General features: G+C 72.0%; 53 protein-coding genes (1 of these 53 running past the window's edge). 21 read left to right on the forward strand and 32 right to left on the reverse strand.

The window, feature by feature from the left end; translation table 11 throughout:
• The 3 genes from B5D66_RS21695 to B5D66_RS25240 all read right to left on the reverse strand — a co-directional run.
• On the reverse strand, window positions 1–739 hold a 739-nt coding region (locus B5D66_RS21695), incomplete at its 3' end, for an inositol monophosphatase family protein (protein WP_144390250.1).
• 18 nt (window positions 740–757) lie between these two features.
• Entirely contained in the window at window positions 758–1,480 is a 723-nt protein-coding gene (locus B5D66_RS21700; RefSeq protein WP_078763659.1) for an FkbM family methyltransferase, read from the reverse strand.
• A 7-nt stretch (window positions 1,481–1,487) separates the two neighbouring features.
• Window positions 1,488–2,993 (reverse strand): GMC family oxidoreductase, encoded by a 1,506-nt coding sequence (locus tag B5D66_RS25240; protein ID WP_159457297.1) that lies wholly within the window; start codon window positions 2,991–2,993, stop codon window positions 1,488–1,490.
• A gap of 161 nt (window positions 2,994–3,154) precedes the next feature.
• Between B5D66_RS25240 and B5D66_RS21715 the strand changes: the two genes are divergently transcribed.
• On the forward strand, window positions 3,155–4,444 hold the full coding sequence (locus B5D66_RS21715; protein WP_078763660.1) for an MFS transporter: 1,290 nt from the start codon (window positions 3,155–3,157) through the stop codon (window positions 4,442–4,444).
• Here the strand turns inward: B5D66_RS21715 and B5D66_RS21720 are convergent.
• From B5D66_RS21720 to B5D66_RS21775, 12 genes are all read right to left on the reverse strand, one after another.
• Window positions 4,441–5,250 carry an FkbM family methyltransferase gene (locus B5D66_RS21720; protein WP_078763661.1) on the reverse strand — a complete coding sequence of 270 codons (810 nt, stop codon included), beginning with the start codon at window positions 5,248–5,250 and terminating at the stop codon, window positions 4,441–4,443. The two genes, B5D66_RS21715 and B5D66_RS21720, sit on opposite strands and share 4 nt — an antisense overlap.
• A 66-nt stretch (window positions 5,251–5,316) precedes the next feature.
• Window positions 5,317–5,877 (reverse strand): hypothetical protein, encoded by a 561-nt coding sequence (locus B5D66_RS21725; protein WP_078763662.1) that lies wholly within the window; start codon window positions 5,875–5,877, stop codon window positions 5,317–5,319.
• Window positions 5,874–6,938, reverse strand: a complete 1,065-nt coding sequence (locus tag B5D66_RS21730; protein ID WP_078763663.1) for a class I SAM-dependent methyltransferase — start codon at window positions 6,936–6,938, stop codon at window positions 5,874–5,876. Before B5D66_RS21730 ends, B5D66_RS21725 begins: the two co-directional genes overlap by 4 nt.
• Window positions 6,935–8,215, reverse strand: coding sequence for a glycosyltransferase (locus B5D66_RS21735; protein ID WP_078763664.1), 1,281 nt, complete (start codon window positions 8,213–8,215; stop codon window positions 6,935–6,937). The genes B5D66_RS21730 and B5D66_RS21735 overlap by 4 nt, the downstream gene beginning before the upstream one ends.
• A gap of 14 nt (window positions 8,216–8,229) precedes the next feature.
• Window positions 8,230–8,979 carry a 3-oxoacyl-ACP reductase FabG gene (fabG, locus tag B5D66_RS21740; protein WP_078763665.1) on the reverse strand — a complete coding sequence of 250 codons (750 nt, stop codon included), beginning with the start codon at window positions 8,977–8,979 and terminating at the stop codon, window positions 8,230–8,232.
• Window positions 8,979–9,563, reverse strand: a complete 585-nt coding sequence (locus B5D66_RS21745; protein WP_200813745.1) for an AAA family ATPase — start codon at window positions 9,561–9,563, stop codon at window positions 8,979–8,981. The genes fabG and B5D66_RS21745 overlap by 1 nt, the downstream gene beginning before the upstream one ends.
• Complete coding sequence (locus tag B5D66_RS21750) at window positions 9,560–10,579, reverse strand: hypothetical protein (protein WP_078763666.1); 1,020 nt, start codon at window positions 10,577–10,579, stop codon at window positions 9,560–9,562. Before B5D66_RS21750 ends, B5D66_RS21745 begins: the two co-directional genes overlap by 4 nt.
• Window positions 10,576–10,860, reverse strand: coding sequence for a phosphopantetheine-binding protein (locus tag B5D66_RS21755; protein WP_078763667.1), 285 nt, complete (start codon window positions 10,858–10,860; stop codon window positions 10,576–10,578). Before B5D66_RS21755 ends, B5D66_RS21750 begins: the two co-directional genes overlap by 4 nt.
• Window positions 10,857–12,311 carry a class I adenylate-forming enzyme family protein gene (locus B5D66_RS21760; protein ID WP_078763668.1) on the reverse strand — a complete coding sequence of 485 codons (1,455 nt, stop codon included), beginning with the start codon at window positions 12,309–12,311 and terminating at the stop codon, window positions 10,857–10,859. The genes B5D66_RS21755 and B5D66_RS21760 overlap by 4 nt, the downstream gene beginning before the upstream one ends.
• Window positions 12,304–13,110, reverse strand: a complete 807-nt coding sequence (locus tag B5D66_RS21765) for a beta-ketoacyl-[acyl-carrier-protein] synthase family protein (RefSeq protein WP_078763669.1) — start codon at window positions 13,108–13,110, stop codon at window positions 12,304–12,306. The genes B5D66_RS21760 and B5D66_RS21765 overlap by 8 nt, the downstream gene beginning before the upstream one ends.
• Before the next feature lies 1 nt (window position 13,111).
• Window positions 13,112–14,251 (reverse strand): beta-ketoacyl-[acyl-carrier-protein] synthase family protein, encoded by a 1,140-nt coding sequence (locus tag B5D66_RS21770; RefSeq protein ID WP_078763670.1) that lies wholly within the window; start codon window positions 14,249–14,251, stop codon window positions 13,112–13,114.
• 5 nt (window positions 14,252–14,256) lie between these two features.
• A complete protein-coding gene (locus tag B5D66_RS21775) occupies window positions 14,257–14,631 on the reverse strand; it encodes an acyl carrier protein (RefSeq protein ID WP_159457298.1) in 375 nt (124 codons plus the stop codon).
• Between the two features lie 687 nt (window positions 14,632–15,318).
• On the opposite strand from B5D66_RS21775, the gene B5D66_RS21780 reads away from it, so the two are divergent.
• Genes B5D66_RS21780 through B5D66_RS21805 form a run of 6 tightly spaced genes read left to right on the forward strand, consistent with a single transcriptional unit; the run spans window position 15,319 to window position 22,600 of the window.
• Window positions 15,319–16,347: an NAD-dependent epimerase/dehydratase family protein gene (locus B5D66_RS21780; RefSeq protein WP_078763672.1), complete on the forward strand. Its 1,029-nt coding sequence runs from the start codon at window positions 15,319–15,321 to the stop codon at window positions 16,345–16,347.
• A complete protein-coding gene (locus B5D66_RS21785) occupies window positions 16,334–17,464 on the forward strand; it encodes a hypothetical protein (RefSeq protein WP_078763673.1) in 1,131 nt (376 codons plus the stop codon). Before B5D66_RS21780 ends, B5D66_RS21785 begins: the two co-directional genes overlap by 14 nt.
• Window positions 17,461–18,819 carry a glucokinase gene (locus B5D66_RS21790; RefSeq protein ID WP_078763674.1) on the forward strand — a complete coding sequence of 453 codons (1,359 nt, stop codon included), beginning with the start codon at window positions 17,461–17,463 and terminating at the stop codon, window positions 18,817–18,819. The genes B5D66_RS21785 and B5D66_RS21790 overlap by 4 nt, the downstream gene beginning before the upstream one ends.
• Window positions 18,816–20,528: a ribosomal protection-like ABC-F family protein gene (abc-f, locus tag B5D66_RS21795; protein ID WP_078763675.1), complete on the forward strand. Its 1,713-nt coding sequence runs from the start codon at window positions 18,816–18,818 to the stop codon at window positions 20,526–20,528. The genes B5D66_RS21790 and abc-f overlap by 4 nt, the downstream gene beginning before the upstream one ends.
• 42 nt (window positions 20,529–20,570) lie before the next feature.
• Entirely contained in the window at window positions 20,571–21,479 is a 909-nt protein-coding gene (locus B5D66_RS21800; protein ID WP_144390252.1) for a hypothetical protein, read from the forward strand.
• A complete protein-coding gene (locus B5D66_RS21805) occupies window positions 21,476–22,600 on the forward strand; it encodes a glycosyltransferase family 4 protein (protein ID WP_159457299.1) in 1,125 nt (374 codons plus the stop codon). The genes B5D66_RS21800 and B5D66_RS21805 overlap by 4 nt, the downstream gene beginning before the upstream one ends.
• A 1-nt stretch (window position 22,601) precedes the next feature.
• Here B5D66_RS21805 and B5D66_RS21810 read toward each other — a convergent pair whose 3' ends face one another.
• Entirely contained in the window at window positions 22,602–23,816 is a 1,215-nt protein-coding gene (locus B5D66_RS21810) for an acyltransferase domain-containing protein (RefSeq protein WP_159457300.1), read from the reverse strand.
• A gap of 192 nt (window positions 23,817–24,008) precedes the next feature.
• Between B5D66_RS21810 and B5D66_RS21815 the strand changes: the two genes are divergently transcribed.
• A complete protein-coding gene (locus tag B5D66_RS21815) occupies window positions 24,009–25,073 on the forward strand; it encodes a GDP-mannose 4,6-dehydratase (RefSeq protein WP_432940899.1) in 1,065 nt (354 codons plus the stop codon).
• A 69-nt stretch (window positions 25,074–25,142) separates the two neighbouring features.
• On the opposite strand, the gene B5D66_RS21820 is transcribed toward B5D66_RS21815, so the two are convergent.
• The 5 genes from B5D66_RS21820 to B5D66_RS26200 form a co-directional block, all read right to left on the reverse strand.
• The gene (locus B5D66_RS21820; RefSeq protein WP_078763679.1) at window positions 25,143–25,832 is read right to left on the reverse strand and encodes a methyltransferase; all 690 of its coding nucleotides are present in this window, start codon (window positions 25,830–25,832) and stop codon (window positions 25,143–25,145) included.
• A gap of 33 nt (window positions 25,833–25,865) precedes the next feature.
• On the reverse strand, window positions 25,866–27,155 hold the full coding sequence (locus tag B5D66_RS21825; protein WP_078763680.1) for a DegT/DnrJ/EryC1/StrS aminotransferase family protein: 1,290 nt from the start codon (window positions 27,153–27,155) through the stop codon (window positions 25,866–25,868).
• Window positions 27,107–28,261, reverse strand: coding sequence for a Gfo/Idh/MocA family protein (locus B5D66_RS21830; RefSeq protein ID WP_327309195.1), 1,155 nt, complete (start codon window positions 28,259–28,261; stop codon window positions 27,107–27,109). The genes B5D66_RS21825 and B5D66_RS21830 overlap by 49 nt, the downstream gene beginning before the upstream one ends.
• Before the next feature lie 61 nt (window positions 28,262–28,322).
• Window positions 28,323–28,769 (reverse strand): NUDIX hydrolase, encoded by a 447-nt coding sequence (locus B5D66_RS21835; RefSeq protein WP_078763682.1) that lies wholly within the window; start codon window positions 28,767–28,769, stop codon window positions 28,323–28,325.
• An 839-nt stretch (window positions 28,770–29,608) separates the two neighbouring features.
• Entirely contained in the window at window positions 29,609–29,944 is a 336-nt protein-coding gene (locus tag B5D66_RS26200) for a DUF892 family protein (protein ID WP_235001155.1), read from the reverse strand.
• A 276-nt stretch (window positions 29,945–30,220) separates the two neighbouring features.
• Here B5D66_RS26200 and B5D66_RS21845 point away from each other — a divergent pair, with 276 nt between their 5' ends.
• Window positions 30,221–31,507, forward strand: coding sequence for an ATP-grasp domain-containing protein (locus tag B5D66_RS21845; RefSeq protein ID WP_078763683.1), 1,287 nt, complete (start codon window positions 30,221–30,223; stop codon window positions 31,505–31,507).
• 19 nt (window positions 31,508–31,526) lie between these two features.
• Window positions 31,527–33,554 carry a CocE/NonD family hydrolase gene (locus tag B5D66_RS21850; RefSeq protein WP_078763684.1) on the forward strand — a complete coding sequence of 676 codons (2,028 nt, stop codon included), beginning with the start codon at window positions 31,527–31,529 and terminating at the stop codon, window positions 33,552–33,554.
• Window positions 33,555–33,630: 76 nt separating this feature from the next.
• On the opposite strand, the gene B5D66_RS21855 is transcribed toward B5D66_RS21850, so the two are convergent.
• Window positions 33,631–34,365, reverse strand: coding sequence for a FadR/GntR family transcriptional regulator (locus B5D66_RS21855; protein ID WP_078763685.1), 735 nt, complete (start codon window positions 34,363–34,365; stop codon window positions 33,631–33,633).
• A gap of 829 nt (window positions 34,366–35,194) precedes the next feature.
• On the opposite strand from B5D66_RS21855, the gene B5D66_RS21860 reads away from it, so the two are divergent.
• The 4 genes from B5D66_RS21860 (at window position 35,195) to B5D66_RS21875 (ending at window position 39,110) form a co-directional block, all read left to right on the forward strand.
• The gene (locus tag B5D66_RS21860; RefSeq protein ID WP_078763686.1) at window positions 35,195–35,932 is read left to right on the forward strand and encodes a (Fe-S)-binding protein; all 738 of its coding nucleotides are present in this window, start codon (window positions 35,195–35,197) and stop codon (window positions 35,930–35,932) included.
• On the forward strand, window positions 35,929–37,359 hold the full coding sequence (locus tag B5D66_RS21865) for a LutB/LldF family L-lactate oxidation iron-sulfur protein (protein ID WP_078763687.1): 1,431 nt from the start codon (window positions 35,929–35,931) through the stop codon (window positions 37,357–37,359). Before B5D66_RS21860 ends, B5D66_RS21865 begins: the two co-directional genes overlap by 4 nt.
• Window positions 37,356–37,994, forward strand: a complete 639-nt coding sequence (locus B5D66_RS21870) for a LutC/YkgG family protein (protein ID WP_078763688.1) — start codon at window positions 37,356–37,358, stop codon at window positions 37,992–37,994. Before B5D66_RS21865 ends, B5D66_RS21870 begins: the two co-directional genes overlap by 4 nt.
• 339 nt (window positions 37,995–38,333) lie before the next feature.
• Window positions 38,334–39,110, forward strand: coding sequence for a phosphotransferase (locus tag B5D66_RS21875; protein WP_078763689.1), 777 nt, complete (start codon window positions 38,334–38,336; stop codon window positions 39,108–39,110).
• A gap of 42 nt (window positions 39,111–39,152) precedes the next feature.
• On the opposite strand, the gene B5D66_RS21880 is transcribed toward B5D66_RS21875, so the two are convergent.
• A complete protein-coding gene (locus B5D66_RS21880) occupies window positions 39,153–40,178 on the reverse strand; it encodes a sensor histidine kinase (RefSeq protein WP_078763690.1) in 1,026 nt (341 codons plus the stop codon).
• Window positions 40,179–41,287: 1,109 nt separating this feature from the next.
• Window positions 41,288–41,845, reverse strand: coding sequence for a TetR/AcrR family transcriptional regulator (locus B5D66_RS21885; protein ID WP_078763691.1), 558 nt, complete (start codon window positions 41,843–41,845; stop codon window positions 41,288–41,290).
• Between the two features lie 118 nt (window positions 41,846–41,963).
• Between B5D66_RS21885 and B5D66_RS21890 the strand changes: the two genes are divergently transcribed.
• Window positions 41,964–43,166, forward strand: coding sequence for an FAD-dependent monooxygenase (locus B5D66_RS21890; RefSeq protein WP_078763692.1), 1,203 nt, complete (start codon window positions 41,964–41,966; stop codon window positions 43,164–43,166).
• 395 nt (window positions 43,167–43,561) lie between these two features.
• Here B5D66_RS21890 and B5D66_RS21895 read toward each other — a convergent pair whose 3' ends face one another.
• Entirely contained in the window at window positions 43,562–44,107 is a 546-nt protein-coding gene (locus B5D66_RS21895) for a GNAT family N-acetyltransferase (RefSeq protein WP_200813747.1), read from the reverse strand.
• Between the two features lie 324 nt (window positions 44,108–44,431).
• Here B5D66_RS21895 and B5D66_RS21900 point away from each other — a divergent pair, with 324 nt between their 5' ends.
• Both B5D66_RS21900 and B5D66_RS26575 read left to right on the forward strand, forming a co-directional pair.
• Entirely contained in the window at window positions 44,432–44,965 is a 534-nt protein-coding gene (locus tag B5D66_RS21900; protein WP_078763693.1) for a hypothetical protein, read from the forward strand.
• Between the two features lie 70 nt (window positions 44,966–45,035).
• The gene (locus B5D66_RS26575; protein WP_394330080.1) at window positions 45,036–45,272 is read left to right on the forward strand and encodes a CDGSH iron-sulfur domain-containing protein; all 237 of its coding nucleotides are present in this window, start codon (window positions 45,036–45,038) and stop codon (window positions 45,270–45,272) included.
• On the opposite strand, the gene B5D66_RS21910 is transcribed toward B5D66_RS26575, so the two are convergent.
• The 4 genes from B5D66_RS21910 to B5D66_RS21925 all read right to left on the reverse strand — a co-directional run bounded on the left by B5D66_RS21910 (window position 45,159) and on the right by B5D66_RS21925 (window position 51,120).
• Complete coding sequence (locus B5D66_RS21910) at window positions 45,159–46,217, reverse strand: glycosyltransferase family 2 protein (RefSeq protein WP_078763695.1); 1,059 nt, start codon at window positions 46,215–46,217, stop codon at window positions 45,159–45,161. The two genes, B5D66_RS26575 and B5D66_RS21910, sit on opposite strands and share 114 nt — an antisense overlap.
• Window positions 46,214–47,233 (reverse strand): iron-containing redox enzyme family protein, encoded by a 1,020-nt coding sequence (locus tag B5D66_RS21915; RefSeq protein ID WP_078763696.1) that lies wholly within the window; start codon window positions 47,231–47,233, stop codon window positions 46,214–46,216. The genes B5D66_RS21910 and B5D66_RS21915 overlap by 4 nt, the downstream gene beginning before the upstream one ends.
• 29 nt (window positions 47,234–47,262) lie before the next feature.
• Window positions 47,263–48,000 carry a class I SAM-dependent DNA methyltransferase gene (locus B5D66_RS21920; RefSeq protein WP_078763697.1) on the reverse strand — a complete coding sequence of 246 codons (738 nt, stop codon included), beginning with the start codon at window positions 47,998–48,000 and terminating at the stop codon, window positions 47,263–47,265.
• Window positions 48,001–48,147: 147 nt separating this feature from the next.
• Window positions 48,148–51,120, reverse strand: coding sequence for an FAD-binding and (Fe-S)-binding domain-containing protein (locus B5D66_RS21925; RefSeq protein WP_235001156.1), 2,973 nt, complete (start codon window positions 51,118–51,120; stop codon window positions 48,148–48,150).
• A 263-nt stretch (window positions 51,121–51,383) separates the two neighbouring features.
• Here B5D66_RS21925 and B5D66_RS21930 point away from each other — a divergent pair, with 263 nt between their 5' ends.
• Both B5D66_RS21930 and B5D66_RS26385 read left to right on the forward strand, forming a co-directional pair.
• The gene (locus B5D66_RS21930; protein WP_078763698.1) at window positions 51,384–51,827 is read left to right on the forward strand and encodes a hypothetical protein; all 444 of its coding nucleotides are present in this window, start codon (window positions 51,384–51,386) and stop codon (window positions 51,825–51,827) included.
• 13 nt (window positions 51,828–51,840) lie between these two features.
• Entirely contained in the window at window positions 51,841–51,924 is an 84-nt protein-coding gene (locus B5D66_RS26385; RefSeq protein WP_268805633.1) for a zinc ribbon domain-containing protein, read from the forward strand.
• Between the two features lie 38 nt (window positions 51,925–51,962).
• Here the strand turns inward: B5D66_RS26385 and B5D66_RS26490 are convergent, their stop codons facing one another.
• The 3 genes from B5D66_RS26490 to treZ all read right to left on the reverse strand — a co-directional run bounded on the left by B5D66_RS26490 (window position 51,963) and on the right by treZ (window position 55,006).
• A complete protein-coding gene (locus B5D66_RS26490) occupies window positions 51,963–52,598 on the reverse strand; it encodes a TetR family transcriptional regulator (RefSeq protein ID WP_078763699.1) in 636 nt (211 codons plus the stop codon).
• A gap of 17 nt (window positions 52,599–52,615) precedes the next feature.
• On the reverse strand, window positions 52,616–52,867 hold the full coding sequence (locus B5D66_RS26495) for a hypothetical protein (protein ID WP_078763700.1): 252 nt from the start codon (window positions 52,865–52,867) through the stop codon (window positions 52,616–52,618).
• Between the two features lie 363 nt (window positions 52,868–53,230).
• Entirely contained in the window at window positions 53,231–55,006 is a 1,776-nt protein-coding gene (gene treZ / locus B5D66_RS21945; RefSeq protein WP_200813748.1) for a malto-oligosyltrehalose trehalohydrolase, read from the reverse strand.
• Between the two features lie 126 nt (window positions 55,007–55,132).
• On the opposite strand from treZ, the gene B5D66_RS21950 reads away from it, so the two are divergent.
• Both B5D66_RS21950 and B5D66_RS21955 read left to right on the forward strand, forming a co-directional pair.
• Window positions 55,133–55,612, forward strand: a complete 480-nt coding sequence (locus tag B5D66_RS21950; RefSeq protein WP_078763702.1) for a cation:proton antiporter regulatory subunit — start codon at window positions 55,133–55,135, stop codon at window positions 55,610–55,612.
• Window positions 55,613–55,615: 3 nt separating this feature from the next.
• On the forward strand, window positions 55,616–56,720 hold the 5' portion of the coding sequence (locus tag B5D66_RS21955) for a cation:proton antiporter (RefSeq protein ID WP_078763703.1). The gene runs 41 nt beyond the window's last position; only the first 1,105 of its 1,146 coding nucleotides appear in the window; its start codon is at window positions 55,616–55,618; the stop codon falls past the right edge of the window.

Here is a 56,720-nt window from a genome sequence, read left to right on the forward strand (position 1 = left end):
CCCGGCCGTTGCTGGCGAGGACGCTGGTGATGCCCGCGTCGCGCCGGCCGGAGAGGTCGGTGAAGTCTCCCCCCGCCTCCTCGACCAGGACCTTCAGCGCGGCGATGTCCCAGAAACCGACGATCGGCTCGGCCGCGAGGTCGACGACCCCCTCCGCCACCAGACAGTGCTGCCAGAAATCACCGAACGCCCGGTTCTCCCAACAGGCGTCGACAAGCCGCAGATAGGCCGCGCGCGAGTGGAACCGGGTCCAGGTCCCCAGGCTCGTGGTGGAGAGGTAGGCGTCGGCCAGACGTGTCACCCCCGACACCCGGACGCGCCCCACCCGGCCCCGGTCGAGGGTCCAGGCGCCCCTCCCCCGGGCCGCCCACCAGCGACGTTGCAGCGCGGGAGCGCTCACCATCCCGAGGGTGGGGACACCGTCCTCGACGAGGGCGATCAACGTCGCCCACACCGGATTGCCCCGGAGGAAGTTCTTGGTCCCGTCGACGGGATCGATGACCCAGACCCGGCCCGGACGGTTCTCGCCCCCGTACTCCTCCCCGATGATCCCGTCAGCGGGACAGGCCCTGGCCAGCATCCTGCGCAGGGCCTCCTCGACGGCCGTGTCGACCTCGGTGACCGGGGAGCGGTCCGGTTTGTCACGGACCTGGAGGTCAGCGGCCCCGTAGCGTGCCATGGTCATCCGGTCCGCGGCGTCGGCGAGGTCGATGACCGTGGCCAGATCGCTCTCACGCATGCCGGCTCCTCCCCTCGCTCATCCCCGGGACGGGCGCGCGGCGCGCCGGCACAGGAGGTTGATGTAGTCGTCACCGTCGAGCCGCGGGATCTCCTCACGTTCCGACCCGTCATCCTGGATCGCCCGGTACTCCAGCCCGCTACGGCGCAACAGGTCCAGGTAGGCGGCCCCGTCGCCGCCGCCCCAGCGGAGGTTGCGCGGATAGTACTCGGTCACGACCCTGATCCGGGGGGTGGCGTCGAGAAGCCTGCGCGCCCCGGTGACCACCTGCGCCTCGGCGCCCTCGACGTCGATCTTGACCAGACCGACCTCGGGACGGCCGATACGCTCCCAGTAATCGCTGAGGGTCGTCACGGGGACCTCGTGGACGCGCCCGCCCTCGCCGGTGAACTCCGTCTGGAACAGGCTGTGCCGCCCGGTGTTCCCGCTGAAGTGCAGCAGCCGGGGACGGTCGTCGTCGGCGACCGCGGTGTTGACGATGGTGACGTTGGACAACGCCCGGGTGTTGCGCTGGAGCACCTGGAAGTTCCCCGGATGCGGCTCGAAGGCGTGGACGTGCCCGTCCGCTCCCACGAGTTCCGCCAACAGGGTGGTGTAGTACCCGACGTGCGCGCCGACATCGAACACGACCATGCCGGGTTCGACCACGCGTTTCATCACCTTCACGGTGCCCGGCTCCCACCAGCCCCACGTGGGGGTGAGCCGGTCGGCCTGTTCGGGGCCCAGCCTGTGATCGGTCATCTCGAAGTCACTCCCTGCCAGGACGAGACGGATGTGTCATGTGGTCGGCGACCGCCATGGTCACCAGGTTGGTGTTGGAGCGCGGCACCCGTGGGATCACCGAGGCGTCGGCCACCCGCAGGCCCGCCACCCCCTTCACCCGGCCCCGGGGATCGACCACCGTGGCCGGATCGGCCGGATCGCCCATCCGGCAGGACCCGACCAGGTGCCACGCCTCGTGGCAGCGGGCCGCCATCCAGGAGTCGAGTTCCTCCGGGCGGCGCGCGAGCCCGCGCAGGAGGTCGGCCCCCACCGGACTTCCCACCCGCTCGAAAGCGGGGTGGCGGGCCAGATCCGCCAATCGGGCGACCCCCGCGCGCATCCGGCGCAGGTCGCGTTCCGTGCCGAGCAGGCCGAGGTCGACGACGAGGTCGTCATCGAGGCCCGCCCCCGTGACCTCGACACGCCCCCGCGCCTCGGGACGGAAGAGGGCGAGGACCACCGCCCCCACCCCGGGGCCGACCTCGTTGAGGGCGTTGAGCATCAGCTCGTTGGCCTCGCCGTCAGACTCGCCGGAGGCGAAACGCAGGCAGCAGTTGGTGGGACGGGGCGGTGCGGCCCCTGGAGCCGCCAGCCGGATCGGGAGCGTGAGCGCGGGGTGGTCCTGGAGCCCCTGACCGACTCCGGGCAGGTCGGCGACCGGCGCGACGCCGACCCGTTCGAGTCGGTGCGCGGGGCCGATACCGGAGCGGAGCAGCAGCGCCGGGGATCCCACCGCCCCCGCGGTGACCACCACCTCCCCCGCCTCGATCACCACCTCCCCGTCCGGTGTACGGCAGCAGACGCCGGTGACCCGACCCCCGCGGACGATGAGCCGCTCGGCCACGGTGCGCGCCAGGACCGTCAGGTTGGGGCGGTCGAGGATCGGGGCGAGGAAGGCGTCCGCGGCCGAGACCCGGCCACCGTCTCGGGCGCTGAACGCATAAGGGGACAGGCCGGTGCTGCCCGGCGCGTTGTGGTCCTCGGCGGCGGGGAACCCCCTGTCCCCGGCCCACTCGGCGAGGGCGAGGTCCAGCGACCCCCAGGTGGGACGTGGGGGGCGGCGTACCGGCATCGGGCCGGCACCGGCCTTGGAGTCCAGGTCACGGCTGATCCGGCTCAGCGAGGGGGACACGTCGCGATGGGTCCAACCGTCACATCCGAGAGCGGCCCATTCGTCGAAGTCCTCGGGCATCGGCCACATGGCGATCAGCCCGTTGATCGCCGAGGTGCCGCCCACCCCGCGTCCCTGGAGGAGGAGGCGCGGCCGCTGGGCGCTCCCCCGCCGGGCGCGCAGTCCGGGCCAGTGGCGGGACACGTCGCGGACCGCCGCCCGAAAGTCCAGCGAACGGAGCGCGGGCGGCAGGGGCGTGTCGTCCCCGGCCTCCAGCAGGAGCACACCTCGGGCCGGGTCGGCCGACAACCGGTTGGCGACCACGCACCCCGCCGACCCCGCTCCCACGACAACCGTGTCGGCGGCACTGGGCAGACTCATCGCTCTTTCCTCCTTGGTTCCGCTCGGCGGCTTGCGATCGGAGGCGCTTTCCCTGATCGGGAGAATGAGATCTCGTCCGGCCATTCCTGCAATAGGCTGGGCGCGGGCAGGAAGAGGGAAACCGCTCCCCGGGACACGGGGCACTTCTCGCAGGGAGAAGAATGACGGAAAACGGAGAAGAAACCCCTTCATCTCATTCCGGAGGAGAAGCGGATAATACCCATTCCACCCCTGGATGGCGCGATTTCCGATTGCTGTGGACGGGAAGTACCGTCAGCCAGATCCTCGGGATGACCAGCCCCATCGCGTTCCCGCTGATCGCGGCGGACCTGCTCTCCGCCTCCGTTCCACAGATCGCGGCCATCACCGCCTTCAGCTACCTGCCGTGGCTGGTGCTCACCCTTCCGCTGGGCGTCTACCTGGGCAAAGTCCCCCCGCGCACCGTTCTGCTCACGGCGGATCTGGTGCGGGTCGTGGTGATCTCCTTCGTGCCCTTGGCCTACGTTCTCGGCGTACTCGCCCTCTGGCAGATCTATGTGGTGGTCGCCCTGGTGGGCGCCTGTACGGTCTGCTACGAGATCGCCTACCAGACCTTTCCCCCCGCCCTCCTCCCCCGCGAAGACCTGACCCGCGCCAACGCGCGGCTCCAGGGCGGTCGGGCGGTGGCCTACACCATGGGGCCCGCGCTCGGCGGTCTCCTGGTGACCGTGCTCGGCGCCCCCCTCACCCCGATCGCCAACGCCGCGGGGTTCCTCGTCTCGGCCTGCTGCGTCGCCGCGATGCGCACCCGCGCGGCCCCTCCCGGCCAGGAGGGGGGCGGCACGCTCCTGCGCAGGCTGGGCGAGGGCCTGCGGTTCGTCGTCACCCGCCCGTTGCTGCGGGCCAGCACGCTGGCCTCGGCCGCGGGCAACTGCTGGTTCGCCGGCTACGAGGCCCTGGTCGTCGTCTTCCTGTCGCGCGAGGTGGGTCTGCCCACAGGTCAGGTCGGTGTCCTCGTCGGCGTGGCCGGACTGGGCAGCCTGGTGGGGGCGGCGGTCGCCGGACGGATCACCCGGCGTCTGGGGACCGCGCGCGCGCTGTGGTTGCCGATCGCCCTGGTCTCCCCCTTCGGCCTGCTGCTGCCGGCCACCCAGCCCGGGGCCGGCGTGCTGCTGTTCGTCGCCGGCGCGCTCGTCTTCTGCGCGGGGTTCGCGATGTTCACCGTGGGCCACGCGACCCTGGTGCAGATCCACACCCCTCCGGCGCTCCTCTCCCGCACCGTGGCCTCCACCCGCTTCTTCACCAGGAGCATGCTCTTCGTCGGCGGAGTGCTGGGCGGACTGCTCGGGGGGATGCTGGGGACGCGTGGAGCCCTGCTGGTGATCATGGCCGGCTGGATGCTGACCCCTCTCCTCCTCGCGTTCTCGCCCATACGCCGGCTGCGCGACATCCCCGCCTACGACGAGCACTAGGTCCTCCTCCCGGCCGGACGCAGCCACAACGTGGCGAACCCGCCGCGCGCCTGCTCGGCCATGGCGACGTACCGGGCGTCGTCCTGTCCTCCGACGAGACAGGGGTGGTGCTCCGGACAGGCGTAGGCCTCCCTGAGGAGGACGGGGTCATAGCCCCAGGAACGGTAGAGGGACAAGACGTCGAAGGGGTCGGCTCCCGCGTCGCGGATGCCCCGCGGCCAGAACTCGCACAGCACGTGCGGCCGGTCACGTCCGAGCAGCTCCTGGAGGCCGCGCAGGGCGTGGTGGTCGCGCCCCTGCGCGTCGGTCTTGACCACCGCGATCCGTCGCTCGCGCAGTTCCTCCAGCCCGTCCAGGCGGATCCCCACCGCGTCGACCGCGCCGCCACGCGCGATACGGCTGTCCCCGCTGTTGCCCCCGGCGTCCAGGGCCAGCCGCAGGGGAACGTCGCAGTGCCACGCCGCCCCGGCGACCACGTGCAGGGCCGCGACGTCCCCGGAGGCGTTGGCCGCGACGTTACGTTCGAGCAGCAGCCGCATCACCGGCCACGGCTCGACCGCGAACACCGCGCCGGCGCCGCCCACCCGGCGCAGGGCCCGGATCGTGTAGTACCCCACGTGCGCCCCGATGTCGACGAAGCAGTCCCCCGGCCTGAGCAGGGACTCGACCAGAGCCGACTCGTGGGGCTCCCACTCCCCGTACTTGCGGAACCAGGGCAGCATCATGGTGTCCCACCGCGGCAACTCCAAGGGGCCTATGTCCGTGTCGACCACGGCCCCCGCGCCGGACCTCTCAGCGCCATTCATCGATACGACCACCTTGTCCGTCCCACCCCTCCAGCTCGGTCCTGTCTGCCTGCGCCGGGCGCCCCGTCATCCGGGCACCGCCGGAAACCACTCGGTGATGAGAATCGCCGGCTCCCCTTCGATGACGATCCGGTAGGTCCGCGTGGGGGTGCCGTCGGCCTCGCCCCCGTACCACAGCAGCTCCCTGCGGCTTTCCACCCCGCAGGCGTGGAGGGCGCTGCCGATCCCCGCCGCCTCCTCGGCGATCCCCCGCGCCAGCGGGGCGGGGATCCTCCCCGGCACCAGGAGCGACCGCGCCATCGCGTAACGGCGTCCGCTGCTGGCCCCGACGAGGTCGACCGACCGCGTGACCACCGTGCTCCCCGGGGGCACGCGAAGCTGCGCGCAGTCGCCTCCCATGGACAAGGGGGCGCTGTACTGCGCCGTGGGCGAGGCCCGCACCCCTTCCAGCACGTGGGCCTCGATGAGCCTCGTCGTCGCCTCGCAGACCAGGAGGGCCCGGTGGTAGGGGCTCAACAGCTCGATCTCAAGATCGTCGAGGTGAGCGGGGCGCAGGGGCTGGGCGCGGAAGTGGCGGGATATGACGGTCCTCGCGCCGGAGTCGCGGCTGTCACCGGCCGCCCTCACGCCGGGCCCCGCTTGTCGTGCCGTGGGACGCCCGTCCCCTCGGGATTGCGGTAGACCTCGCGGAACGAGTCGGGCTGGCAGGCCTCGATGCGGGGCCGGAGCCCGGCCGGGCGCAGCGTCCGCCACCTCAGGGCGCGTTCCACGACCGCCTCCGCCCGCGTACCTCCCCCGAGCCATTCGACCAGTTCGCCCGCTGTGAACCCCTCGGGGTCCAGCGCCCGGGGCGGCAACACGTATCGCTGCGGCGCCGCCCCGGTCCCGTGGTGGTCGGCGAACAAGGGGGTGCCGTCGTCGCGCAGGTGGAGCGCCTCCGGGGAGATCCTGAGACGAAGGCCGCGGTCGTCCGCCCCGGCCAACGGCCGGTGGAGGACCAGCCCCAGGGAGGTCACCCGCAGCCCGGCGCCGATGTGCTCCGACCACCACAGGTCGTCGTGGACCGCCCCCTCCTCGAAGCCCTCCGTCCCGGGGTGCGGGTCGATCCGGTCCGGGGCCAGGGGGTGGAGCCCGGAGGCACGGACCATCCGGGCCACATCGGGGTTTCCGTCGGGGAGCCAGGCGGCCATGCGGGGCTTTTGTTCGATGGCGGACCGCCATCTCGGCCAGTCGAGGAAGTAGTCGACGGTCAGCACGAGCCGCCCACCGGGGCGCAGACAGCGCGCAAGAGCGCGGACGGCCGCGAGCCGCGCGGAGGCGTCGAGGTGCTCCAGGACGCTGAGACAGAAGATCAGGTCGAAGTGGCCGTCGGGGTAGGCCAGCTCCTCCAGGGGCCGGGTGTCGATCCTCGCGTGGGGAAGCTGGGCCGGGGTCTGGAAGGCGTAGGCCGGGTCGGCCGCGTGGTACTCGGCGTCCGGCACCGTCTCGGCCAGGTGCAGCAGGAAGGGCGAGTATCCGGCGCCGGCGTCCAACACGCGCATCCCCGGGCGCAGACCGGCGTGGGTGGCGGCCCAGGGGTACTCCCAGTAACGGTTGACGTTGTCGTTGCGGTCGACCAGCGCGTGCTCGTGGCAGTAGGCGGTGAAGGCGTCCGAACACGCCTCACTGCGGCGGGCCCAGCGGATCATCGCGTTCCTCCCAGGGCGACGGTCCCGTGGACCAGGCCCACCCGATCGACGGTCCTTCGCAGGGCGCTCAGCTCCGCCCCCACCCGGCGCGCCCGCGCCGCCATGCCCGGATCGCCGAGCGCCTCCTCGACGCCGGCCCGGATGTCCACCGAGGCGACGTGAGGGCGAGGGCTACGGCCCGAATACCTGTCGGTGAACTCCAACCGCCCGTCAGGGCGGGTGCGGCTGGTACGCAACAGCAGGCCGGCCCCGACACGTTCGACGAGCCGGCGACCGTTCATCTCCTGCTCCGACATGAAGGGCAGGACCACGTTGGGCACGCCGTGTTCCAGTGCGGCGATGACGGTGCTGTAGCCGCCGTGGCTGACCACCACGTCCGCCCACCCGAGCGGGCGGCGCACCCCGGTGAACCCTCCCAGGACGACGTTGTCGGGAACGGAGAGCTCGCTGCGGAAGGCGAACCCGGTCGAGACGAACACCGACCAGGGCATGCCGGCGCAGGCGTCGAGTACCGCCTGCATCGCATCGGCGCCCACCATCCCCCCGCTGCCGATCGACACATAGACCCTGGCCCGTCCGTCCTCCTCGGGCAACACCACGTCCCCGCCCGCGCCGGGAGGATCCCAGTAGAGCGGTCCCACGTGGCGGACCGTCCCACGCTCGGCCGGCTCCAGCTCCGGTGTGCTGGGGATGAGGGTGACCTCCCCCTCCAAAAGATCCTCCGCCCGGGCCACCGGTCCCAGACCCAACCGGGCGGAGGCCGCGCTGATGACCGGGAGGCAGGGAGGGTGCGGAAGCAGGACGCGCGGCTCCACCGTGGACCAGGGCATCCAGGCGTTGGGACGGGTCGCGACGAAGTCGGCGTCGGCGAGGGAGACCACGGGGACCCCCACGGCGCGGGCGGCCAGCGCCGCCGTCGGGCTCATGTCGATCACCACGACGTCGGGGCGGTACCCGGCGATCGCGGCCGCGTCCTCGTCGAGCTGCCGCCCGAAGCGTTCCGCCCGGTGGTATCCGGCGGCCACCGCGAACACGCGCTCCACGTCGGCGAACGGCAGGTAGGGAGGGACCCTGCGGCGCTCCAGGTCGCGCAGCGGCGCGGTGTCCTGCTCAAGGACGCGGAAACCCGCCTCGCGCACGAGCCTCGTCGCCCCACAGTCCGCGAAGGCGATCTCGTCACCGGCGGCCGCGAGCTCCTCGGCCAGTGCCAGACAGCGCGCGGTGTACCCCGCTGCGCCGCCCCACCCCCACGGGAAGAAGAGAACACGCCGTGCCATCGTCGCCTCCCTGGTCAGGCGGTCATACCGCCGTCGACTGCGAGAATCTGTCCGGTGATGTAAGCGGCCCCGGGGGAGCAGAGGAAGGCCACCGCCGCGGCGACCTCCTCGGGACGGCCGGCCCTTCGCGCGGCCGTGCGGTCGAGGATCCCCCGGCGCCGTTGCGGCGGCATCTCCGCGTGGGAGGGGGTGTCCTCGATCAGTCCGGGGGCCACGCAGTTGCACGTGATCCCGAAGCGTCCGTACTCATGGGCGATCGTGCGGGCCAGGCCGGTCAGGCCCGCCTTGGCCGCGGAGTAGGCGGCCTGGCCGGGAGAACCGGCCAGGCCCGCGACCGAGGAGACGAGGACGAGACGCCCGCCCCTCTGCTCGATCATCGAGGGCAGGGCCGCCCGCGCGCAGCGGTAGGCGCTGGTGAGGTTGGCGTCCAGGTGCGCGGCCCACTCCTCTTCGGCGAGCCGGAGGAGCAGACCGTCACGGTGCCATCCCGCGTTGGCGACGAGGACGTCCAGGCGGCCGAACGTCGCCGTGACCCGCTCGACGGCCTGGAGGCACGTCCCCTCCTCGGCGAGGTCTCCGCGGAGGAGGAGCGCACGCCGGCCGCGCGCCCGGACCGCCTCGGCCGTCGTACGCGCGCCGGCGGAGTTGGCCCGGTGGTGGACTCCGACGTCGAAACCGGCGCGGGCCAGCTCCACCGCGATCGCGGCACCGATGCTTCCGGAGGCGCCGGTGACGAGCGCGGCCGGACGTGCCCCCGTCTCCATCACGTCGTGGTCGGCACGCGGCCCTTCCCACCGCCGATCCCGGTGATCCTGAGGATCTCGTCCACGGTCTGGTCGACGGTGAGCTCCGCGTTGTCGATCCATACTCCCTCGTCCGGGATCTGGCCGCGCATCGCCTCGTCCAGGAAGGACCAGTCCTCGACCAGCGTCTTGTCGCGCTCGCGGTTGCGGCGGGTGGTCACCTCCGGGGCGGGCGCGAGGACGATCAGGGTCAGCGGTGTCCTGCTGACCGCCTTCCGGTAGAAGTCGAGGTGGGGACGGAGCACGACGACGTCGTCGATCACGGGGACCACACCCGCGTCGACATAGCTGTCGGCGAGCAGCGCGGCGTTGCGCGCCCGGAGGAAGAGCTGGCGGTCGGCCTCCTCCTCGGGCTCCGGTCCGGGCCACCTGCCGCCCGAGACGATGAACTCCTGGAGACGGTCCACCTCGATGTGCGCTCCCAATTCGAACCTCTGGGCGAGCGCACGCGCCACCGTGGATTTTCCGCTCCCGGGAATTCCGGTGATGAGGAACGTCGCCGGTGCGGGTTCGCGGTCAATGGGAACGATCGTGAATTCCTTCACGGAATGGCCTCGCTCGGTGATGAGTAACAGATGTGGACGATTTCTCGGAAACGGGTGTGGAGCGCCGCGTCCGCGGCATCCGCTCGTTCGACAGAGACGCGGGCGTCGCCACCCGCCCGTGACATTGCGTCAGCAAGGTTATCCAAAGCGTCGAGCATTCCAGGGGCGATGGTGAGAGCCCTGCGGTAATGCGGAGCCGGATCGACGTGGTCGTTGTGCCCCACGATGAGGGCCCGGCCGAACCAGCCCGCCTTGGTGGCCGCGCTCAGGGCGGCGCGGCGGACGTCGAGGAGACGCGCGTCCGCATCGGCGTCGATGGAGGATCCGAAGAGGAACAGGAGCGGTTGGAGGTGTCCCAGGACCAGCAGGTTGACGGCGCGGGCGGTGACGCCGTCCATCCCCGCGGCGGCGAAGGAGTCCAGCAGTCTGCGCAGGGCGCGGGCGTCGGCGGCCACGGTGGCGGTGTGCCGTTCGATCTGCTCCGCCGCGTAGTCCCGCGAGGGGCGGCGGTCGGCCTCGGCGGTGACCTCGACACGGGTGACCCGGGTGCAGGAGGCGACGAGTTGGGGGGTCTTCGGCAGTTCGCGCCGGTATCCCTCGTCGGGCGGTGCGAGCGTGTCGAGCACCGCCAACGTCTCGGAGCCGGGATCCCAGCCGACCGCCAGGACGGCGTGATCGTGGTAGTGGTACAGCCCTTCGTAGTAGCTGCCCGGGTAGTGGTAGAGGTCGGGCATGATGATGACGGGCTCGCCGGCGCCGACGCGCTCGACCACGAAGGGCCAGTTCTGGGCGCCGTGGTCGGCGAACCTCCACCCGAGCCGGCATCCGGGGAACTCCAGCGCCATGTCGCGGCCCAAAAGGTCCAGCTCCCCGCCCAGACAACGGGCGACGTCGATCGGCCCGTACCCTCGGGAGCGCAGCACCGCCTCGACGCAGCGCAGCAGGCAGGTGATGCCGTCCAGGGGGCCGTCGCGCCACCCCAGTGAGCGCTCCGGGTCGAAGACCGGTGTGGTCATCGGGTGAGTTCCTTGCCGTGCGCCCGGGCCTGGGCGAGAAGCCGGGCGGCCAGGTCGCCGACCGTGTCGAACATCGACGGGTCGATCTCGGCGTCCTCGAAGGGGATCCCCCAGCGTTTCTCGAAGTGGGAGAAGACCACGATGAGGTCGAGGGAGTCGATCCCCGCCGCGCCCAGTTCGGTCTCCGCGGCCAGCCCCTCCAGTTCGGCCACGTGGGGACGGTCGGCGAGGGCCTTTCGGATCAGGGTGACGATGTGGTCGAGCTGCGCACTGTCGCTCATGGTTCCTCCTGGGGACGAGGGTCGGATGGTCGGGGTCCCGGTCCGGGCGCGCGTCCGCCCGTCGCCGCAGCGGCCTGCGGGGAGGCGCCCAGCAGCCATCTGCGGATCTTGCCCGTGCCGGTCCGCGGCAGTTCCTCCACCACGCGGACCACGGTGGGCACCTTGGTCGGGCTCAGCCGGCCGCGCAGCCGCGCGCGCAGCGCCCGAGGGTCGAGGCTGGAGGGTTCGCTGCCCGGGGAGGGCTCGACGAAGGCCCACAGGCGGACCGCGCCGTCGACCTCACGTCCGACCACGGCGCAGTCGCGAACGCCTGGCAACCGCCTGATCTCGGCCTCGACCTCGGCCGGGTCGACCTTGTTGCCGGCGATGTTGAGGAGGCCGCCCTGACGGCCGGCGAGGTAGAGGCGTCCGAAGCCGTCGACCCGGCCCAGGTCCCCGATGTCGACCCAGCCGTCGGAGTCGGCGATCGGTTCGGCGCCCTCCTCGGTCACGAGCAGCGGGGACAGACCCGCGCAACGGACCCTCACGGCGCCGGGGGCCCCGGCCGTCTGCGGGGCGCAGACGTCGATCCCCTCCAGCGGCCTTCCCACCGACCCCGCGGGGTCGGCCGGTCCCAGGGTGATCTGCCCGATCTCGGAGGCGCCGTAGTGGTTCCACAGCGGCGCGCCGCGGCGCGCCCACTCCTCGGCGATCTCCGGGGGCAGCAGGTCGCCCGCGCTGACGCAGCGTTTCCAGACCCGCATCTGCGGGATGCCCGACCCGGCGTACCAGCGGTACAGGGCGGGAACCGTCTGCAGCACCGTCACCGCGCCGCGGTGGACCAGCGCCGCCACTCCGGCGGGGGTGGCCGGCACCGAGGGGATCGCGTGTCCCGCGCCGGCGGAGAGCGCGGCGAGGATTCCGGCCTCGAGGGAGTAACTGTGGTTGAGCGGGCTGGTGGTGAGAACGCAGTCGATCGGTTCCAGGCCGAGGGCCTGGGCGTAGGCCCGGGAGTTGGCCATGGAGCCCGCCCAGGCGCGGCACACGATCCGGGGCCTGCCCAGGGTGCCGGAGGTGACCATGGCGATCGCCGGCCCCGGGGGAAGCCCTGGTGGATCGCCCGTGCGGGCGACCGCTACCACGTGGCCGTCCTCGACCACGTGTCCGGCGCCGAAGCCGCGGACCGCCGTGTCGCGTTCGGCCCGGGCCATCCTGTCGTGCAGCACGAGCACCGGAGCGCCGATGGCGTTGATCGCGGCGAAGGCGACGACGGAGGGGATGTCGTTACGGGCGACGAGGGCGATACGGCCCTGCTCGGTCACCCCTTCCCCACGAAACCGTCCCACCGCCTCCTCGACCGCCCGGAGGAGCCGGCGGTAGCTGACGTGGCCCGTCGTGTCGAGGAGCGCGACCCGTTCGCCTCCGCCGGCCCGGGTCCAGGCGCGGAGCAGCTCCAGCAGGGAGTCAGCCACGGTTCCCCTCCGGTTCCCGCACCAGGCGGATCCGGTAGCGCGCCCTCGCGCCCGGCGCCTCGACGGTGAGTTCGCGCCCCTCGGAGCCGGGCTCGCGCAGCCGCTCGGCCAGAGTGGCCAGGACGCCTGAGGCCGCGGATCCGGGCGGAAGCGCGGCCGCGCCGGAGCACCACCCCGCCTCCTCCACGATCTCGACGGACCGCAGCCCCGCCAGTCCGCCCACGTCGCGCCGTCGCGCCTCCTCCCGCGCCTCGACGAGGAGGAAGGCCGCCGTGCCCGTCGCGTGCTCCCCGTCGCCCACGCGGGCCGCGGCGGCGGGGCTCAGGAAGTCGAAGGCGCCGCACAGCACGCTCGGGTCGCCGCCGACCCGGATCCGCCGCACGGCCTGGGCGACCGTCTGGATCCCCGCCGCGGGGCCGAGCAGGGTGGCGGCGTAGCCGGCCAGTCCCAGGCGCATGCACAGTGACGCGGTCATCCCGTGCGGGGTGAAGTGGAGGAACGCCTCGGGGTCGAGCCAACGGGCCCCCTTCGCGTCCAGCCGTTGTCGGATGGACTCGGCGACGTGGCCCGTCCCGTAGAGGGAGCCGAGCAGAAGGGAGACCCGCGCGGGCTCGGCCCGTGACCGCTCCAGGGTCCCCCGCGCGAGGTCGACGAGCCGGTCGGAAAGGGCGGTGGTGAGCCGGGTGACAGCGGGCCAGCCGGGCTCGCCCTCCCCGTGGGCCCGCCACAGCTCCGTCAGGTCCACCCGGGCGGCCGTGACCGCGGTCACGACACAGCGCGGCGGCGTCGTCTGGGTCATGTCAGGCACTCCTGAAGAGCAGGGCGACGTTGAGCCCGCCGAGACCGCAGGAGACGGACAGCGCGGCGCGCAACCGCGGCGCCGGCCGGGCCCCGTCGTGGTCCACCAGGTCGAGATCGGCGTAGGCGGGGTCGAGTGCGCCGGTGATCCGGGTCGGTGTGATGGCGTCCCGCTCCAGGCACAGCACGCAGATCAGCGCCTCGATCGCGCCCGCCGCCCCTTGGAGGTGCCACAGGACGGACTTGGAGCTCACGACGGGGATCTCGGCCGTGCGCGCGCCGAAGACCTCGCGCAGGGCCTCGATCTCCACCCGGTCCCCCTGCCGTGTTCCCGGGCCGTGGGCGTTGACCAGGTCGACCTCGTCGGGATCCATGCCCGCGTCGGCGAGGGCCCTCTCGACGGCGACGCGGACGCCCGTGGCGCGGGGGGTGGCGAGGTGGTCGGTCATGTTGGTGACGCCGGCCCCGGCGAGGACCGCGTGGACGCGGGCTCCCCGCGCCTCGGCCGAATCGCGGCGCTCCAGGTGGAGGAGTCCCGCCCCCTCGGACACGCCGATACCGCGCCGGTCGCGGGTGAAGGGGCGGCAGCCGTGGGGGGACAGCGTGCGCAGGGAGTTCAGGCCGAGGAAGGCGGTCTCGGTCACGGCGTCGGCCCCGCCCGCCAGGACGGTGTCGGCGTCGCCCGCCCGCAGCATGTCCCTGCCCATGGAGATTCCCAGGGCGCCCGAGGCGGAGGCCGAGGCGACGGTGACGGCCTCGCCCGTCACCGAGAGGGCCTCGGCGCAGCGCGAGGCGAGGAGGCCGGGGAACAGTCCCTGTGTCCCGCCGTCCGTGGTGGTGGGCTCGGTGCTGCCCAGGACGACCGCGGTCCGGTGGGACGGTGGCGGTGCCGCCTCCCGGACCGCCTGGCGGGCGGCCCTGACGGCGAGCTCCAGGGTGCGGCCGGGGGAATCGGGGCGCTCGTCGGGTCCGGGCACGAAGCCCGCCCGGTGGAGGGAGGCGGTCGAGGTGTCGAAGTGCTCGATGTCGCGTATGCACGCCCTCTTCTCGCAGAGCCCCCGCCACAGGGAGTGGACGTCGGGCCCCGCGGGGGAGCAGGCGCCCCGGCCGGTGACGACCGTTTCGGTCGGATCCGCCGACATCGATGTCACCGTCCTCTCCGGGCCAGGGCCGCCCTGCGGAGCGCGTCGACGAGGGAGGCGAAGGTCGTCGCGGAGAACACCGAGTCGTCGGAGAGCGCGATGCCGTATCGGCGCTCCAGCCGGGACACCGCCCCGATCAGGACGACGGAGTCCACGCCGAGGTCGGCGAGCAGGTCGTCGTCGGATATGACGGGCGGTGGTTCGGACCCCATCTGGCGGGCGAGTGCCGCGCGGATCTCCTCGGACAGACGTGCCCAGGACGGACCGGCCTGGGCCGCCGGCTGCGAACCGTCCACGTGTCCGTCCGGGGAGGCCCGCTCGAAGACGGCGGCCCCCACGGACGCCACGTCCACCTCGTCTGAATCGCCCGGAGCGGCCACCGTGACTCTCCTTCGATCGGAAATCGACGGATCAGGATGCGTGAATGAACCGAATAGGTCGCTGACGAATCGTTTATTCAGCGACGGGCACCGGATGCCCCATCGGGGAAATCGTCTCCACGGAAGAACGTGACGTATATCGACGGAAATAAGCTGCCCGGGCCACAACCAAGCTACGTGCCACATTCCCCTCCGTCAACACCCGATTACCATCCCCTTCCATATTTGAAACACAACATAAAACAGGAAAATGGACACTTTGCCACTTATGCCAAGATGCACGATAAGAGAGACTGTCGTGTTAGAAGTCCTGCATCGTCCCCATTCACGAAGAAGGCAGCGCCGGGCCGTCCCCTGGACACCCACGGGAGACACCCCGCGAGAACGGCCACCCCGACCGCCGGCACGCGGGCCGGACGACCTCTCGGTCGAACATCACAACCTCAAAAATAATGGTTTCACCATATAAGAGCGCCGTACCGCACGAATCCATAAATAAGGGCATCGCGGAAGACGTACCGACCGTCCGGCGAAATTCCTCCATTGACCCGCCCGAACGACGGCCCATACAATTCCCGTGCGCCTCGATCGACCGAGACATCTCGCCGCGGCACGCTTTCACCATCACGTTCGAGCCGGCTTCGCCCCCAAGACCATGAACGACCGATTTCTACTGGACGGGTCTTCATGTCAACAGGAATCAAACGCGCGCTGGTCACCGGCGCCGGCGGTTTCATCGGCCATCATCTCGTCGCCCACCTGCGACGCAACGGATACTGGGTACGCGGCGTCGACCTCCACCTCCCCGAGTTCCGACCCACCGAAGCCGACGAGTTCCTCCTGCTCGACCTGCGGGAAAAGAGGAACGCCGAGAGAGCGACCTCCGACATCGACGAGGTGTACGCGCTGGCGGCGGACATGGGCGGGATGGGTTTCATCTCCGCCAACCACGCCACGATCATGTACAACAACTCGCTCATCGACTTCAACACCCTGGAGGCGGCGCGGCGGAACGGAGCCTCCCGGTTCTTCTACGCCTCCTCCGCCTGCGTCTACCCGTCCCACCTCCAAAGCTCGGCGGACGTCACGGGACTGCGCGAGGAGGTCTCCCACCCCGCCGACCCCGAGGACGGGTACGGCTGGGAGAAACTCCACATCGAGCACGCCTGCGCCTACTACCGGGAGGAGTTCGGCCTGGAGACCCGGGTCGCCCGGCTGCACAACGTCTACGGCCCCTACTCGACCTACGCCGGCGGCCGGGAGAAGGCGCCCGCGGCACTGGCGCGCAAGGCGGCGCTGGCCGCGCCCGGTGGCGAGATGGAGATCTGGGGGGACGGCCGGCAGACCCGTTCCTTCTGCTACGTCGACGACTGTGTCGAGGGGATCCGCCGGCTCACCGCGTCGGACTTCCCCGGTCCCGTCAACATCGGCACCGAGCACCTGATCGCCATCGACGACCTGGCCCGGATGCTGTTGTCGATCGCCGGCAAGGAGGACGTCCGCCTGGTCCACCGGCCCGGCCCCCAAGGGGTCCGCGGCCGTAACTCCGACAACACCCTGCTGCGCGAGAAGCTGCGCTGGGAACCGGCGACCCCCCTCTGGGAGGGGATGAGCGCCATGTACCACTGGATCGAGCGGGACATCGCCCGACGCGGCCGCGACGTGGCCGTCTCCTCGATCGTCCCCCGAGCCGAGGAGCCGCATGTCCGGCCGTGACATCTCGACCGCCGTCGTCGTGACCACGATCTCCGACGGCGGTTTCCTCGACCGCCTGGCGCCCGCCCTGCGGGACGCCGGCGCGCGGCTGATCGTGATCCCCGACCGCAACACCGGTCCCGCTCTTTTCGCCGCCTGCGAGCGCCATCGCCGCCTCGGCCTCGACGTGGTCTGTCCTTCCGTGGCGGAACAGCAGGATCTCCTGGAGCGACTGGCGGTTCCCGACCTCATCCCCTACCACTCCGACAACCGGCGCAACGTCGGCTACCTCATGGCCTGGATGGAGGGATTCGACGTCATCGTCTCGATGGACGACGACAACCTCCCCACCACCGACGACTTCGTCGAACGCCACCAGGTGGTGTGCCAGGGCCCGCGCACCCAACCGGTGACCGCCTCGTCGGACGGCTGGTTCAACAACTGCGCGTTGCTGGAGGTGGAGCCCACCGAGGTCTTCCCCCGTGGTTTCCCCTTCCACGCGCGTCCGGCCCACGCGCAGGCACGGACATCCGTCTGCGAGCGCCCCGCCGACGTGCGGATCAACGCGGGCCTGTGGCTCGGCGACCCCGACGTCGACGCGATCACCCGGCTCGCCGTGCGTCCCAACGCGCTCGCCCACTCCGGGGGCAGCGTGGTCCTGGCCGAGGGCACGTGGTGCCCGGTGAACTCGCAGAACACCGCCGTGCACCGAGACGCCCTGCCCGCCTATTACTTCCTGCGCATGGGCCAACCCGTGGACGGTGTGCCGATGGAGCGGTTCGGGGACATCTTCAGCGGCTACTTCGTCCAGGTGTGCGCCCAGCACCTCGGGCACGCGGTCCGCTTCGGCGACCCCGTCGTGGAGCATCCGCGCAACGAGCACGACCTCCTCGACGACCTGCACAAGGAGGTCCCCGCCGTCCGGCTCCTCGACGACATCCTCGACCACCTGCGCGACCACCCGCTGGAGGGGGGCGACTACCTCGAGACCTACGAGTCGCTCAGTTATGCCCTCCAGGAGATCGCCGAGCGGGTCAACGGTCGCGCGTGGTCGCCGGACGCGCGGGCCTTCCTTCACCGAAGCGCCCACCTGATGCGTTCCTGGACGGGGGCACTGCGCACGGTGGCGGGAACGTGAGGCGCGGACCGGCCCTCCACCCCGCACCGGCGGGCCCCTCTCCCGGGGAACGGCTGCGCTCACTCGGGCTCGCCGCATCGGCCGACCTGCACCACGGTCCCGGCCTCTACACGTCGCTGCGCGGCCACGTCACGGCCCTCGGCCCGCTCTCCGATGGGCCCTGCTGTCTCGGGATCGACGCGGGGGCCACGATGACCCGGGTCCAGTTGGGGACGTGCGCGCCGGACGGCCCCCGGCCCCTGCTGAAGATCCGTTACCTCACCGCCGACAGGCCGGAGGGGTTCTTGGAGCAGGTCGCGGAGATCACCACGGTCGTCCGCGCGTTGGACCTGGCGGAGCCCCGAGCGATACGCATAGGCATCGCGGGCCCCGTCTACGACTCCGGTCCCCTCCCCTCCGCGCAGATCACCAACCGGCCCGGCTGGTCGCTGACGGACTTCGCCGCCCGGCTGCGCGAGCTCACCGGCTGCCACGACACAGCGGTGGCCAACGACATGACCGTGGGAATGCGCTGGCTCCCGGGAGGTCCCTGGGAACGGCTGCTCCGTCCGTTGCTCAGGCCCCGCCCCGCCGCCTCTTCCCCGTCGAGCACCGGCAGGCTGGTGAAGTGCCAGGTCGGCACCGGACTCAACATCGCCATGCGCGCGGCCGAGGGCGGCGTGGAGGCCTTCGAGTACGGTCACCATCCCTTTCCCGCCACGGGCGAGGCCGACCGGAACCTGGTGCGGGCGCTCGCCGCGATCCACGGCCGGGAGATCGTCACCTTCGAAGACGTCCTCGGTGGCAGGGGGTTCGGGCCGCTCGTGCTCGCGCACGCGGCGTCGGCCACGCCCGAAAGCCGGTTCCTGTTGCCCGCGGACCTCCGTGATCTGCTGGACTCCGTCCCGCGCGCGCCCACCGCCGTGCCCCCCGTCCCCGGGATCACGCGCACCGTGCTCGCGCTCGACACCCGGATACGGGAACTGTCGTCCCGTTTCTCCCCCGACCCCACGCGCACGTCGCTCCTGGACGCCTACGCCGGTTTCGGCCTGTGGGCGCTCGGCGACTTCCTGCGTGGGGGCTTCTGGCCGGGGTTTCGCCCCATTCTGTCCGCCTATGGCCGCCACCTGGCGTTGTTCGTCCTGTCAGCGGCGCAGATAACCGCTTGCGACGACCTCTATGTTGGGGGCAGGCTGGTCATGGATCCCACGGTGCGGCAGGGCTTTCTCACGGCCTATCCACGACTGGCCGGTCAGTTCCCGCACGGCCGACGGCTCGTGGACCGCGTGGCGGTCCACGCCTTCGACGAACCCGACTACGAACACTTCCTGTTCCTGACGGCCGCCGAGAGCGTGCCGGCCCAGGAGCGGGGATGAACGGTGGAGGACCCGTGCCCCTCAACGACGCCCGTCACAGCACCGTCGTCGTCGAAGGCGTGAGCAAGAGCTTCGGCCCACGCACCGTGCTGAGCGGTGTCTCCTTCACGGCCGGGCCGGGGCAGCGGGTCGGGGTGGTGGGACGCAACGGGGTCGGCAAGACCACCCTGCTGCGCATCGTCGCCGGCCTGGAGACCCCGGACGAGGGGAGCGTGCGCCGCCACCCGCCCGAATCCAACGTCGGTTACCTGCCCCAGGAGATCACCCCGGTCCCCGGGGAGACCCTGCGCGGTTACCTGACCCGCAGCACCGGGGTGGCCGGCGCCGAGCGGGAGCTTCAGCGTCTCGCCGCCGGCCTGGCCGACGATCCGGGCCTGGCCGACGCCTACGCCACCCAGCTCGACCGCACGATGGCCCTGGGCGCCGGCGACTTCGACGCCCGCGCGGCAGCGACGGTCGAACGTGTCGGGCTGGGCGCCGACGCCCTCGACCAGGAGATGAGCGGGATGAGCGGCGGTCAGCTGGCGCGGGCCGCCCTGACCGCGATCCTGCTGTCCCGTTTCGACCTGCTGCTACTGGACGAGCCGACGAACAACCTCGACTTCGCCGGTCTGGAGCTGCTGGAGCGCTTCATCGAGGAGGTGCGCACGGGCATCATCGTGGTCTCCCACGACCGGGTCTTCCTGGAGCGCACCGTCACCCACGTCCTGGAGATCGACCACGGCTCACACGAGGCGGTGTTGTACAGCGGCGGGTGGGCCGCCTACCGGACCGAGCAGCACGAGGCCCGACAGCGCCAATACGAGAAGCACGACCTGTACGTCTCGGAGCGCAAGCGCATCGAGGCCATGATCCACCGCAAGCGCGAGTGGGCCCGTAAGGGGGCCGCCCGCGCCAAGAGCCGCGCCCCCGACAACAACAAGGCGGCGCGGCGCGGCAGGCAGGAGGGCGCCGAGAACCTCGCGGGCGGCAACCGGGCCCTGGAACGACGGCTGGAGCGCCTGGAAGCGGTCGAGGAGCCCTACAAGGGCTGGGAGCTCCGCTTCGGTTTCGGCGAATCCGAACGCAGCGGAGAGGTCGTCGCGCAGATGCGCGGCGTCGTGGTCGAACGCGGCCGCTACCGGCTCGGACCGATCGACCTGGACCTGCGTTGGCGTGACCGGGTCGGGCTGGTCGGACCGAACGGGTCCGGCAAGTCGACCCTGGTCTCCCTCCTGCTGGGGTGGATCACGCCGACCGCGGGCGAGGTCACGCTCGGCTCCAACGTCCACATCGGGCGTTTGGACCAGCACCGCGCCCTGCTGGAGGGCAAGGAGCGGCTCTTCGACGGTGTCCAGAGCATCACCGGCCTCGACCAGGAACAGACCCGTTCCCTGCTGGCGAAGTTCGACCTGGGCGCGATGATGGCCGAACGCAGCTTCGGTTCCCTGTCACCGGGCGAACGGACCCGGGCCGAGCTGGCTCTGCTGATGCACGAGCAGGTGAACTTCCTGGTCCTCGACGAACCGACCAACCACTTGGACCTCGTCGCGATCGAGCAGCTGGAACAGGCGCTGCCGATGTTCGGCGGGACGCTCCTCCTCGTGACCCACGACCGCCGGTTGCTCGACCGGACCCGGCTCAACCGCTACCTCCTCCTTGAGGAGGAGAGGGAGGGTCCCCTGCGGCGCGCGCGGATACGCGAGTCCTTCACACACGCAGCGGATTGAACGGGGCGGGCGCCGATGGACCTGGTGTGGTTGGGTGACGACGTGTCCTCGGGCTCCCTCGCCGCGCCGGGGTGGGTGCTGGCACGGGGGCTCGCCGAGCGTGGGCACCGGGTGTCCTGGATCCTGCGCGACGATCGGTGCGCGCCCCGCAGCGTCGACGGGGTGCGGCTGTGTCCCTTCCCCTATGACGAGCGGGAGTGGCCGCCCGGCGAAGGGCTCTACTGGGGGCTGGTCCGCCTGCTCGGCCGTGAGGTGCCGGTCGACACGCTGATCGTCGATGGCGGGCGGGGCCTTCGCGCCGTGGCCCGGCGGGCGGTGGCCGCCCGCGGTCTGGAGGTCCGGGTGCGCTCCGCCCGCTCGATGTGGGAGCGAGACGGACAAGACCCGCCCCCCTTCCCCGTTCCGCTCCCCCCTCACTCCCCCGCCCCCGCGGCCGGGGCGTGCGACGGGGAGGGACCGATCCGGGTCGTCGCCGGCGCGTTGGGCTCCCCGGCCGACCTCGTGGACCTCGCCCTCCCGGTCCTCCACGCGCTCGCCGAGGCGCGGACCCGCCCGGTGGAGCTGCGTTTCGCCGTGTTGAACGGGCGCGACGCGCTGTGGGAGGGGGCCGCCGCGCTGAGCGGGTCACCGGGCTTTCGCGGAACGGTCCCGCTGTGGGGGCGGGGGTTCGACGAAGGGGGCCTGTGGCGGCTTCTCGCCGAAAGCGACCGCTACCTCTCGCTGACCCGTGGGTTCGACATGGCGGCCGGCGCCGCGGCGCTCCACGGGACCGCGGTGGTCGCTCCTCGGGACGCGCCTTGTCCCGCCGCAGCCCGCTTCGACGGCCCCCATGACCTGGCCCGGTCGCTCACCGAGCCGCTCCTGCCCTCCGATCCGGCCGCCGTCGAGCGCCTTCGGACGAGACACGCGGGCGCCGCCGTCCTGGACGCCTGGGAGAAGGGGCTGTGGTGACCGGAATCAACCTGCGGGCCAATCCCTATGGGCGCGGCAGCCTCGCCCACATCGCCCGGAAGACCGCCCAGGCCCTGGTCCGTATCGGAGCCGACGTCGCCCTGGAGAATCTGCGTCCGCACGTTGACGCGGGTCCGCACGTCGACGCGGACACCGGCGAGGAACTCCGCCGGCTGGGCGCGTTGGCGCTGGATCCGGCCTCCTACTGCCATGTGCGGATCGCCGAACCGCAGGAGGAGGAGCGCCATCTGATCGGGCGTCTGTTCGACGCCGTCCCCTACGGCCGCAACGTCTGGTGGTGGCCGGTGGACAGTTCCGTGTTCGGGGGGATCGCACCGGATCTGCTTCTCGACCACCTCGACGCGCTGTGGACCTCCTCCGAGCACTCCCGCCGTTCCTTCGTCGCGGCCGGGCTGCCCGCCGACTTCGTCCGGGTCGTACCGCACGGGGTCGACGTGCGGGCCTTTCACCCGGACGGGCCCTCCGTCCTCCTGCCCACCCCCGCGACCTTCCGGTTCCTGACGGTGGCCGACAGCGGGTTTTGGCACCGCAAGGCCCTGGACCTGCTGTTGACGGCCTACCACGCGGCGTTCAGCGCGGACGACGACGTCTGTCTGGTGCTGCACCTCCGGCGGCGGCCCGGCCCCAGCCGGGTCGAGGCCCTCCTCGCGGAGCTCGCCGACCGGCATCCGGCTCCTCCCCCGGTGCTGCTCGACTACGAGCCCCGGCTCGATCTGGCTCCGTTGTACCGGGCCTGCGACGTCTACCTGCAACCCAGCCGGGGCGAGGCGTTCGGACTGGGCATCTTGGAGGCGATGGCCTGTGGACTGCCCCCGGTGGTGACCGACTGGGGCGGCCAGCTCGACTTCGCCACCCCCGATACCGCGTGGCGGGTGGCCTACCGGCTGGTGCCGGCCATCCCGGTCACCCCCGACCGGGGCCTGTGGGCGGAGGCCGACCTGGCCGACCTCACCGCCGTCCTGCGCCGGGCACGCGAGGACGACGCCGAACGGGAGCGCAAGCGGATCGCCGGGGTGGCGATGGCGCGGCACTGGTCCTGGGAGCGTGCCGCGCGCATCGCGTTGGCGGAGGCGGGACGCCTCCAGGAGCGGGAACGGTGACTCACGTGGCCCCCGGCCCTGCGCGGAGGTCGAGCAGGACTCGGCGATCGGCGCCTGTGACGCCATGACAGTAGAGTTCGGCCACCGCGCGAAGCAGGGCGGACCGCTCCCCCATCCCCCGCCGTCCCGTCACCACCACTTTCGCGTGGTCGGTCCCTGCCGCGCGGATGTTGCCCTGTAGGGGGACCCGAAGCACCGGGTGGGGTCCGATCTCCACGAACATCCGGACCCCCTCGTCGAGGAGGGCGGCGACGACCGGGGCGAACCGGACGGGTTCACGAAGGTTACGAGCCCAGTAGCACGGGTCGGCCCACGGCGCGACGGCCGGGTCCGGATCGACGGTGGAAACCCATCGCAGACGTGGGGCGCGCGGCCGGACGTCCCTGAGACATCCCCGCAGCTCATCGAGCACGCCCTCGACGGCGGGACTGTGCGAGGCCGCGTCGATCCGGACCCAGCGGCAGCGGAGCCCTTCGGGCTCCCAGCGCTCGACGAGCCGGCGCAGCGCGTCGGCGTCGCCGGTCAGTACCGACTCGCCCGGTGAGGAGAGGGCCGCGATGGACACCGCCCCGGCCGATTCGGCGCAGGCGCGCTCCGTGGTGGCGGTGTCGCCCCGGGCGACGAGCATCCGACCACCCGCGGGGGTCGCGGCGAGCAACCTGGAGCGGTGGTACATCACCCGGACCGCGTCGGACAGGGTGAGGGCGCCGGCCACGTGAGCCGCGGCGATCTCGCCCATGCTGTACCCGACCACCAGATCGGGCCGCAGCCCGTGCGTGAGAAGTGTCCGCGCGATGGCCACCTGGACGGCGAAGATGAGCGGCTGGACGACGGCGAGGTCGTCCACCGGGCGTTCACGCGCCTCCCGCAACATCTGCACCAGGCCGAAACCGGATTCGGCGCGGAAGAGGGAGTCGATCCGGGCGAGCGTCTCCGCTCCGGCGGGGATGCTGTCGACGAGGTCGCTTCCCATGCCCGCCCATTGGCCGCCATGCCCGCCAAAGCACCAGGCGACCGGGGAGTCCGCGTAGGCCGCTCGCCCGCTGGCCCAGGACCGGTCGGGCACCCCTTCGAGGAAGAGGCGCAGCCCTTTGAGCATCCCCGGGGGATCTGATCCGAGGACCGCGAGCCGGTGCGCGAGCTCCTCCACGTCCCGTTGCCTCGCCTTCTCACCGGCAAAGGCCCGATCGCCTTCTTCCAGAAGTTCTCCGGCCATTGCCGTTATCTCTTCCCGGGTATCGGATGAGAGCAGAATAAGCCTCTCCGAGAAGGCGTGGACAGCTTTCGCCATTACTTCAGTCCCATCGTCGGTGAACGCCTGATCGAAATGTACCCGCCACCACCCCCTGCCATTCTCCGAAAGGAGGGGTTACACTGTCCGGGTACACCAGGATTTCCTAGGTTCACCGTGCATGACGCATTTAAGGGGGATCCCCTGAGTAAGCGCGCACTGATTACCGGAATTACCGGGCAGGACGGTTCATATCTGGCAGAGCACCTACTGGGCGAGGGTTACCGGGTATGGGGTCTGGTCCGTGGGCAGGATTCGCCGAGGAAGCCGTGGATCCGCCCCCTGCTCAAGGACATCGGTCTGGTCCAGGGAGACCTTCTGGACCAGAAGAGCCTGACCACGGCCATCGACCAGGTACAACCCGACGAGGTCTACAACCTGGGGGCGATCTCCTACGTCCCCCTCTCCTGGAAGCAACCCCAGATCACCGCCGAGGTGACCGGCCTTGGCGTGCTACGGCTCCTTGAGGCCATGAGAACGGTTCTGGGTGCCACCGGAAACGGTCCCCGCCACCAGGATATGAGGTTCTACCAGGCGTCCTCATCGGAAATGTTTGGAAAAGTACGCGAAGAACCCCAGAACGAATTGACCGGGTTCCATCCGCGTAGCCCCTATGCCGTCGCGAAGACCTACGGACATTACATCACGCAGAATTATCGCGAGTCATTCGGCATGCATTGCGTGTCCGGAATCCTCTTCAACCACGAGTCTCCCAGACGCGGCCCCGAATTCGTCACCCGGAAGATCACTCTGGGGGTCGCCAGAATCAAATTGGGGCTGGACGACCACCTCCGTCTGGGAAACCTCGAAGCGCGGCGCGACTGGGGGTTCGCGGGAGACTACGTGCGCGCCATGCACCTCATGGTGCGCTCGGACACGCCCAAGGACTATGTCATCGGCACCGGGCGCACCCATTCCGTGCGGGACGTCGTGGAGACCGCCTTCGCTGCGGCCGGACTCGATTGGCGCGCACACGTGCTGGTCGACCAGGACCTGATCCGGCCGGCCGAGGTCGACACGCTCCGCGCTGACTCGACGCTGGCCCGGCGGGAACTGGGCTGGCAGGCGCGGGTCGGTTTCGAAGAGCTGGTGCGGATGATGGTCGAGTCAGACCTCAGGTCGGTCGCCCAGGCCAAGTCGGGGTCGCCCGACGTCGAGGGGCTGTTCGGCGCCGTGTCATGACCCGTGGGCCGTACCGTCTCCTTCGGGGCCGCGGGCGAGACGGTACGGCTTCGGCGAGAGGCCATCGATCTAGGCCTCTAGGAGTTCGAGCAACCAGTACTCCATGACGCGGTGGACTTCGATGCGCCGGATCCTGCGCAGCAGCCGAAGGCGGCGTCCCGCGTCCCCGGCCAGCCGTTCCAGCAGCGCGCCGTCGGCGAGGTCGGCCGTACCGATGAGGACCCTGCCCCCGGGGGCGAGGTGGTCGTGGGCCTCGGCGATGAAACGCGCCTGGGCCCGGTAACCGGGGTCGAACACCGCGCTGTGCAGCCGGGAGGACATGGAGAAGTCGTTGGGAACCCACGTCCACGGCACGTTCCAGAAGACGAGGTCGAAGCGTTCCCGGGGCGCCAACGCCGCGAACAGGTCGCTGTGCAGGCTGCGGACCCGGCTCTCGACACCGTGTAACCGGGCGTTGTCCTCGGTATTGGCGACCGCCTCGGTGTTGATGTCCAGCGCGGTCACCGAAGCGACGCCCCTCAACGCGGCCGTCACCGAGATGACCCCGCTCCCGGACCCCACTTCGAGGAACGATCCGCCGACAGGGTAGGGAAGGGCCGACGCCATGACCTCCGTGGCCGCGGTGACGGTGCCGGGGAACACCCCCCGGCGCAGGGTCCACTCCCTTCCGAGCAGGGTGAAGGTATCGGGAAACCCCTCGGTGTTGATGGCGCGTTCGAGCGTCTCCTCGGCGAGGCGTAGAGGTTCCTTGGTGGCCATGGTCGTCCTTTCCACATGTCCGGTTCGACACGTTCATCGTGATCGGGTGTCGTACTCGGCCAGTGCGACGCGGTGCCGGTGGATCTTGTGGAACGCCTCGACGTAGTGGTCGATCAGTTCCTTGTCCTGCGGCCACCGGTAGAAGGTCGGGAGGGACAGGGCGTGCGCCTCGACGAACTCGGCGTTCGTGCCGGGGCGCACTCGGTTGGGGAGGTAGCGGGCCTCGGGGAACAGGGGGTTGGCCTCTGCGCAATAGAGGGGAAGGGTGGCCAGCCGGGGGCCGGAGGGCGCCCCGACCTCCATGCCCTCGGCCCGCAGAGCGGCGATCAGGGTGCCGCGGGAGATCCCCTCCAGGGCCTTGGGCCGGTACAGCGGCTTGTAGCCGTACCAGGCCCCCATGTCCACCTCGTCGCAGACGTGGACCGGCTCGATGTAGTCCACATCGGCGAGGCGGTCGGTGAGGTAGCGCAGACAACGGTGTCGGGCCTCCTTCCGTTCGGGGAAGGCCGCCAGGGCGTGACTGGCGACGACCGCGTTGAAGGGGGACATGCGCAGCTTCAGCCCGAACCCGCTCACCCAGTAGCGTCGGAGCGACTCGTCGTCGATCTCCTCGCGCGAGCGGTCGCGGTAGTGCCCCAGGAGGGTGGCGCGGTCGTGGACCGCGCGGTCGTCGGTGACGAGGATCCCGCCCTCGCCCGCGAAGACGGCCTTGTTGGCCTGGAGGGAGAAGACCGCGGCGTCGCCGAACGTACCGACCGGCCGCCCCTTGTAGCGACTGCCGTGCGCGTGCGAGCAGTCCTCGAGGACCCGTAGCCCGTTCTCCTCGGCGATGCGCAGGATCGCGTCCATGTCGCAGGGGTGCCCCCACTGGTGGACCACGGTGATCACCCGCGTGTTCTCGGTGATGGCCGCCCGCACGGCCGCGGGCGAGATGCCGCGCGTCTGGACGTCCACGTCGGCCAGCACCACGCTGCCGCGAAGGGCGTAGACCGGGCTGAGGGCCGCGTGGTAGGTCAGGGCCGGACCGACGACCTCGACCCCCTCGGTCACCCCCAGGGCGAAATAGGCGGCGAACAGCGCGCTGGTACCCGAGTTGAAGGTGACGGCGTGGCGGACCCGCCCTTCCAGGAACTCCAGGAACTCGGTCTCGAACCTGGCGATGGGGCCGCAACGCCCTTTGATCGAGATGTCGTCGTCGCGCTGCGCCGCCAGGGCCGCGAGTTCGGCGGGGTCCGCGGGGGGAGGCCACACCTCGTGCGGCCGTGGAAGCGTGATTACGGGCTCACCACCGAACAGTGCGAGTTCGTCGGATCGGTCCGCCATCGTTCTGGTCCTCCGTTCGGGTCCGTGGACGGTTCGGCGCCGTCGTCGCCGGGTCGGGGGCCGACGGTCACGGCCGGGGGCGCCCCACACGCCGTCCGGCCGGCGCCACTGGCGTAGATGCCGTCGATCAGCCGCACGGTGCTCCGCTGCCGCGCGAGGTGGGCCGCGCGGTACTCGCGGTCGTCCAGGTGTCGCACGTAGTGCGAGAACATCGCCTCGACAACGGCTCCCTTGGGCGTCTGCGGCGACAGCCGGTCGATGTACTCGCCCCTGCGAGAGCGCAGTTCGGCACTGCCGGGCTCGACCCGGAAGGTCCCCTCGGCCCCGAGGACCGTCAGGCGCTCGGTCTTCTCGTGGTAATGGCGGGACACCGTGACGGTCCCGGCCATGGAACCCGACGGATAGTAGAGCTGCACGCTGGCCAGGTCCTCCAGGCGGCGCAGGCGCATCTCCTCGTAACAGTGCAGGAAGGTGCTCTGCACCGACGCGGGCATACCGAAATAGGCGTTGATCACGTCGATGACGTGATAGCCCATGTCGAGCATGACCCCGCCGAGCGCGCGGGCGTAGTCGGCCCGCCAGCCACAGGTCGGTTCGGGAAGATCGAGGTGGTAGTCGTAGGCGAACCAGTAGGGGCGCCCGATCTGGGGAAGATGGCGCCGGGCGAAGTCGAAGGTCGCCACGAAACTACGCTGTACCAGGGTGTAGACGCTGCGGTCGTTGGCCACCGCGAGCCGGGTCAGCGACTCGGCGTCGCGTTCGGTGATCGCGAAGGGTTTCTCCTTGATGACGTGTTTTCCGCTGCCCAGCAGGAGCTCGCACATGGCGTAATGGGCGCTGTGCGGGACGGTGATGAGCGCCAGGTCGAAATCGACGGCGCGCAGCGCGGATTCGACGCTGTCGAAGTGGGGGAGACCGAGCCTGCGGGCGGTCTCCTCGCCTTCGGCCGAGCTTTCGACGAGCCCGACCGGCCGGGAGTACTTCATGAGCAACGGTAGGTATTCGCGTCCTTGTTTTCCGGCGAATCCGACCGCTATCGAACGAGGGGGCTTTCTTCCACGGACAGCGGACACGGGTGTTCCTTCTGCGGCGTCGAGCGGGTTCACGCCTTCCGACCGGGGCTCGGGGGACGTATTTTCTCCGAATGCGCCCCAGGTTCCCGGGACGTCACCCTGACGACGTTTCCCTTAGCCAACGATGCGCATCCGCGACGACGTTTCGGATGAAATCGCTTCCGGTGCGGCGCGCGTCCTCATCGAGGATCGCGATGTCACGGGGAGAGAGCCACGCAAAACAGGAATGCTTGTCCCGTTCGAGCCGTGGAGCGTCCAGGTCTCCGATGACGTCCACGACGAAGTCGACCTCGCTGTGGACCACACCTTCGGCCTCCCATTCACGGCGCCCGAGGCATGTGAGCGTCCGCCTCAGCCGCCATCCGGTCTCTTCGAGGATTTCTCTGCGCAGGGCCTCGATGAGTGTCTCGCCCGGTTCGACCGCGCCACCCACGATGTCCCAGCACCCGGGAAAGAGGGAGCGGGACTCGGATCTGCGTTGGACGAACACCCGGTCGCGGCCGTCGCGAATGAGGGCGCCCACCACCACGGGTCCGCTCATTCGGTCTCCGAAGATTCCACGTCGCTCCCAGACATCGACCGAAGACGCATTTTCCTGTATTCCCCCGCGCCGGAGAACAGCATTTTCCGATGCGGCGGGGAACGCCATATCCACCCTTCCCTCGCCATCTGAACGGGCGGACGATTCACGACACGACTCCCAGGCTAAGTCAGGCCATGAAGAGGGTCAATACCTCCACAGGGCGAAACCCCTCCGTCTCGCACGCGCCATCCCACGACACGCACCCCGCAGACCTTCAGGGAATGCACACCACTCCCACCCCACCGGAAATCAGAAACTCCTTTTCCTCCCCTAAAAGGCATTTGGAGTATTAACCACGACAAACCCTTTTTCTTCTTTCAGGAAGATACATGCATATAGCCCGACTTTCCGGCCTTCTTCACCGCGGTCGGCGGGACAAGGCGCGGGTCACAGATCACAGGCCGCACCGGCCTCCGGACGGCAGACCCGGCCCTCCGCCCTCCCCCGGCGCCGCTGTGGTCATGAGCCCGCCCCCGGTTCCCGGCCGCGGGTGTCGGGGAGGCCGAGAACCGGGCCGTTCCCGGCCCGGGAGGGCGTCCGCGGTCACAGCGGTCCCGGGCCGGACCGTCAGCGGAAAGGCCCCTGTCCTACACCCCGCGGGCGGCCCCTCCCCTGCCGCGAGGGACCACCCGCGGCGGGGTCCACTGGGGGGAGCGGGCTCTTCCCCGACGGCGTCCACCAGGCCGCGTGAACGGCACCGGGCGGCCTCTCTTCCAGGAGACGGGCCGTCTCCTGGCGGAGGATGCCGGTGAGCTTCGCCGCGATCTGCTCCTCGCCGAGCCGGTGGGCGGTTTCGATCAGCGCCCGCTAGGAGGCGATCTCGACCTGCTCGGGGGCGTAATCGGCCAGGGCGTCCTTGACCATCGCGTCCCGCGCCGGCCCATGCCCTGCATCGCGCCGAACACGTCGGCGAAGGCGCTCTTGACACCGGACACGCCGTCACCGAGGGTCTCGATGCGCCCGCGGACGATCTCGGCCTGCTCGCGGGTCTCCCCGATGTGGCGCTCGATGCGCGCCCGCGCCTCGGGCGGGCCTTCGGCGTCCTTGGCGTGACGCCGCAGGACCTCCTCCAGTGCCCGCTGCATGGCGTAGACGCCGTTGAGCCAGGAGATCAGGCGGTGGACCTCTTCCATGCCGTCGAACCGGGAGGTGCCGGCGTCGAGGCGACGCCTTCCCGAGCCCCCGCGATCGTCCGCCGGAAAACGGTGGAAACCGCTGTACGGGCGCCGGCGGCCCCCTTCTCACCCGGCACGGCGACGGCGGAGAGCGGGCGGGCGAACCGGGAGACGCACCGAGCGGAGCGGGCCCCTCATACGACGACGTGGCGCGTCCCACGTCTCCCAGAGAACCGAAAAAGGAGTGAAACGGACAGTGCGGGTACGGCAAAGGCGACAGACAAGGAGGTCACCATGGCCGAGAACATCTTCGTCCTGGGACTGGACGAGCACAACCGCGAGACCCTGGGGAGCCTTCCGCACCTGTCGCGCTACCGTTTCCACGGGCTGCTGACGATCGAGGAACTCCAGCACGAGGACATCGACGTGCCCGCGCTCCTGGAACGCGCCCGCGCGCAGCTGGAGGCGTTCGACGGCACGGTCGACGCCATCATGGGCTACTGGGACTTCCCGGTCAGCTCGATGGTCCCGATCCTGTGCGAGGAGTACGGGCTGCCTTCGGCGTCGCTGGAGTCCGTGGTCAAGTGCGAGCACAAGTACTGGAGCCGGCTGGAGCAGCGCGAGGTCATCGACGAACTGCCCGGCTTCGCTGAGGTCGCGCAGGACGCCACGGAGCCGCCGGCCGGCCTGTCCTACCCCATGTGGCTCAAACCGGTGAAGTCCTTCTCCTCCGAACTGGCCTTCCGGGTCACCGACGATGAGGAGTTCCGTTCCGCCCTGGCCGAGATCAACGAGGGCGCCGGCCGGATCGGCGAGCCGTTCGAGTACGTGCTGGGGCGGGTGAACCCGCCGGCCGCGATCGCCGAGGCCGGGGGGACGGCCTGCCTGGCCGAGGAGGAGGTCGGCGGGCGACAGGTCACCGTCGAGGGGTACGTCCACGAGGGCGAGGTCGTCGTCTACGGCGTCGTGGACTCGCTGCTCTACCCCGACAGTCCGAGTTTCCTGCGCTACCAGTACCCCTCACGGTTGCCCGGGCATGTCACCGAACGGCTCACCACCGTCTCCCGCCGGGTCGTCGAACGCCTCGGCCTGGACTCGGTCACCTTCAACATCGAGTTCTTCTGGGACCCCGAGACCGACCGGATCCGGCTGCTGGAGGTCAACCCGCGCCACTCCCAGTCCCACGCCAAGCTGTTCGAGTACGTCGACGGCACCCCCAACCACGAGTGCGCGCTGAGCCTGGCGCTGGGCCGCTCCCCCGAGCTCTCCCCGGGTGACGGCGAGTACGCGGTCGCCGCGAAGTGGTTCCTGCGCCGTTTCGAGGACGGCGTGGTGCGTCGCGCGCCCGGCCCCGAGGATGTGGCCCGTGTGGAGCGCGAGATCCCGGGCACGACCGTGAAGGTCGTGGCGCACGAGGGCGACCGGCTGTCACGGCTGCCCGGCCAGGACAGCTACAGCTACGAACTCGCCCAGGTCTTCGTCGGCGCGCGCGACGAGGAGGAGCTGAAGGACAAGTACGACCGGTGCGTCGCCGCGCTGCCCTTCGAGATCGACACCGTCGGCGACGCCGAAGACCGATGAGGGAGGAGGTCTGAGGAGGATGCGAACGGTCACCTCCCTGCCGCACCCGGTGCGGGAGGACGAGCACGTCGAGATCCCGATGTCGGACGGAACCCGGCTGGCCGCGCGGATCTGGCGGCCCGAGGACTCGAGGGAGCGTCCGGTGCCCGCCGTGCTGGAGTTCATCCCCTACCGCAAGCGCGATCTGACCGCGCAGCGCGACTCCATCCACCACCCCTACCTGGCCGGGCACGGCTATGCCTGCGTGCGGGTGGACCTGCGTGGCAGCGGCGACTCCGAGGGCGTGCTGACCGACGAGTACCTGGAGCAGGAGCTGCGGGACGCCGAGGAGGTGCTGGCCTGGCTGGCCGCGCGGCCCTGGTGTGACGGCCGTACCGGGATGATGGGGATCTCCTGGGGCGGGTTCAACGCCCTCCAGGTCGCCGCGCGGCGCCCGCCCGGCCTGTCGGCGATCATCACGGTGTGCTCCACCGACGACCGTTACGCCGACGACGTCCACTACATGGGGGGCTGTCTGCTCGGCGACAACCTCTCGTGGGCCTCGACCATGTTCGCCTACAACTCCTGTCCTCCCGACCCCGAGCTGGTCGGCGACCGATGGAGGCGGATGTGGCGGGAGCGGTTGGAGGGCAGCGGCCTGTGGCTGGACACCTGGCTGCGCCACCAGCACCGGGACGCCTACTGGCGGCACGGGTCGGTGTGCGAGGACCTGTCGGCGATCCAGGTGCCGGTGCTCGCGGTGAGCGGCTGGGCCGACGGGTACTCCAACGCGGTCTTCCGTCTCATGGAGGGGCTGGAGGTGCCCCGGCTGGGACTGATCGGCCCCTGGTCGCACAAGTACCCGCACCTGGGTGAGCCGGGGCCGGCGATCGGCTTCCTCCAGCACGCGGTGCGCTGGTGGGACCGTTGGCTCAAGGACGAGGACAACGGCATCATGGACGGCCCCATGCTGCGCACCTGGATGCAGGAGAGCGTGCCCCCCTCCACCGCCTACGAGGACCGGCCCGGCCGCTGGGTGGGAGAGCCGGCCTGGCCCTCCCCCCACATCGGCGAGGTCCGGTTGCCGCTGGAGCGCGGGGCTTTGGCGCCCCCCGGCACCGAGGTGGGCGAGCGCGACCTCACCGTGCAGTCACCGCTGTCCGTGGGCCAGTTCGCCGGCAAGTGGTGTTCCTACAACGCGCCGCCCGACCTGCCCTACGACCAGCGCGAGGAGGACGGCGGTTCGCTGGTGTTCGACGGCGCCGTGCTCACCGAGCGGCTGGAGATCCACGGTGCCCCGCGACTGGACCTGGAGTTCTCGGTGAACCGGCCGGTCGCCATGGTCGCGGTGCGGTTGTCCGACGTCGCCCCCGACGGCAAGGCGACGCGGGTCACCTACGGCCTGCTCAACCTGACCCACGCGCAGGGCCATGAGCGGCCCCGGCCGTTGGAGCCGGGACGGCGCTACCGCGTCTCGGTCGCGCTCAACGGGGTGGCCCAGGCGTTCCCGCCGGGGCACCGGCTGCGCCTGTCGCTGTCCACGTCGTACTGGCCGCTGGCCTGGCCGCCGCCCGAACCCGCGCTGCTGACCGTGCACCTGGGCGGCCACACGGCGCTGGCGCTGCCGGTCCGGCGCGCCGACGCCGACGACGAGGTCGATCCGGCGCCGTTCGAGGCCCCCGAGGGGACCCCGCCGATCCGCAGCAGTGTGGTGGAGCCGGGAGAGCAGCGCTGGAACGTCAGCCGTGACCTGGTCACCTACCGTTCGGCGCTGGAGGTGGTCAAGGATCTGGGCACGGTCCGTTTCGACGACATCGGTCTGGACGTGACCCGCCGTTCCCGGGAGGAGTACTCCTGGACCGGAGACGACTTCACCTCGGTGCGGGGCGAGACCGAGTGGACGATGGGGTTCGAACGCGGCGACTGGTCGGTCACGACGGTCACCCGCACCGTCGTGACCTCCACGCCCGACGACTTCCACCTGTACGCCCAGCTCGACGCCTATGAGGGCGGTGAACGGGTCTTCTCCCGCGAGTGGGACAGCGTCATCCCACGCGAGCTCGTCTAGGGGCGGGCGCCGCGCGGGCCGGGAGGGGGTTCCTCCCGGCCCGCCGCCTTTTTCGCTGGAGGTGTCCGTCGGCTCCTCAGGCGAAGTCGTCGAGGTGGGCGCACAGCCAGTTCTCGACCTCCAGGACGTGCATGGTGGCCGCGGCCCGGGCGGCGTCGGGGTCCCTGGCGAGAAGGGCCCGGTAGATGCGTTCGTGGTCCTCGCGTAGCCGGGCGACGACTCCCGCCTCGTGGTGGCCGTGCCAGACCCGGGCCTTGAAGGTGCGGGAGGACAGGCCGCCGTTGATCGCGGCGAGGGTGGTGTTTCCCGTCATCTCGACGATGGCCTGGTGGAAGGAGAGGTCCGCCGCGACGGTGTCGCCGATGCCCTCGTCCCGGCCGATGCGTTCCAGCACGGTGCCGAGCCGGCGCAGTTGGTCGTCGTCGGCGCGCGCCGCGGCCAGCGCGGTGGCGGCGGGTTCCAGGATCCGGCGCACCTGGAGGACCTCGACCAGGGTCTCGCCGCGCGCCACCTCGGCCAGGACGGAGAAGGTCTCCAGCAGGTCGGCGGGGCGCAGGGCGGTGACGTACACCCCGGCCCCGTGGCGGGCCTCCAACACGCCCAGGGTGGTCAGGGCCCGGATCGCCTCGCGCATGGAGCTGCGTGACAGCCCCAGTTCCGCCGCCAGTTCGCGTTCGGTGGGCAGTCGTTGCCCCGGGCGCAGGGTCCCGTCGGCGATCATCGCCTTGATCTGCTCGATCGCGCGCTGGGTGACCGGTACGCGGTCGGCCTCGGCGGCCGGGTCGGCGGGCGGGACGTCGGGGCTGCTCACTGTGGCTCCTCGGGTGGTTCACGGGTCTGGCCGCGGCGCGGCGGGGCCGTCCACCATCTTGACACCTTCCGGTCTCCGCGAGTAGAAGTGGTCAGACCAATTTTTCCATCACGCGGCATATGCGACCGAGAAACTCGCTATAAGCCGTCTCTGGCTCAAGACACCGCGAAGTGATCAGACCAATGATCATTCCGGGCCGTGGAACCCCTGACCGGGAGGCGACGTGAAGATCCTCCGCTTCGGAGCATCGAGGGCCGAACGACCTGCCGCGCGGACCGGGAAGAACGTGTGCGCCGGGTCGGACCACGCCGACCACCCGGCCGAGAGCGGAGCCGGCCCCCCGCGGTGTTCCTCAAGGCCGGCCAGACCGTGGGGCATCGCCGACGCCTTCGAGCGGGTCCCGGCCACGCCACGGCGGTGGCCGGTGGGACACCGACGAGCCGCGCGAGACGTGCAGGCCCTGGCCGGCGGCTCCAACGCGCTGGGCGCCCCAGGTTCCGGATTCGCGGTCGCGGGTCACCGGGAAACCGGTCCACGACGGCCCCGCCGAACATGCTCTTCGGCGTGTATCACCTGCTGTGGCCCCTGAGGACCGGCCGGAACGGCCCTCCCCGCGTCCCGGGGACGTGATGGAGCCGGAGGAGGTCGCGGGGCCGGGGCGGCAGCGCCCACGGCCCGTCCCGGACCCGGGCGCGGGGAACGGTCCCCGCCACCGGCGACCACCACCGCGGCGACACACGCCGCGGCAGAGGAGATCAGCGGCACCGCGCCGGCCACGGCGTACGGTCGTGGCATCGGCGCGGTGCCGGCCAACGGAATGAGGGAGCCCATGCGGATCGCCCTGTTCATCACCTGTGTCAACGACACCCTCTTCCCACGGACGGGACGGGCGGTCCTACGGCTGCTCGAACGCCTGGGCCACGAGGTGGAGTTTCCCCAGGCACAGACATGTTGCGGGCAGATGCACTACAACACGGGGTACCGGCGCGACGCCCAGAAGCTGGCGGTGCGGTTCGTGGAGACCTTCGCCGACTACGACGCCGTCCTGGTCCCCTCCGGCTCGTGCGCCGGCATGGTCCGTGACAACTATCCGCGCCTGGGCGAGCCGGGGAGCCGGCTGCGGCGCGAGGTCGAACGGGTGGCCCCGAAGGTCCTGGACCTCAGCGAGCTGCTCGTCGACGTGCTGGGGGTGACCGACGTCGGCGCCTACTTCCCGCACCGGGTCACCTACCACCCCACCTGCCACGGCCTGCGGCTATTGCGCCTGGGGGACCGGCCCGAGCGCCTGTTGCGGGCGGTGCGCGGCCTGGAGCTGGTCGAACTCGACGGGGCGACCGAATGCTGCGGCTTCGGCGGCACGTTCGCGGTGAAGAACGCGGCGGTCTCCGCGGCGATGGGATCGGACAAGGCCCGGCACGCCGCCGACACCGGCGCCGAGGTGCTGTGCGCCGTCGACAACTCCTGTCTGATGCACATCGGCGGCACGCTCAGCCGGCAGCGGACCGGCGTGCGCGTGCTGCACCTGGCCGAGATCCTGGCCTCGACCGAGGAGGAGCCCGCCCTATGAGCACGACCTTCGTCGGCATGCCGGCGTTTCCCGACGCCGCCCGAGCCGCCACCGGCAACGCCCAGTTGCGTCACAACCTCCGCAAGGCCACCCACACCATCCGCGACAAGCGCGCGGCGGTCGTCGACGAGCTCGACGACTGGGCCCGGTTGCGCGCCGCCGGCGCGGCGATCAAGGACCGGGTGCTCCGTCACCTCGACGTCTACCTGGAGCGTTTGGAGGCGTCGGTCACCGCGGCCGGCGGCACCGTGCACTGGGCGGCCGACGCGGCCGAGGCCAACCGGATCGTCACCGACCTGGTGCGCGCCACCGGCCACGACGAGGTGGTCAAGGTCAAATCCATGGCGACCCAGGAGATCGGGCTCAACGAGGCGCTGGGCGAAGCCGGGATCACCGCCTACGAGACCGACCTGGCCGAGCTGATCGTCCAGCTCGGCGACGACACCCCCTCGCACATCCTCGTCCCGGCCATCCACCGCAACCGGTCGGAGATCCGCGAGATCTTCCGGACCAGGATGGCCGAGTGGGGCGTCCCCGCACCCGAGGGCCTGACCGACGACCCGCGGGCGCTGGCCGAGGCCGCGCGGGTCCACCTGCGGGAGAAGTTCCTCAGCACGAAGGTCGCGATCTCGGGGGCGAACTTCGCGGTGGCCGACACCGGCACACTGGTGGTACTGGAGTCGGAGGGCAACGGGCGGATGTGCCTGACCCTGCCCGACACCCTCATCTCCGTGGTGGGGATCGAGAAGGTCGTGCCGACCTGGAGCGACCTGGAGGTGTTCCTCCAGTTGCTGCCGCGCTCCTCCACCGGGGAGCGCATGAACCCCTACACCTCCACCTGGACCGGCGTCACACCGGGTGACGGCCCTCGGGAGTTCCACCTGGTGCTGCTGGACAACGGGCGCAGCGCCACCCTCGCCGACACCGTCGGCCGCCAGGCGCTGCGCTGCATCCGCTGCTCGGCCTGCCTCAACATCTGCCCGGTCTACGAACGCGCGGGCGGCCACGCCTACGGTTCGGTCTATCCCGGTCCGATCGGCGCGATCCTGACCCCCCAGCTCCGTGGCGTCACCTCGGAACTGGACGCGTCGCTGCCCTACGCCTCCTCCCTGTGCGGGGCGTGTTACGAGGTCTGCCCGGTGGCGATCGACATCCCCGAGGTGCTGGTGCACCTGCGCGAACGGGTGGTCGAGGGCAAGGGGCACCGCGCCGAGAAGGCCGCCATGGCCGCGGCCGGGTGGGTGTTCGGCGACGACCGCAGGCTCGCCCTGGCCCAGCGCGCGGCCGGGGCGGCGCGCGGCCTGGTCCCCCGGCACCTGCCCGGTCCCGGGGCGGCCTGGACCGACACGCGCGACATCCCCGACATCCCGCCCGAGTCGTTCCGTGACTGGTGGCGCAAGCGGCACACGAAGGAGGGTGAACAGTGACCGGATCACGCGAACGCGTCCTGGCCCGGGTGCGGGCGGCGCTGGCCGACGTGCCCCGCGAGGAGGCCCCCGAGGACGCCCCGGTCCCCCGCGGCTACGCGCGCGAGCACGGTCTGGGGGATCCGGTGGCGCTATTGGCCGACCGGCTGGTCGACTACCGCGCGGTCGTGCACCGGGTGCGTCCGGCCGGCCTGGCCCGAACCGTCGGAGCCGCGCTCCAGCGCCGTGGACCGGGTCCGTTCGTCGTCCCACCCGGCCTTCCCGAGGCGTGGCTGCAGCGAGCCGGGGTGGAGGTGGTCCACGACGACGGCCTGGGGGTGGCGGAGCTGGACGCCGCCGCGGGCGTGGTCACCGGGTGCGCGGTGGCGATCGCCGAGACCGGAACGATCGTGCTCGACGCCGGGGCCGACCAGGGCCGTCGGGCCATCACCCTGGTGCCCGACTACCACCTGTGCGTCGTCCCGGCGGAACGGATCGTGGCGAGCGTCCCCCAGGCGCTCCCCCATCTGGATCCGCTCCGGCCGCTGACCTGGATCAGCGGCCCTTCGGCCACCAGCGACATCGAACTCGACCGGGTCGAGGGCGTGCACGGCCCGCGCACCCTGGAAGTGGTCATCGTCGAGGACGCCGGCTGAGACACCGCCGACGTCACGCGCGGTGGCGGCGGCACATGGGGGGAAGGAGCGGCGGCACGCGCTCGGCCACCGGGCGTCCGCACCTATTGCCGGAAGCCTGACCACGGCCGCCGCCCTCCCTGTGCCGCCGGACGGGGAGCGACGAAACAGCCCCTGAACGGCACATCAAGATCATAAAAGTTCTACGGAACGTGACCGACCACGCGACAATAACGCCTCACAGTCACTATCCGGTTGCGCAGTGACGTTCCCCCTACGCATTCTCACCACTACTTTGGGTCACGCGGGCGGGCGATATCAACCGTGGGAAACCGCGGCGCGATGCCAGATGATCGGGGCATGACCTTCGACGAGGAACCCCTCTCGGGAGGGAATGTCAGTGCGGGGGTGGTGCGGGTCGGCGACACCGTACGCCGCCCTGCGGGTCCCTGGACACCGGCCGTCCACGCCCTGCTGGACCACCTGCACTCCGTCGGCTTCCACGCCGCCCCACGCGCGCTGGGCCTGGACGAGCGGGGACGCGAGGTGCTGTCCTACTGCCCGGGGGTCCCCACGTGGCCCGAGCGCTTCGACCTCATGGAGCCTCGCTCGGCGCTGACCCGGGTGGGACACATCATCCGGGACTTCCACGACGCGGTGGCGGGGTTCACGCCTCCCCCGGGCGCCCGGTGGCGGGTCCTGTACCCGCAGGCCGGTGACGAGATCATCGCCCACCACGACCTCGCGCCGTGGAACCTCATCGCCGGCACCGACTCCTGGGCGTTCATCGACTGGGACACCGCGGCCCCGGGAACCCGGCTGTGGGATCTCGCCTACGCGGTGGTCTCCTTCGTCCCCTTGTCCGCCGAGCCGGCCCTGCGCCGCGGCGACCCCGTGGAGCGGATGCGCGCGCTGGTCGAGGGCTACGGGCTGGAGGACGAGGACGACCGCAGACGGCTGATCGGTCTGACGGCCGAGCGCGCCCGCGCCATGCACGACCTCCTCGCCGAACAGGCGGCCCGGGGCAATGCCCCGTGGGAACGGTTGTGGCGCGAGGGACACGGCCGCATCTGGCGGGCCAACGCCGACCACATCCTGGACAACCGGCAGCGCTGGGAGGACGGCCTGCTGGGTTGAGCGGCCCCTGGCGCGGACGGCGCCGCGGGGCGGTCCGCCGCCCTAGCGGGACAGCCGCATGTGAAGGCGCACCGTGGTGGCGCCGTCCGCGGAGTGGATCTCGACCAGGTCGCACAGCTGGCGCACCAGCCACAGTCCCCGTCCACGGCCGCTGTGGGGGTCGGGCGGGGCTCCGGCCATCGGCGCCAGCGGCCGCCACGACGTGGCGGCGGGGCCGCGCACGGTGTCATCGACGACCTCGCACAGCACCTCGTCGGCCTCGGTCCACAGGCGCACGGAACCGCGGCCGCTCCCATGCTCGGCCGTGTTGGAGGCCAGCTCGTTGACCGCGAGCACCAGGTCGGCGGCTGCGCGCGCCGGGACGCCGGCCCGGGCCGCGTAGGCCGCCACCCACGCGCGCACGCTCGCGAAGTCGGCGTAGCCGAACCTGCGTTCGGCCCGCCGGGGCGGTGCCGGGCGTAACGTGCGTGGTCCTCCTCCCGGAGCGAACGCGCTGGGATCGACGTAGTCGGGACTGGGAACCGCGTGGCGCCCCTGGACCATCTCCGGGTGGGTGCGTACGGCGTCGGCGAGGATCGGCGCCGGCACCGATCGCGCGTCGTAGGGGCAGATCATCCAGATCCCGGTGGCCGCGAACAGCGCGTTGAGAGCGGACTCCATGCGCGTCCAGGCGTCGATCTCGCTGGGCGAACGCCCCGTCCACACCGGTTCGGCGAGGATGCGCACCCGGGCGGCGGTAGCGGCGTGCCGTCGCCAGTAGCGGTCGAAGACGGTGATCCGCTCGGGGGGCCGGGCACCGAACCGCACCGACTCCACCCCTTCGATCCCTCCCCCTTGATCTCCCAGGGCCTCGCGCAGCAGGCACAGGTTGCGCGGCGTCGTCGCGGCGATCGCCGGCTCTCCCGCCTCGACGGCGCCCCTGAGGAAGGGGAGGGCCATGTCGAGGAACTCCGCGTCGCCGGAGTAGATGCACCCCTGGTGTGTCATGCCGCCGGGGCGGGGCAGACCCGTCAGATCCTCCCCCCGGTTCGGGTTGGGGCTGTCGAGTGCCTTGGAGGAGTCGGGCATCAGCGGATCCTTACCAGAGCGTTGGGTCCGGGAACCTGGTCCCGGCCGGGGAGCCACGGTGTCCTGTCGGTGGGAGGGCGGGTTCCCTGCGGGAAGGGGACGGCGGCCATCGGCCACTCCGGTGGCGGCGTCCACGGGGCCGCCGCCACAGTCCCGCGTGGCGTCGGCGGGCCGGGTGGCGTTGCGGTCGGGGGCGTCCACGCTACCCCCGGGGCGGGCCGTTACGGCGCGCGGGTGGGACGTGGGGCCCCGCCGCCGCGGGTCCGGGCCGGCCGTACCGGCGGATCGTGGTGGCGGCCTCAACGCGCGGGGCGGCGACCGCGCGGGGTGGGGCGAAGCCTGTGGCGGCCGATGGCGGACCGGTCCCGTTGGTGCCGCGCTCCGGCCGGGGCGGTCCCGTCCCCACGGGGGCGGGGCGGGGTGGGCTCGGGATCTCCTCCCCCTGCCCGGGGCTCCGCGGACAGGAGGGCCACGGTGGTCTCGTCACGTCCGTCCTCGGTCGCGGGGGACGGGCGCTCATGGCCGATGGGGGCCGCCTCCTCGACGGGCCGCGGCCTCGGGGGTGCGTTCATCCGGGCCGCCTTCCCGTCGGGCTCGTCGGTCCACTGTCTGGACGGGGCCTGGATCGAGGCCCGTCTCCCTGTCCCTGCCTTGTCTCCGGGCACGGCGGAAGGCCGGACGGAGCCCGCGCCGTCCCGGTAGGCGATGCTAGCGTCCGGGACACGGTACCGGGAGGCGAACAGCGCAGCCCGGCGCAGGACGCCGCCCTCCCCGGCCCGTCGGATCGGGAGGGCGGCGAGGGCGACGGATCGGAGACGGCGAGCGGGGACCGGATGGCCCTGGCCTCCGCGGTCCCGCCCTCAGCGGGGTCGCCGCTCCTGGGAGCGCGCCCTGGACGGCTTGGGACGAGGACGCGCGCCACCGTGACCGGGCCTCGTCGAAGCGGTTCGTCGATCAGCGCCCGCCCGGATCGGCGCTCCGTCACGCCCCTGGGCCATCCCTGTTCGAGCGGGCCGGGGGCCGAAGCACCTCCGTTCGGTTTCGTTCCCGTGTTGGCCGCTCGGCCGGCCCGGCGCGCCCACCGGCGCTCTCCCGGAGAGGCGGCGGAGCTAGGACCGCTTCTCCAGCAACGGCCCCAGGGCCGCGCAGGCGGCGTTGAGCGCCGCCGAGCGCAGCTCCTCCGGCGGCATGCCGATGAAGACGAGCGTGCAGTCGGCCAGTCCTCCGATGGCGACCACCGCGCGGGCACGGTCCTCCAGGGAGGGATCGGGGCCGGCGAGCAGGGCGATCAGCCGGAGACGCCAGTCGGCGACCCGGGCGGCGAAGTCGAGGTAGCCCAAGACGTCGGGCTCGCGGGCCACCAGCGCGGTGATCCGGCGATGGCGCAGGTAGAGGTCGTAGTAGCCGGCCAGCAGGGTCCGCGGGTCCACGTCCTCCTCGGCCTCGACCCGGGCGAGGAAGGACTCGACGTCGTCGACGAGCGGTTGGATGAGGCTGCGCACGAGCTCTTCGCGCGAGGAGAAGTGGTAGTAGAGGGCCGGCTTGGTCAGCCCGAGCCGTTCGGCGATCTGACGCAGGCTGGTGCGCTGGACCCCCTGTTCGGCGAACAGCTCCAGGGCCACGGCCCGGATCCGGTCCTTGGTATCGCTCGTTCGCGGTCGGACCACGTGCGTGTCCTCCTTTCTCGACCGCCCGAGCCTAGTCGATCGCGATTCACCTTCCCGGGGTTGACGCTCACCCCTCATTCATTTACCTTCCGGTAAGTAAATGAATAGGAGAGGCCCTATGGAACCTCGCAGCACCACCGTTCTCATCTCTGGAGCGGGCATCGCCGGCCCTCTCCTGGCCTACTGGCTGCACAGGTACGGCTTCACCCCCGTCGTGGTCGAACACGCCCCCGCCCTGCGCGCCGGCGGCCACCCCGTCGACCTGTTCGAACCCGCCATGGACATCGCCGACCAGATGGGGATCGCCCCCTGGATCCGCGAGGCGGACACCACGACCCGGACGCTGCGCCTGGAACGCACCGGCCGGCGTCCGATCGAACTGGACCTGGACCGCCTGTCCACCGGTGCGACCGAACGACACGTCGAGGTCATGCGCGGCGACCTCTCGGCCCTCCTCCACGAACGGACCCGCCACGACGTCGAATACGTCTTCGGCGACTCCGTGCGGTCCCTGCGCGAAGACCCCGGCGGGGTGGACGTCGAATTCGACCACGGCCCCTCCCGCCGCTTCGACCTGGTCGTCGGCGCCGATGGCACGCGCTCGGTCGTGCGCCGCCTGGCCTTCGGTCCCGACGACCGCTTCCACCACTACGTGGGCGGGCACGTCGCCGTCTTCGCTCCCCCAGGTCTGCGGGTACCGGCGGGACGTATGACCGTCCACCTGGGGGTGGGGCGATTGGCGGCGGTCTATGGGACACCGGATGACGGCGAGGGCCGGGCGGTGTTGCTGTTCCGGCGCGCCGAGGAGATCCCGGCCGAGGAGCGCCGCGACCGGGACCGGAGCCGCGCCCTGCTGCGCGCGGCCTTCGCCGGCGAGGGAGGGCGGGTCCCCGAACTGCTCGCCGGGCTGGACGCGGCCGAGGACCTCTACTTCGACGCGATCGGACAGGTCCGATCGGACCCCTGGCACCGGGGCCGGATCGTCCTGGCCGGGGACGCCGGATACGCCCCCGGAGCGGCCGTGGGAGGCGGCACCACCGTGGCCTTCGTCGGCGCCCACTCCCTCGCCCGCTGGCTGGCGCGTACCGGCGGCGACCACGCCGCCGCCTTCGCCGGCCACCGGGAGGAACTGCGCGACTACATCGGACGCGCCCACGGGATCGCGCCCACGGCCATGCGGACGCTCCTGCCCACATCCGCAGCGCGGGTGGCGCTGAGCGCCGCGGTGCTCCGGGCGGTTCCCCTGCTGCCGGCCCGGCTATGGCGCGCCCTGCTCTCGACGGAGCGACGCGCCACCAGGGTGCTGTCGAAGGCCCCCTGACAGAACCGGGTTCTCGTGGTCGTTGCAGCACCCCACGTGAAGGGGTGGGATGGGCGACTTCGAGGTCCGGGACCGCCGGGAGCCCCACGGCCCGAGGAGGCCGGCCCGCGAGCGGGAGGCATACTTGCGCCTCCTGGACCAGGAAGTCTCCTACGCCGAGGCGTGCCGCATCGGCGGCATCACCACCTGGACCGGCAAGCGGTGGCGCAACGGCCGCAACGCCTCGGGCCGGGACTCGTCCGGACGCCCCCGAAACGATCACCAGATCCGGCGGGTGGTGAGCACCGCCGGTTCCGCGGGCGTGGACCTGGCGACGCCCGCCCGCGCGGCCCCGCCCCGAGTAGACGAAGGTGAGCGGACCGGACATCCGCCCCGTCGTGGACCGCTCGGCTCCCTCAGCCGCTCTCGGGGGACAGGAAGACCACGATCTCCTCCCCGGGCTCGTCCGGTTCGGTCGCCTCCTGCCAGCCGCGACCACGGTAGAAACCGACCGCCTGCGGGGACCGGGCCGAGGTGACCAGCCAGGCCCGCCCCCGCGGAGCGCGCCCGCGCATCGTGTCGAGCAGGCGCGTGCCCAGGCCGGCGCCACGCCCCTCGGGAACGACGGCGAGCTCGTCGACCTCCAGGGCGTCGACGAGCCGGACACGCACCCGCTCCGCGCCGAGACGGCGGGTGACGTCGGGGTAGCGGCGGTCCGTGGGAAACGGCGCCTGGGTCAGCCAGGCCGTGGCGAACCCCAAGGGGTGCGCCTGGTCACCCGCCAGCGCCGCCACGAACCCGGGGCGCAGGACGTCGGTCCGCAGCCGGCGGGCGAACAGCCCGACCCCTTCCTCCGGTTCGTTCCACGGCGGCGCGCCGAAGACCCTGCGGTACATCTCCACGAGCGCCGGTGCGACCTCCAACGCCTCCGCGCCCTCATACACCCGGATCCGCACGCCCACGCCCCCTCCACGACTTCCTGCCGTCCCACGACTTCCCCCTGTGTCGCCCGTCACTCTCGCAGGCGCCACGCGGTGCGGCAAGCACACGCGGCCCTCTCCGCGTTCCCGGGGAAGGGGCCGGGTACCCGGCCGGGGCCCGGGGCGGGACGGTGTCGCCTCGGCGTCCACCGCGCCACGGGACGCCGCCAGGCGGGACCGGCTTCCCCGCGCTCAGCCTCCCCCGCCGCGCTCCCCTCCGGGGTGTTTGTCCCCTCACCGCGCGGGCAGCCGCCCTGCGGGCGGCGAAGCCGCCGCCCTGTCCCGACGCAGGAGGACGGAGGCAAGATGAACGGCGTTTTCTCGCGCGGCGCGCTCTACGGACTGCTGGCCGGCGCCGCCGGCACCCTGGTGATGACGCTCGGCGAACGGCTGGAGCAGCGGTTCACCGGCCGGCCCGACTCTCAGGTGCCGGCGCGGACCCTGGAGCGCCTCACCGGCCGGCCCGAGCCCTCCCGCGGCACCGGCCCGGCCATGCACGTCGGCCAAGGGGTGCTTCTGGGCGCCGTACGCGGGGTCATGTCCTGCGCGGGCCTGCGCGGCCCGTGGGCGTCGGCGATGTTCGGCGTGGTCCGCCTGACCTCCGACCAGATCCTGGAGAACGCGACCGGGGTCGGCGCTCCCCCCTGGACCTGGCCGCGCCGGGAACTCGCCGTCGACCTCGCCCACAAGGCGGTCTACGCCTTCGCCACCGGCCTGGTCAGCGACCTGCTGGCCGCACGCCACGGTCCCGGCCCCGGTCTGCGGCACGCCGAACTGCTCCCCGGGCGGCACGAGGACGTCGGGCCGCTCCCCCGGCCCCGGCGGGCTCCGGGAGGCTGACCCCTCCCCGGTTACCCCGGCCACCGTCGGGTAGCCGGGGAGCGTGGAGACGTCCGAAGGCACAGACGCGGTGACGGTGACCCCGTGCGAGAACGGCCCCCTGCTCCTTAGAGGCGCGTTCCGGCTGACCACCCACGAGGGCGAGGAGATCGACCCCGGCCGGCGCACGGTCGCACTGTGCCGGTGCGGCGCCTCAGCCGTGAAACCGTTCTGCGACGGCTCCCACAAGGCGATCGGCTTCGTCGCGCCCAGCGGTGCCGAGGTCGCGCCACGCGAGGATCCTCCCCCGGACGGCGCGCCGACGTAGCGCCCTGGAGGGGTGCGCGGCCACCCGCAGGCGTCCTCCCGCGTAGGCCACCCCCCTGCCGCTGACCGCGGCGGCCAGCGCCCCCCAGCTGCACACCCCGCGCTCGAGCACCCACACCGGGGCCAGCAGGCTGGCCCGGAGCGGGAACACCCGGGTCCCCTCCCCCCTGCGCCTGCCCCACTCGGCCAGCGCGACCAGCGCGCCGGCCCCCGCGGCCAGCGCCCGGTAATGACGTCCCCGCAGCGCGACGCCCACGGCCGGCAGCACCGCCAGGAACAGCGCCATGCGCAACGGCTGTGCGGTGTCGTCGTAGGCCTGGCGAAGCCGCTGGTCCCAAAAGCGCCTCGTGGTGGGGGGCCGCCGTCGGACGTGCAGATGGGCCGGCCGGACCTCCACCCCGCCGTGCGCCCGTACGGTACGGATCAACTCCAGGTTCTCGAACAGGACATCACCGTCGTATCCCCCCATGCGCAGGAAGGTCGACCGGCGCACCCCGAAGGTGCCCGGATAGTCGTGGCCCACGCCACGGTTGAGAAGGGTGCGCGCGGTGTCCCAGAGGGCGTGCCAGGGGAGCGGGTCGAAGTAGTTCTGCGGTCGCACGAGGTCGGCGTGTTCCAGCAGGGCGGCGACATCCGCCAGTGCGCGCGCGTCGTAGCGGACGTCGTCGTCGGCGACGATCACCCGCTCCGCCCCGGCGTGCCGCATCCCCGTGAGCACGCCCCACACCTTCCCGTTGGCGCACCGCAGGTCCGGGTCGGGGCGGAGATGGGTGACCAGTCCCGCCCAGGCGCGGGCGTGGGCGGCGAAGACCTCCGGCGGGGACCCGTCCACGACGAGCACCTCGGCCCGGGCGGCGATGCGGCGCAGGTAGCCGGTCAGCTCGGCCAGTCCCTCGTCCCCCTCCCACCGGAGGGGGAGCACGTAGGACAGCGCGGGGGCGTTCACGCCGGCACCCCCCGGCCGATCGGATCCTCGGCGCGCAGCGAGGACGCGCCCCGCTCCCAGCAGGCCATCAGGTGCGTGGCGAACAGGCGGTCCAGTTCCAGGCAGACCCCGGCTCCGAACAGCACCTCCCCGGCGAGGTCGGGGTGCTCCCCGGCGAAGCGGCCGCACATGTCGTGCGCGGCGACCTGCTCGTGGACCGCGTCGGCCTGGACGTGCTCGTCGTAGAAGAGGCGCGTCGCCGCGTCGGCCCCCAACCGGCGCAGCCCCGCCGAATAGGCGCGGTTGGGCAGGGAGGAGGTCATCTCGAAGGCCGCGAGGTGTCCCAGCAGCGCGGCCCGCCGGGACCGGTGCAGGCCAAGGAGTGACATGGCGTTGTCCACGGCGAGGGTGATCGCGGGAGCCCGTTCGACGTGGGCTCCGTAGGAGTCGTCCAGGCCCAGGCCGCGCATGGTCGCGCGGAACAGCTCGGCGTGCATGCGTTCGGGCCGGCCGCCCCCGTACTCGTCGGCCTGGATCTCCACCAGGGCGGCCTTGGCCGCCCCCCTCAACCGGGGGATCGCCCAGGTGTGCGGATCGGCCTCCTTCAGGTGGTAGACCGAGCGGTGGACGACGAACTCGCGGAACTGCTCGATGTCCGCGCGACGTTGCAGGAACGCCGACAGCGACGGTCCCGTCTCCCGCGCGGTCATCCGCGCCAACGCGCGTGGGACCTCGGCGGCGTCGACGCGGGGCAGCGGCGGCACCACCGCGCGCAGCGCCTGTTCGAAGCGCCGCTCCAGCCCGCGGCGGACCCGCAACAGCGAGGGCTCCCACTCCCAGTCGGCGGCGACCTCGTCGTAGCCGTTGTAGTGCAGCTCGTAGCAGACGTGGAGGGCGAGCTGGAGATCCTCGTCGTGGAGCGCGGTGTCGGCCGGTCCCCGCGCGGGCGCCGGCAGGGGCGCCAGCTCGCCGACAGGGCCGGTCAGCTCGGCGAACAGCGCTTCGGTGAGCGGTCCGCGGGGCGTGGGCAGCGGCATACGGTTCTCCTCTCCAATAGCACGTGGGGTCAGCAGGGGCGGCGGTAGACCGTGACGTGCTCGCGGCTGGTGTCGGCGAAGGGGGTACCGTGCCAGTCGGACCAGCGATGTTCCAGCTCCAGCCCGGCCAGCCGGGCCATCAGGTCCAGCTCCGCCGGCCAGGCGTAACGGTGGTTGGCGGGCAGCAGCCGCACCCCGCGCGAGGTGACGCGCACCTTGGTGGTGCGCATGTACTGGTCGGCGGGGAAGATCTGCGCCGCCTCCAGCACGACCTCGTCCTCGGCCACCGACAGCAGCCGTACGGCCTTGCCGTCCCGGAAGGCCGCCGAATCCGGCGTCCACGCCTCGACGACGAAACGGCCGCCCTCGCGCAGGTGGGCCGCCGCGTTGGCGAAACAGCGGACCTGCGCCTCCTGGGAGGGCAGGGCGAAGACGGTGTTCAGGGCGAGCAGCACCAGGGCGAACTCGCCCTCCACCCGGGTCTGGGAGAAGTCGCCCATGTGGACGGGGATGTCGCGGCCCCCGGGTTTGGCCCGCAGCTGGGCGGCCATGTCGGGCGAGCCCTCGATACCGGCCACGGGGATGCCTCGCTGTACCAGGGGCAGGGCCAGGCGTCCGGTGCCGACCCCGAACTCCAGGACGGGTCCGCCCTCGCTCAGCTTGGCCAGACAGGCCACGGCCGCCTCGGTCGGCAGCCCCTTGACGGTCGCGTCGTAGATGTCGGCGATACGGCTTCCGTAGTCGGACGGATCGAAGTCCGGCTCCATGGCGGCTCCCCACACTCGGCTCGGCCGCCAGCTACCCCCCGCCCCTTGCGCGAAACGACGGTCCGTTCTCGCGGGAGTCCGCCCGCGCCCCCGCGCCGCACCCTGTTCGGGAGGAGCCCGCCCGCGCCTCCCGTCGTGGGGCTCGGGTCACGTCTCCTCGCGCGTCCCGCCGGAGGGGGCGCCCGGTCCGCGGTCCCCTCCGGCGCGCAGTGCCGCGTGCAGGACCTCGGCGAGGTGCCGGGCGCGCCGGTCGGTGCCCTGGGCGATCTGGGTGCGGCAGGAGAAGCCGTCGGCGAGGACCAGGTCCTCGCGGGCCGCGGCCCGGACCTTGGGATAGAGCTCGCGCTCGGCGCAGGCCTGGGAGACCTCCCAGTGGCCGCGTTCGAACCCGAAGTTGCCGGCGAGGCCGCAGCAGCCCGAACCGATCCTGTCGGACCGGACGCGCAGACGCCCCAGCACCCTCAGGTCGGCGTCGAAGGACCCCTTCGCCTCCTGGTGGCAGTGGATCTGGGTGACGGCGTCGATGTCGAGGTCGCCGAAGGGCCAGGGACCGTCGTGGGCGTCGACGAGCTCGGCCAGCGTGGTGACCAGCCGGGCCAGACGGTGCGCGCGCGGATCGTCCGGCAGCAGCTCGCGCGCCTCCTCCCGCAGCATCACGGCGCAGGAGGGCTCCAGCACCAGCACCGGCCTGTCCGCGGCGAGCGCCTCCTCCAGGGCGCGCAACGCCCCGCGCAGGGCGCGGCGGGCCGGGCCGAGCTGGCCGGTGGAGTGCCAGGTGAGTCCACAGCACACGGGGCCGCGCGGTAGTTCGACGCGGTATCCCAGCGTCTCCAGTACCTCGACCGCGGCTCGGCCGGGTCCGGGATCGTGGAAGTTGGTGAAGGTGTCGGGCCACAGCACGACGGTTCGGGGACTCAGGGATGTCGCTTCTTGTGCCGCTGCCTTTACATTGTAGATTTTCTGGGGTGAGGGGCGCCTCCCCATCCACCGGCGCAGCGTCGGCGCGGCGAAGCCGATCATCTCTCGCCTCGGCTCGATCCCCGCGATCCGCTTGACCAGGGCGGCCACCCCCGGGCGGGCCGTCAGCGCGTTGACCGCCCGCGCGACCGGAGCCGCCACGGTCACCAGACGGGACCACACCGGAAGCCACCCCATCGACAGGTGGGCCAACGGACGGGGTCGCCAGGCGTAGTGGCGGTGCAGGAACTCCGCCTTGTAGGTGGCCATGTCCACGTTGACCGGACACGCGGTGGCGCAGGCCTTGCACGACAGGCACAGGTCCAGCGCGTCACGCACCTCGGTGGAGCGCCACCCACGCGGCAGGGTCTGTCCCCTGAGCATCTCGGCCAGCACCCGGGCCCTGCCTCGCGTGGAGTGGACCTCGTCCCGGGTCGCCTTGAAGGAGGGGCACATCGATCCGGCGTGCAGCGTGCGACACGACCCCACCCCCACGCAACGGCCGACCGCGCGGGCGAAGGACCCGCCGTCGCCGCTCAGCGCGTGCACGGGAACGAGGTCCAGGCGATCGTGCCCCGGCCCGGGGCGGACCTCGGCGTCCAGCGGGGCCGGATCGACCAGCACCCCGGGATTGAGCAGCCGCTCCGGGTCGAACACCTCCTTGAAGGCGGCGAAGGCCGCCAGCGTCTGCGGACCGTACATGCGCGGCAGCAGCTCGGAGCGGGCCCGGCCGTCACCGTGCTCTCCGGACACCGAACCGCCGTGCGCGGCGACGAGATCGGCGGCGTCGGCCATGAACGCCCGGTAGGCGGCGAGCCCGTGTTCGGTGTGCAGATCGTAGTCACAGCGCAGGTGCAGGCACCCCTCGCCGAAATGGCCGTAGGGGATACCGCGCAGCCCGTGGGAGTCCATCAACCGGTAGAGGTCGCGCAGGTAGTCGGCGAGCGCGCCCACCGGTACGGCGGAGTCCTCCCAGCCCGCCCACGCCTCGCCGCCGTCGGCCATCCGCGCGGCGATGCCCGCCCCGGCCTCGCGGATGGCCCAGAGGGCACGCGCCTGGGCCGGGTCGGTCACCACCCGCGCGCTCGCCGCGGGGAAACGCTCGGCGACCAACGCCGTGACGGCTCGCGCGGCCGCCATGGCCTGTTCGGTGTCGGCGCCACCCACCTCGCAGTACAGCCATCCGTCACCGGGGGGAAGTTCGCCACCCGCCTGTTCGCGGCCGGGCCGGGTCCGCAACGCGTCGATGAGGTCGCGGGCCATGCCCTCCACGGTCAAGACGTCACAGCGCGCCACATCGGCGGCCGCGGTCGCCGCCTCGAAGACGTCGGGGAACCCGAAGACCACCAGGAGGCGCACCGGAGGGGAGGGGACGAGCCGGACGGTGGCCTCGGTGACCACCGCGCACGTGCTCTCGCTGCCGACCAGGGCCTTGGCGACGTCGAAACCGTTCTCGGGCAGCAGGTGGTGCAGGCCGTAACCGGAGACCTGGCGGCTGAAGCGCCCCAGTTCGGTGCGTAGGGGGACGAGGTGACGGTCGCGCAGGCGGCGCAGCCGGTCGTCGATGTCGGGGTCTCCGCTGCTCCCCCGCCCGGCGTCGATGGCGCGGCCGTCGGCGAGCAGTCCCCGCAGCCCGATCACGTTGTCGGCGGTGGTCCCCCAGCGCACCGAGTGCGGACCGCAGGCGTTGTTGCCGATCATCCCGCCGATCGTGCAGCGGGAGTGGGTGGAGGGGTCGGGGCCGAAGGTCAGCCCGTGCGCCGCCGCCGCGGCGCGCAGGTCGTCCAGCACGACACCGGGCTGCACGACGGCCGTGCGCGTCCCGGGGTCGATGGAGACGATGCGGTCCATGTGCCGGGAGAAGTCCAGCACGATGCCCTCGCCGATCGCGTTGCCGGCGATGGAGGTGCCACCCCCGCGCGCGGTGACCGGGGTGCGGCTCTCCCGCGCGACCTCCAGCACCCGGGCGACGTCGTCAGCGTCTCGGGGCAGCACGACGGCCGACGGCGGGATCCGAAAGACCGAGCCGTCGGAGACGTAGGCGGCCCGGGTCGTCGCGTCGCCGCGCACGACCTCGGCCGGGAGGACCCGCCGCAGGCGTTCGATCACCTCCCGCGCGTTGTCTCCCGCCGCCGCACGCGCCTGTTCCCGCCTGACCACCACGTGATCAGTCCTATCAGTCCGCGCCGGTCCGGCGCGAGGGTCCCGGCGGCGCCCGCCGGGACCGCCCCCTCGGCGCGGCCGGGGCCTGCGTCGCGGCGCCCCGCCCGGCGCCCGCGCGGGCGGCGAAGGGCCGCGGCGGGCTCCGGCGGCCCGGAGAGCGCGTCCTTCCGCCCGCCCCGTCCCTCCCCGGCGGGTCCTCCTCCGGCCGCCGTTTCCCCCTCGTCCACTCGCGTGGGCGGGCATGGCGGTCATAGGCTCGGGCCATGGGACATCGACACCCGAGCAAGCTGGAGAACGCCGAGATCGCCCACGCTCGCGCGCGCTGGCTGCTCCGTGCCGAACTGGCCTACTGCAAGGAGTGCATGCTGGAGGGCGAGAAGGAGGCCCTCTCCGACCTCACCCCGGGGGGGCTGTTCGACTCGCTGTGGCGGGGGTGGGTCCTGCAACAGGTGGCACGCTGGCGGAACCCCCGCCACAAGGCCACCTTTCCGGCCATGGCCTATGACCTCGCCCCCCCGCAGGAACTCGCCCTGTTGCACGTGTTGACCCGCGACTGCCTGCGCGTGTGCTCGGTGCACGGCGCGCGTGGCACCCGCGTGGACTCCTCTGCGGTCCTGGAGGGACTGGGCCAGATGTCGCGTAACGACAGGTCCCTGGTGCTCGACGACGTCCTGGACGGACTGGCCGAAGGGAACGCGGTTGCCTAAGCACGACAAACCGGTGACAAGCTCCTGCTCCGCGTGCGGGGAGGTGCTCAACGCCGGAGTGAAGACCTGTCCCAACTGCGGCCACCGCAACACCTGAGCCCCGCGCGGTCGCGGGAACCGCCCCCGCGGCCGCGATCACCCCCGGGGGATCGGACCATAGCCGAGCACAGGCCCCAGGTATCCGAGGAGGACCCCCTTCAGCTCGGCCAGCAGCCGTTTCCGCTGCTCCGGCTCTGCCGCCATGACCAGGGGGAACAGGCCCCGGGTCGTGGCGATGCAGACCCGGGCGAGCATGTCGAGGCGTTCCCGGGCCAGATCCGGGGCCCTGACCCGAAACAGCTCGCACAGTCCCTCGGCGATCCCCTCATGGACCTGTGCGGCCACCTCGGCCAGGCGGGCCGAGGTGGCCGAGCCGTGGAAGAGGACCCAAAAGGCCGGGCGTTCGGCCTTGAACGCGGCCATCGCGCCGATCACCCGGTCCAGCAGCTCGTCGAGCGGCAGCCGCGCCACCTCCTCGTTGAGCTGGGCGCCCCAGAAGGCGGCGGAGCGCTCCGTGTAGCGGGGGACCAGCGCCGTCAGGATCTCGTCCTTGTTGCGGAAGAACTGGTAGAGCGAGCCGGGGGAGACGCCGGCGCGGAACGCTTCGCCGGGCGGGAGCGCACCTGGCTGTCGGTGGTCCCGGGGGTGGAGCGGCTTGAGGAGGACCCGTTCGGTCTGGGGGAGGAGGTCCGTGCCGCCCCGGCGCCCGCCGAGGTCATGGCCGGCGGCCACCCCGCCGAGCTGCTGGACTACCGCGACGTGGTGATCGAGCGCGTTCCGCTCATGCTCGGGCTGATGTCCGTCACCACGCTGGTGCTGCTGTTCCTGCTCACCGGCAGCGTCCTGTCGCCGGTGAAGGCGACGGTGCTCAACCTGCCGAGCCTGCCGGTGATGTTCGGCGCGCTGGTGTGGGGGTTCCAGGAGGGCGACCTCTCCGGTCTGCTCCCCTTCACCCCGAGCGGGACGCTGGAGACGGGCATCCCCCTGTCGATGTTCTGCATCGCCTACGGGCTGTCCATGGACTACGGGGTGTTCATGTCGGCCCGGATCAAGGAGGAGTACGAGCGCAGCGGGACACCACCGCCGCGGTCGCCGCGGGCTTACGGCGCAGCGGACCGCTGGTCTCGGCGGCCGGCGCGATCCCGGCGCCATCCTTCGCCGCCTACGCGACCTCGGGCCTGGTGTTCCTCCAGATGCCGGGGGTGGGGTCGGCCCTGGCGATCCTGGTCGACGCGACCCTCATCCGGGCGGTCCCGGTCCCGCGCTGATGCGGTCGGCCGGCGGGGCGAACTGGTGGGCGCCCGGGCCGCTGCGCCGACTGCACGCCCGGATCGGACCGGGCGAGTCGGGTGCGGCCGGGCCGCTCACGTCTCCAGCACCGCGAACGCCCGCCCCGGCACCCGTGCCTCCGCCCCGTTGAGGCCGGGGTGGGCCGAGGCCAGCAGGACGCGGCCGGCCGGCCGGTCCAAGACGACCGTGGCCGGCCGCGTCCCCAGGTTGCACACCACCCGCAGGTCGCCGCGGTGCAGCACGAGTGTGCGGGCAGCAGGGTCGGCCCGCACGGTGAAGCGGTCCAGGCGCGGATCGGCGAGTTCGGGCCGGCTCCGGCGCAGCGCGATGAGGTCGCGGTACAACCGCAGCATCCACCGATGCGGTTCCGCGTCGCGTTCCTCCCAGCGCAGCACGGAGGCCGACCGCGTCGCCGGATCGATGGGATCGGGCACCTGCGCCTCTCCCCAGCCGTGCGCGGCGAACTCCCGGCGCCGTCCCCTGCGCACGGCGTCGGCGAGCTCGGGGTCGGGGAAGGACGCGAAGAAGCGCCAGGGGGTGGAGGCCGCCCACTCCTCCCCCATGAACAGCATCGGCGTGTAGGGCGAGCACAGCAGGATCGCCGCGCCGCAGGCCAGCAGGCCCGGATCGGTGCCCGGGGAGAGACGGTCGCCCGCGGCCCGGTTGCCGACCTGGTCGTGATTTTGCAGGTAGGCGACGAAACGGCTGGCCGGCGTGCGACGGGTGTCCACGGGGGCGCCGTGGCTGCGGCCGCGAAACGACGACCAGGTCCCCGCGTGGAAGAACGCCTGACGCAGCGTGGTGGCCAGGACCCCCGGTGCGGCGAAGTCGGCGTAGTAGCCCTGTTCCTCGCCGGTAAGGGCGGCGTGCAGGGCGTGGTGGAGGTCGTCGCACCATTGCGCGGTCATGCCGATCCCCCCGGCCTCGCGCGGTGTGACCATGGCGGGATCGTTGAGGTCGGACTCGGCGATGAGGCTCAGGGGACGGCGCAGGCCCACCGCCAGCGCGTCGACCTCGGCCGTCAGTTCGGTGAGCAGGTCGGCGGCGCGGCGGTCGACGAGCGCGTGCACCGCGTCCAGGCGCAGCCCGTCCAGGTGGAAGTCGCGCAGCCACCCCAGCGCGTTGTCGATGACGTAGCGGCGTACCTCGTCGGAGCCGGGACCGTCGAGGTTGAGGGAGGGGCCCCAGGCGTTCTCACCGCTGAAGTAGGGGCCGTAACGGGGAAGGTAGGCGCCCGAGGGGCCGAGGTGGTTGTAGACGACGTCGAGGATGACCCCCAGGCCGCGGGCGTGGCAGGCGTCGACGAACCGTTTGAGGCCGTCGGGGCCGCCGTAGGGTTCGTGCACGGCTCCCCACAGCACACCGTCGTAGCCCCAGCCGTAGGGACCGTCGAAGGCGTTGACCGGCATGACCTCGACCAGGTCCACGCCCAGGCCGACGAGGTGGTCCAGGTGGGCCGACGCCGCGTCGAAGGTCCCCTCGGCCGTGAAGGTGCCGACGTGCAGCTCGTAGATGATCGAGCCGGGCAGCGCCCGCCCGGTCCAGCCGGCGTCGCTCCAGGGGAAGGCCGAGTGGTCGTAGCGCCGCGAGAGCCCGTGGACGCCGTGGGGTTGCCGCAGTGACCGGGGATCGGGCAACGGCTCGGTGTCGTCGTCGAGCAGGAACCCGTAGTCGGCCTGCGGAGGCGCCCCGGGCACCCGGACGTGCCACCATCCGCGTTCGTCGCGGGCCATCGGGTGGTCCTCGCCGTCGAGCCGCAACCGCACCCGGTCGCGCTCGGGCGCCCACACCGAGAAGGTGTCGCCATGGCCGGTCCGCTGGTCGGGGGGTCGGGGCAGGGTCGCGCTCACGGGCCTGTCCTTACCCAGGCCCGCGCGGGCCTACTCCGCCGACCCTCCGCCCTGCCGTTTCGCGGCCTTTACCCTCCCATGGCCCGCGGGCACGTTGCGCCCCGGCCGGGCGGGCAGTAGGCGGGCATGGAGGTCACCGAGGTGCTGCTCCCCGGCGTGGGGATCCGCTACGAGTTCGTCACCGCCGAGGGGGAACGGGTCGGCGTCGTGGCCCACCGCGACGGCGGGGCGGAACTGGTCGTCTACGCCCCGTCCGACCCCGACGAACCCCGTTCCCTGGTGCGCCTGGACCGCGAGGAGTGCGAGGCCGTCGCCGAGATCCTCGGAGCGCCCCGGGTGGCCGAGCGCTTCGCCGACCTGGCCCGTGAGATCCCCGGGCTGCGAACCGGTCAGACGGTGGTGTCCGCGGCCTCGCCGTTCGCGGGCCGCCCCCTGGGACAGACCCGGGCCCGCACCCTCACGGGCGCCTCCGTGGTGGCGATCGTGCGCGGAACGCAGGTGATCGCCTCGCCAGGCCCCGAGCAGGTGCTGCGCGCCGGTGACCGGCTCGTCGTCATCGGCACCGACACGGGCATCGCCGGCGTCGAGGCCCTTCTGGGCGGTTGAGCCGTGCCCGAATCGGCCGCCCTGCTCATCGAGTTCGGAGCGGTGCTGGTGGCCGTGAGCGGGTTGGCGGCGCTGGCGCGCCGCTGGGCCTTTCCCGCCGTCCCGTTGTACCTGCTGGCCGGGTTGGCGCTGGGCGAGGGCGGGGTGCTGCCGGTTCCCGCGGTCGGCGAGTTCGCCGGGCTCGTGGCGTCGATCGGGGTGGTCCTGCTGCTGCTCCTGCTGGGGTTGGAGTTCTCGGCGGCGGAGTTCACCGACAGCCTGCGCCGGCACCTGCCCTCGGCGTTCGCCGACGCGCTGCTCAACGCCGTTCCCGGCGCGCTGGCGGGGGCCGTGCTCGGGTTGGGGTGGCAGGGGTGCCTGGCGCTGGCCGGGATCACCTGGGTGTCCTCCTCGGGGATCGTCGCCCGGGTGCTGGGCGACCTGCGGCGCCTGGCCAACCGGGAGACCCCGGCGGTGCTGTCGGTCCTGGTGTTGGAGGACATCTCGATGGCGGTCTACCTGCCGCTGCTGGGTGCCGCCGTGGCCGGCGCGAGCTGGGGCGGGGCCTCGCTTGCGTTGGGGACGGCGTTGTCGGCGGTCGCGTTGGCGCTGTTCGCCTCGCACCGGCTGCGCTGGCTGCTGGGACGGCTGTTGGACACCGGGGGCTCCGAACAGTTCCTGCTGCGCGTGCTGGGGTTGACGCTGCTGGTGGCCGGGGTGTGCGAGCTCGCCCACGCCTCGGCGGCCGTGGGCGCGTTCCTGGTCGGTCTGGCACTCAGCGGCAACGTCGCCGATCGCACGCGCAGGCTGGTCGAGCCGCTGCGGGACCTGTTCGCCTTCGTGTTCTTCCTGGCGATCGGCCTGTCGATCGATCCGCGCGATTTGCTCCCGGTGTTGCCGGCGGCCTTGGCGCTGGCGGCGGCGACGGCCCTGACCAAGGTCGCGACCGGTTGGTATGCGGCGCGGCGGGACGGGGTGGGCGCGCGCGGGCGGTGGCGCGCCGGGACGGCGCTGATCGTCCGCGGGGAGTTCTCGGTCGTGGTGGCGGGGCTGGCCGCGAGCGTGGAACCCCTGCTGGTGCCGTTGTCGGCGGCCTACGTGATCATCCTGGGCGTCGTGGGGCCGGCGG

It is taken from the genome of Marinactinospora thermotolerans DSM 45154 (genome assembly GCF_900167435.1).
GTDB lineage: Bacteria > Actinomycetota > Actinomycetes > Streptosporangiales > Streptosporangiaceae > Marinactinospora > Marinactinospora thermotolerans.

Coding starts and splice junctions, on each gene's coding strand:
- B5D66_RS21700 (WP_078763659.1), bottom strand. CDS start 1,480: ATGACCGATCACAGGCTGGGCCCCGAACAGGCCGACCGGCTCACCCCC.
- B5D66_RS25240 (WP_159457297.1), bottom strand. CDS start 2,993: ATGAGTCTGCCCAGTGCCGCCGACACGGTTGTCGTGGGAGCGGGGTCG.
- B5D66_RS21715 (WP_078763660.1), top strand. CDS start 3,155: ATGACGGAAAACGGAGAAGAAACCCCTTCATCTCATTCCGGAGGAGAA.
- B5D66_RS21720 (WP_078763661.1), bottom strand. CDS start 5,250: ATGAATGGCGCTGAGAGGTCCGGCGCGGGGGCCGTGGTCGACACGGAC.
- B5D66_RS21730 (WP_078763663.1), bottom strand. CDS start 6,938: ATGATCCGCTGGGCCCGCCGCAGTGAGGCGTGTTCGGACGCCTTCACC.
- B5D66_RS21735 (WP_078763664.1), bottom strand. CDS start 8,215: ATGGCACGGCGTGTTCTCTTCTTCCCGTGGGGGTGGGGCGGCGCAGCG.
- fabG (WP_078763665.1), bottom strand. CDS start 8,979: ATGGAGACGGGGGCACGTCCGGCCGCGCTCGTCACCGGCGCCTCCGGA.
- B5D66_RS21750 (WP_078763666.1), bottom strand. CDS start 10,579: ATGACCACACCGGTCTTCGACCCGGAGCGCTCACTGGGGTGGCGCGAC.
- B5D66_RS21755 (WP_078763667.1), bottom strand. CDS start 10,860: ATGAGCGACAGTGCGCAGCTCGACCACATCGTCACCCTGATCCGAAAG.
- B5D66_RS21765 (WP_078763669.1), bottom strand. CDS start 13,110: ATGACCCAGACGACGCCGCCGCGCTGTGTCGTGACCGCGGTCACGGCC.
- B5D66_RS21770 (WP_078763670.1), bottom strand. CDS start 14,251: ATGTCGGCGGATCCGACCGAAACGGTCGTCACCGGCCGGGGCGCCTGC.
- B5D66_RS21780 (WP_078763672.1), top strand. CDS start 15,319: ATGTCAACAGGAATCAAACGCGCGCTGGTCACCGGCGCCGGCGGTTTC.
- B5D66_RS21785 (WP_078763673.1), top strand. CDS start 16,334: ATGTCCGGCCGTGACATCTCGACCGCCGTCGTCGTGACCACGATCTCC.
- abc-f (WP_078763675.1), top strand. CDS start 18,816: ATGAACGGTGGAGGACCCGTGCCCCTCAACGACGCCCGTCACAGCACC.
- B5D66_RS21810 (WP_159457300.1), bottom strand. CDS start 23,816: ATGGCCGGAGAACTTCTGGAAGAAGGCGATCGGGCCTTTGCCGGTGAG.
- B5D66_RS21820 (WP_078763679.1), bottom strand. CDS start 25,832: ATGGCCACCAAGGAACCTCTACGCCTCGCCGAGGAGACGCTCGAACGC.
- B5D66_RS21825 (WP_078763680.1), bottom strand. CDS start 27,155: ATGGCGGACCGATCCGACGAACTCGCACTGTTCGGTGGTGAGCCCGTA.
- B5D66_RS21835 (WP_078763682.1), bottom strand. CDS start 28,769: ATGAGCGGACCCGTGGTGGTGGGCGCCCTCATTCGCGACGGCCGCGAC.
- B5D66_RS26200 (WP_235001155.1), bottom strand. CDS start 29,944: ATGGAAGAGGTCCACCGCCTGATCTCCTGGCTCAACGGCGTCTACGCC.
- B5D66_RS21845 (WP_078763683.1), top strand. CDS start 30,221: ATGGCCGAGAACATCTTCGTCCTGGGACTGGACGAGCACAACCGCGAG.
- B5D66_RS21850 (WP_078763684.1), top strand. CDS start 31,527: ATGCGAACGGTCACCTCCCTGCCGCACCCGGTGCGGGAGGACGAGCAC.
- B5D66_RS21860 (WP_078763686.1), top strand. CDS start 35,195: ATGCGGATCGCCCTGTTCATCACCTGTGTCAACGACACCCTCTTCCCA.
- B5D66_RS21865 (WP_078763687.1), top strand. CDS start 35,929: ATGAGCACGACCTTCGTCGGCATGCCGGCGTTTCCCGACGCCGCCCGA.
- B5D66_RS21875 (WP_078763689.1), top strand. CDS start 38,334: ATGACCTTCGACGAGGAACCCCTCTCGGGAGGGAATGTCAGTGCGGGG.
- B5D66_RS21880 (WP_078763690.1), bottom strand. CDS start 40,178: ATGCCCGACTCCTCCAAGGCACTCGACAGCCCCAACCCGAACCGGGGG.
- B5D66_RS21890 (WP_078763692.1), top strand. CDS start 41,964: ATGGAACCTCGCAGCACCACCGTTCTCATCTCTGGAGCGGGCATCGCC.
- B5D66_RS21900 (WP_078763693.1), top strand. CDS start 44,432: ATGAACGGCGTTTTCTCGCGCGGCGCGCTCTACGGACTGCTGGCCGGC.
- B5D66_RS21915 (WP_078763696.1), bottom strand. CDS start 47,233: ATGCCGCTGCCCACGCCCCGCGGACCGCTCACCGAAGCGCTGTTCGCC.
- B5D66_RS21920 (WP_078763697.1), bottom strand. CDS start 48,000: ATGGAGCCGGACTTCGATCCGTCCGACTACGGAAGCCGTATCGCCGAC.
- B5D66_RS21930 (WP_078763698.1), top strand. CDS start 51,384: ATGGGACATCGACACCCGAGCAAGCTGGAGAACGCCGAGATCGCCCAC.
- B5D66_RS26495 (WP_078763700.1), bottom strand. CDS start 52,867: ATGCAGAACATCGACAGGGGGATGCCCGTCTCCAGCGTCCCGCTCGGG.
- B5D66_RS21950 (WP_078763702.1), top strand. CDS start 55,133: ATGGAGGTCACCGAGGTGCTGCTCCCCGGCGTGGGGATCCGCTACGAG.